This is a genomic window from Nonomuraea cavernae, assembly GCF_014646355.1.
GTDB classification, from domain to species: Bacteria; Actinomycetota; Actinomycetes; order Streptosporangiales; family Streptosporangiaceae; genus Nonomuraea; species Nonomuraea cavernae.
The window spans coordinates 1-54,386 of sequence record NZ_BMNH01000041.1; the positions used below are offsets into that span (position 1 = coordinate 1).

Genomic DNA, 54,386 nt, shown 5'->3' on the forward strand with positions numbered 1-54,386 from the left:
CGCCGCGCGATCGCGCGGCGCCGCCCCCGCTGCCGTCACGGTGCCTGGACGCTGTAACGCCTGCCCTCGACCTGGGTCTGGAAGACGCCCTGGACGTTGCCGTCGGCGTCGACCGACGTGCCGGTGCCCGACGAGGTGAACGTGTCGGCCGAGGTCACCTGCCCGTCCTGGAGGCCGCGCAGCTCCCAGTCGAAGGCGCCTTCGGCGTTGAGGTTGTAGTGCCTGAAGGCGTACCGGAAGCCGGTGGCGGTGAGCTTCCAGGTGCCGAGCCCGACCCGCTTGCCGTCGGCCAGCGTGAAGCTGCCGTCGGGCCGCAGCGCGAACAGGGCGCGTTCCTTCTTGGTGCTGGACGCGAACTTGATCTCCACGGCCCAGGTGCCGACGGGCGAGCGTAACTGCTCGGTGTCACCGCTGGCCGAGCCGGCCAGGCCGGCGACCGAGCCGAGCGTCAGGGTCGTCGCCGCCGCCACCAGCGCCACGCGCCGGGCCATCCCGGGCCGCCTGCCTACCTTGTCTGCCATGCTTCCTCCCTGTGTTCTGACCGTTTCATCTGTTCTGTGTCCGCCGGCTTCGTGTCCGCCGGCTTCGTGTCCGCCGGCTTCGTGTCCGTCGGTCTTGTGTCCGCCGGCCTTCATCGGCCGGAACCGACCAGGCCGATCGCTTCCGCCGCGACCTGGAGAGACGTGCGCCGCGCCGCCGGGTCGGAGCTGACGGGCGACAGGGCGAGGGTGGTGACGCCGGCCCGCGCGTACGCGTCCATCCGCTCCGCCACCCGGTCCGGTGGCCCGAGCAGCGAGACGCTGTCGACGAAGTCGAACGGCACCGCCGCCGCCGCGCCCGCGCTGTCACCGGACCGGGCCCGGTCCTGGATCTCCACCGCGGCCTCGCCGTGGCCGAGCCGCTCCAGCAGGCGGAAGTAGAAGTTGTCGGTGCGGTGCCCGAGGCTGACGAAACGCGCCACGTGGTGCTTGACGGGCAGGGCGGCGGCCTCCAGGTCCTCCTCCACGGCGATCGACACCGAGGGGATGACCTCGAACGGCTCGCCGGCCAGGTCGCCGCGCCGCCGTCCCGCCTTCAGGTGCCCGATCGCCTCGGCCACCCGTCCGGGCGAGCTGAAGACCCCGAACCAGCCGTCGGAGATCTCCCCGGCCAGCTCCAGCCCGCGCTCGCCGACGGCGGCGAGGTAGATCGGGATGCGCGGGTTGACCAGCGGCGCGTGCAGCCGGAAGCCGGTGCCCCGCCCGCCGGGCAGCGGCACCCGCAGGTGCTCACCCTGGTGGTCGACCTGGCGGCCGGCCAGCGCGGCCCGCACCACCGAGACGTACTCGCGGGTCCTGGCCAGCGGGCGGCCGAACGGCAGGCCGTACCAGCCCTCGGTGATGAACGCGTTGGAGACGCCCAGCCCGAGCCGGAACCGGCCGCCGGACAGACCGTCCAGCGTGGCGGCCGTCATCACGGTCATGGCCGCGGTCCGCGCGGGAATCTGGAACACCCCGGCGGCCACGTGGATCCGCGTGGTCCTGGCCGCGAGGTACCCCAGCGCGCTGGCCGCGTCCGATCGGAACCCCTCCGGCACGAACGCCACCTCGAACCCGTGCCGCTCCGCCTCCACGGCGAGATCGGTGTCGTTCAGCGGGACGTTGATCCCCAGTCGCATGGCATGCTCCGCTCTCTCGGATCTGATCGCCGCGGGGGCCATCCTGGAAGGTCCGGTTCGAGCCGCGCTGGACCTGGGGCGAACGAGGCTGGAGCGGAACTCGACCGGGCGTCCAGCGCCGCGCGACGCCTGTTCTGCTCCCTGGTACGGCGGGTTCCCGTGCCGATGACCGAAGGGATGAGGCCAGCCATGCCACACGAAGACACCGAGGTGCTGATCGCCGGCGGGGCCGTGGTCGGCTTGTCCGCGGCCCTGTTCCTGGCCCGGGCCGGAGTCCGGGTGACGCTCGTCGAGCGCAAGCCCAGCACGCTGCGCCATCCCAGAGCGCGGGTGATCAACCCCCGCACCGTCGAGGTCTACCGGTCGGTCGGCCTGGAGGAGACGATCGTCGCCGCCCAGTCCCTGACCTCCGACCTGAGCACCAAGACGGTCATCAGGGCCAGGACGCTCGACGACGCCGAGCTGTTCTCCATGCCGATGCGCAACGAGGCGCCCGGGCTCAGCGAGGCCACCCCCTGCGACTGGTGCTCCATCGACCAGAACCGGCTGGAGGAGATCGTCGCCGACCACGCCGTGAAGCTGGGCGCCGACGTGCGGTACTCGACCGAGCTGGCGTCGTTCGACGACGACGGCGACGGGGTGACGGCGACCGTGCGCGACGCCGACACCGGCCGGGAGCGCCGGATCCGCGCCCGCTACCTCATCGCCGCCGACGGCAGCCGCAGCTCCGTACGGCGGCGGCTCGGCATCGGCGTGACCGGCCCCGGCGTGCTGCAGAACATCGTCAGCCTCGTCTTCAAGGCCGACCTCAGCGGCCCGCTGCGCGGCAGGGACCTCGGCCTGGGCTACTTCGACCAGCCCGAGCCGGGCACCCGGATGATGCCGCTGGACGGCTCCCGCTGGGTGTTCGTCACCCCCTACGACCCGGCCGAGCAGTCCGCCGATGACTTCGACGACGACTGGTGCGTGGGGGTCATCCGCGCCGCCGTGGGCGTGCCCGATCTGCGCGTGGACAACATCGAGGTGCAGATCGAGCGGACCGGCGCCAAGGTGCTCGGCTACGAGGTCGCCGCCCAGCTCGCCGAGCGCTACCGCCAGGGACGGGTGTTCCTGGTCGGCGACGCCGCGCACGCCATGCCGCCGACCGGCGCCCTCGGCGCGGCCACCGGCGTGCAGGACGCGCACAACCTGGCCTGGAAGCTGGCCGCCGTCCTGGCGGGTGACGCGGGCCCCGCCCTGCTCGACACCTACGAGCAGGAGCGCCGTGCCGTCGCCGGGCACACCATCGACTACGCCATGAAGACCATGCGCGACCGCACCAGCACCGCCGACGGCGACGAGAAGCCCGTCAGCTACGCCGCGATCATCCTGGGCTACCGGTACGACTCCGCGGCCGTGCTCCCCGAGGAGACCGGCGGCCCGCCCGCGCTGGAGCCCGAGCTGCTGGGCGCGCCGGGCACCCGGGCCCCGCACTACGCGCTCGTCCGCGACGGCGAGCCGCTGTCCACGCTGGACCTGTTCGGCGCGGGAACGGTGCTGCTCACCGGCCCCGAGGGCGGCGGCTGGCACCCGGCGGCGGCCCGCGCCGGGCTGGACGTCCGGATGATCGGCGGCCCCGAACTGGCCGACCCCGAGGGCCGCTGGCCGCAGGCGTACGGGGTGAGCGCGTCGGGCGCGGTGCTCGTCCGCCCGGACGGATTCGTCGCCTGGCGCGCTCCCGCCCTGCCCACCGAGGCCAAGCCCGACGCCGGGCCCGACGCCGGGCGCGATGCCAAGCCCCATGGGCGCGATGCCCGACACGACGCCGAGCCCGACGTCGAGGCCACGCTGCGGTCGGTGGTCGCCCGGATCCTCGATCGCGGCTGAGGGGGGCACGTGACCATGGACATCGGACTCGCCCTGCCCACGACCGTGCCGGACGTGACCGGCGAGCGGCTCATCGAGTGGGCCCGCCGGGCCGACCGGCTCGGCTTCAGCACGCTCGGGGCGCTCGACCGCGTCGCGTACCCCAACTACGAGTCGCTGCTCGCCCTGACGGCGGCCGCCGCCGTCACCGAGCGGATCAAGCTGGCCACCACCATCCTCATCGCCGCCTGCCGCGACAGCACGCTGCTGGCCAAGCAACTGGCCACCCTCGATCACCTGGCCGGCGGACGGCTGGTGGTGGGCCTCGCCTCGGGAGACCGCGAGGACGACTTCACCGCGACCGGGACGTCGTTCGCCGGCCGGGGCAAGCGGCTCGACACCGTCGTCCGCGAGCTGCGCGCCGCCTGGTCCGAGGCGAGCGCGGGCCTGCGACCGGCGCACCCGCCGTCCCTGCTGATCGGCGGCCACTCGCAGGCGGCCATGCGCCGCTCGGCGCGAGTCGGCGACGGCTGGATCGGCGGCGGCAGCTCGGTCTCCCGCTACGCCGACCTGGCCGCCCGGGTGCGCGACGAATGGCGGCGGCAGGGCCGGACGCGGGCTCCCAGGCTGCTGGCGCTGTCCTACGTAGCGCTCGGCCCCGGCGGGCGCGAGCACGCCGAACGCTACCTGCGCTCCTACTACGCCTTCATCGGCGACAAGGCCGAGCTGGTGGTCTCCGGCGTGGCCACGGAGCCCGGGCGGCTGCGCGAGCTCGTCCGAGGCTACGCCGAGGCCGGCTGCGACGAGCTGATCCTGCTGCCGTGCGCGGCGGACCCCGGACAGGTCGACCTGATCGCCGAAGCGGCGCTGAGCTGAGAGCTGGTGGAGCGATGCGGATGCTCGTCACGGCCTGGGCGTGGCCGTCCCACCTGTACGCCATGGTGCCCCTGGCCTGGGCGATGCGCGCGGCCGGGCACGACGTGCTGGTGGCCTGCCAGCCGTCCCTGATGGCCGTCGCCGAACGGACCGGCCTGCCGTGCGCGCGGGTCGGGTCCGACGTGGACTCGGTGGACATGGTCCGCGGCTACGCGCTGCCGACCCGCCGCTTCGGCACCCCGGAGGCGGCGGCCTCGGCGAACGGGGGCGCCCCGCGCGCGCTGCGCATGTTCCAGGCCAACGCCGAGGCCATGGTGGACGATCTGGTGCGGCTGGCCCGGGAGTGGCGGCCCGGGGTGATCGTCCACGACCCGACGGCCTGGGCCGCCTCGATCGCGGCGGCCGTGGCCGGGGTGCCGGCCGTGCGCCACCTGTACGGGGCCGACCTCGTCCACCGCGCCCGCCGGTTCCTGCCGGAGCTGCTGGCGCCGATGGCGGAGCGGCACGGGCTGGACGACCTGGAACCGCTGGGAGCGGCCACGGTCGACCCCTTCCCGGCCGGCGTGCAGGTGGAGGTGGACTACCGGCCGACGCCCATCAGGTACGTCCCGTACAACGGGCCCGGCCAGGCCCCCCGCCTCGGCCCCTCGAACCGGCCGCGCGTCTGCGTGACGTGGGGCACGACCATGGCCCGCGTCGACTCCCGCCGCTTCCTGGCCGGGGAGGTCGTCCGGGCGCTGGCCTCGCCGGAGGTCGAGGTGGTCGCCGCCGTCACCGCCGCGCAGCGGACGCTTCTCGGGCCCGTGCCGGAGGGGGTGCGGGTCGTCGAGGGCGCGCCGCTGCACGCCCTGCTGCCCTCCTGCGACCTGCTGGTGGCGCACGGCGGCGCCGGCACCTCGCTGACCGGCCTGGCCGCCGGCCTGCCGCAGCTCCTGGTGCCGCAGTTGCCCGACCACCAGGCGCACGCCAACCGGCTGGTCCGCGCCGGGGCCGCCGATCTGCTGCCCCCCGACGAGGCCGACCCGGCCGAGCTGCGGGAGCGCGCACTGCGCCTGCTCCACGACGAGCGGGCCAGGCAGGCCGCGGCCCGCCTGCGCCAGGAGATCGCCGACCGGCCCGCCCCCGCCGCCGTCGTCCCGTGGCTGGAACGCGTCGCCGCCGGCTGAACAGCCCGGCGGCCGGTCGGGGGCGGCCGAGCCGTGCACCGGCCGGCCGAGCACGGGCGGGCCGGGCGGCCGGGTGACCGGTCCAGCGCGGATCCACCGAGCCTCCAGCGTCCGGGCGCAGCCTGCGCGCATGCGGATCCTCATCTCCACCATCGGAACAGCCGCCCACTTCTACCCGGTCGTGCCGTTCGCCTGGGCCCTGCGCTGCGCGGGCCACGACGTGCGGGTGGCCTGCGAGCCGGGCTTCACCGCCACGGTCGGGGCCACCGGCCTGCCCGCCGTCGCCGTCGGCCACGACGTCGACCTGCGTACGTTCTGGCAGGGCGTCGCCCTGGAGCCCGCGGCGGGCACCGGCGACGACGACCACCTGCGCACGCGCATGGAGCGGTCGATGGCGATGTTCACCGGCATCGCCGACGCGGCGGCCGGCGACCTCATCGACCTCGCCCGAGCCTGGCGTCCCGACGCGGTCGTCTTCGAGGCCCGAGGGTACGCCGGGCTCATCGCCGCCCACAGCGTGGGCGTCCCGGCCATCCGCCACACGTGGGGCATCGACACCAACTACTCGCGCCGCGACTTCGACCGGCCGTACCTGGACGAGCTGTGCGCCCGCCACGGCCTGACCGGCGTGGACCCCCTGGGCGACCTGACGCTGACCCCCTGCCCGCCCAGCCTCACCGAGCCCGACGAGGTCAACCGCGCGCGGCTGCGCTACGTCCCCTACAACGGCTCCGGCGGCCTGCCCTCCTGGCTCATCCCGGCGCCGGAGCGGCCGCGCGTCTGCGTCACGTGGGGGCACATGTTCTCGCAGATCACCGACAACCTGCATCCGATCAACCAGGCCATCGAGGGCCTGCGCGGCCTGCCCGTCGAGGTGGTGGCCGCCGTCGCGCCCGGCCAGCGCGCGCTGCTGCCGGCCACGCCGCCGCCACAGGTGCGGGTGGCCGAGTCGGTGCCGCTCAACCTGCTGCTCCCCACCTGCGCCGCGGTGATCAACGGAGGCGGCGCGGGCACGCTGATGACCGCGCTCAGCGCGGGCGTGCCGATGGTCGTGGTGCCCTCGCACACCGACGAGCCCGAGTACGCCGAGCGCATGTCCGCCGCCGGCGCGGCCACCTGGCTGTCCTACCGCGAGGCGGACGCAGGGGCGTTCCGCGCGGCGGCGGAAAAGGTACTGGCGGCCCCCTCCTACCAGGAGGGAGCCGCCAGGCTGGCAGCCGAGAACGCGGCGCTGCCGTCACCGGCCGCCCTGGCGGCGGGACTGGACGAGGTGATCGCCCAGGCCCGCCGGGGCGGGTGACGGATCAGGTTCCGCCGGTGACCTCGACGATGGTCCCGGTGATGTTCCCGTTGGCCTCCGAGCCCAGGAACACGATGGCCCGGGCCACTTCCTCCGGAGTCGAGATGCGGCCGGTGGCGGCCGAGGCGGCCACCTGGCTCATCAGCTTCGGGGGAAGGGCCCGCCGGGTGGTGTCGGTCGCGGTCGCCCCGGGCGAGACCACGACGCTCAGGATCCCGCTCGTGCCCGCCTCGCCCGCCAGGGTGCGGCTGAAGGCGTTCAGGCCGGCCTTGCTGGCGATGAACGCCTCCTCCCCGGGAATGCCCGAGCGCACCGAGGCGGCGGAGACGAAGATCATCCTGCCCCAGCCGCGCGCCTTCATCGACGGCAGCACCGCCTGAACCGTGTGGAAGGCGCCGTCGAGCTCCTCGCGCAGCTGGCTCTGCCACTCCGCCACCGGCACGTCCTCGAAGGCGCGGAACGGGATGTGCGGCCCCGACCAGGGGGAGGCATTGGCGACCAGTACGTCCACGCCGCCGTAGGCGTCGATCACGCTGTCCACGGTGGCCCTGATCGTGGCCGGGTCGCCCAGGTCGTACCGTGTGGCGATGGCGGTGCCACCCGCCTGCTCGATCTCGGCGACCGCGCTGTGCGCGCCGTCCTTGTTGGACCGGTAGGTGAGCGCCACCCTGGCCCCCTCCGCGGCGAACAGGCACGCGGTCGCGCGCCCGATGCCGCTGCTGGCGCCCGTGATGAGCACGCTCTTTCCGGTGAGCCCCAGATCCATCCGTCACTCCCTTGTCATCGGCACGACGGGCGGAGCCGGCCCGCCGGGACGCCCATGCTGACCCGCCCCACTCGAGCATCACCTGAGCGGTGCTCGCCATCACCGCTCCGCGCCCCGCCGAGGCGCGGCCGGCTGCTCAAGCGGCGCTGGAGCGATCCTTCAGCCCTCGCCGTCAGCGTCGGCAGTCGGCGGGTCTCAGAGGACCCGGCCGCCGGAAAACCCGGAGGTATCTCATGGCAATGGCGGTCATGCGCGACAAAGCGGCCGCGGAGGTATTCGAGCTGTCCACAGGAGTGCACGCCAGCGCGGTGGTGCGCGCGGCGGTCCAGCTCGGCCTGGCCGACGCCGTCGGCGACGAGCCCGTCACCCTGGAAGCACTCGCGTCGGCCGTCGGGGCGCGGCAGGACACGCTCGGGCGCTTCATGCGGCTGCTCACCGCGTACGGCATCTTCGCCGAGGTGGGGGAGGACCGCTACGAGCACACCCCCACCTCCAGAGCGCTCCGCTCGGACGCGCCCGACGGCCCCGCGGGGATCATCCGCCTGGGCGGCGACTGGAACTGGATCCTGTGGGGACTGCTCGCCCACTCGGTCAGGACCGGCGAATCCGCCTTCCAGGCCCACTACGGCCAGGACATCTTCGCCTACTTCGACCAGAACAGGCAGGCGGGCGACGCGTTCCAGCACGGCCTGTCGGTCGTGGCCAGGCGGGAGGACCCGCTGGTCGCGGAGGCGCTGCCGGTCAAGGAAGGCGAGTGCGTGGTCGAGCTGGCCGGCGGCAAGGGCAACCTGCTGCGCGCGGTGCTGGAACGCCACCCGGGCGTCACCGGGGTGCTCGTCGAGACCGAGCAGGCGCTGGACACCGTCGACCCGGCGCTGCGCGAGGGCCCGCTGGCCGAACGCTTCCGCGCGTTCCCCGGCGACTGCCAGACGGCCGTCCCCGGCGGCGGCGACGTCTATCTGATCAAGCAGACGCTGCACATGTGGGACGACGAGACGTGCCTGCGCGTCCTTGCGAACTGCCGGCGCGCCGCACCGCCCGGCGCCCGGGTGGTGGTCGTCGAGCAGCTCCTCACGGACGGGCCCGCCGAGCGGCGGACCCGGCTGATGGACCTGCACATGCTCCTGGTCGCCGGCGGCAGGGAGCGCACCGAGAAGGACTTCGCCGAGCTGTTCCACCGGGCCGGCCTCAGCTTCGGCGGCATCCGCGGGGAGGCGGGCGACCTGCGGCTGATCGAGGCCGTGACGCCCGAGGCCTGACCCGATCAGCACTCAGAAGGGAGCCCCCATGGCAACGGACGCACCGATCACCACCCCGGCCGACATCTTCCGGCTGGGCAGCATGTACGCGATGTCGAAGGTCGTGCTCACCGCGGTCGAGCTGGACCTGTTCACCGCCCTCCAGGACGCCGACGCCACCGCCGAGGAGGTGTGCGAGCGCCTCGGCCTGCACCCGCGCGCCACCAGGCAGTGGCTGGACACCCTGGTCGTCACCGGCCTGCTCCGGCGCGAGAACGGAAGGTACGGCAACAGTGAGGCCGCGACCCGCTTCCTGGTCCGCGGCGCCCCCGCCTACGTCGGCGGCTTCCTGTCGCGCTCCGGCGAGATGCTCTACCCCGCGTGGGGCCGCCTCACCGACACGCTGCGCACCGGCCTGCCGCAGGCCAACGACGGCGACTTCCGCGAGCTGGTCGACAACCCCGCGTTCCTGGACCGCTTCCTGACCATGATGGACTCGCTCAGCGGCCACCTCGGCCCCGAGCTGGCCAAGTCCTACGACTGGACCGCGCACGACTCCGTCGCCGACATCGGCGGCGCCCGCGGCAACCTCGTCTCGCACCTGGTCAGGGCGCACGTCCACCTCAAGGGCATGGTGTTCGACCTGCCGCAGATGGAGCCCAGGTTCGACGCGCACCTGGCCGAGCTCGGGCTGTCCGGCCGGGCCTCCTTCGTGCCCGGCGACTTCTTCAACGACCCGCTGCCGCAGGCCGACGTGCTGATCATGGGGCACGTGCTGCACGACTGGTCGGAGGAGGAGCGCCGGATGCTGGTCGGCAAGGCGTACCAGGCGCTGGCGCCGGGCGGGGTGCTGCTCGTCTACGACCGCATGATCGAGGACGAGCCGACCGACGCCGACAACCTCGTGGTGAGCCTGCACATGATCCTCACCACGACCGACGGCGCGGAGTACACGCAGGGCGAGTGCCTGGCGTGGCTGCGCGAGGCCGGCTTCCGGCAGACCTCGGTCCAGCCGCTCGGTCCCACGGACTCCCTCGTCATCGCGACCAAGTAGGAGATCACCTTGCACAGAACGCTCATCGTCGCGCACATGGAGGCCTCGCACGCCGACGCCATCGCGACCATCTTCGGAGAGTCCGACGCCACCGACCTGCCGCACCTGATCGGCGTGTCCCGCAGGACCCTCTTCCGTTTCCACGACCTGTACTTCCATCTGGTCGAGGCGGACCAGGACATCAAGCCCGACCTGGACAAGGCTCGCGAGCACCCGCTCTACCTCGACGTCAGCCGGCGGCTGTCGGAGCACGTCAGCCCGTACGACCCCAACTGGCGCGAGCCGAAGGACGCCATGGCCATCCCCTTCTACACCTGGGAGCGCTCGTGACCGAGACACAGGGCGGACTGAAGATCGTCCACATCGACGACGTCGAGCCGAACCGCCGGCGCGGCGGCGACCTGCGGGTGCTGCTCAGCCCCAAGACCGTGGGCTCGACCACGGGCTTCATGGGCGTGACGCTGCTCAAGCCGGGGGAGTTCGTCGCCGAGCACTACCACCCCTACTCCGACGAGTTCATGTTCATCGCCCGTGGCACGATCGTCGCCCGGCTGGACGGCGAGGACGTCAAGATGCTCCCCGACCAGAGCGTCATGGTGCCCAAGGGCACCCGGCACCGCGTCGAGAACACCGGCACGGAGGACGCGCTCATCGTCTTCCACCTGTGCCCGCTGGCCCCCCGCCCCGAGCTGGGGCACGTCGACACGGAAGAACGGGCGGGAGAGGGCTGATGCGATCCGCCCGCGTCGTGGTCACCGGGATCGGCGTCGTCGCTCCCGGTGACCCGGGCACCAAGGCGTTCTGGGAGATGCTCACGGCCGGTCGGACGGCGACGCGCACCATCACCTTCTTCGACCCGTCGGGCTTCCGCTCCCGGATGGCGGCCGAGTGCGACTTCGACCCGGCGGCGCAGGGCCTGTCGGCTCAGGAGATCCGCCGGATGGACCGGGCGGCGCAGCTCGGCGTGGTCGCGGCCAGGGAGGCGTGGGCCGACAGCGGCCTGGGTCAGGACGTCGCGCCCGAGCGGATGAGCGTCAGCCTGGGCAGCGCCGTGGGCAGCACGATGAGCCTGGAGGAGGAGTACGTCGTCCTCAGCGACGGCGGCAGACGGTGGCTGGTGGACGACGGCTACGGCGTGCCGCACCTGTACGGCTTCATGGCGCCCAGCACCCTGGCCGCCGAGGTGGCGTGGAGCTGCGGGGCCGAGGGCCAGGTCGGGTTGATCTCGACCGGCTGCACGTCGGGGCTGGACGCGATCGGCCTCGGCGCCCGGCTCATCCGGCAGGGCACGGCCGACGTGGTGGTGGCCGGCGCGACCGACGCGCCGATCTCACCGATCACCTCGGCCTGCTTCGACGCCATCAAGGCCACCTCGCCCAACAACGACGACCCCGAGCACGCTTCGCGCCCGTTCGACCTGCACCGGGACGGGTTCGTGCTGGGGGAGGGCGCGGCCGTGCTGGTGCTGGAGGAGCTGGAGTCGGCGCGCCGCCGCGGCGCGACGATCTACGGTGAGATCGCCGGATACGCCTCCCGCAGCAACGCCTTCCACATGACCGGCCTCAAGCCGGACGGCAGGGAGATGGCCGAGGCGATCCGCGCCGCGCTGGACGAGGCCCGGCTCGATCCGTCGGACATCGACTACGTCAACGCCCACGGCTCGGGCACCAAGCAGAACGACCGGCACGAGACCGCCGCCTTCAAACGGGCACTCGGACCGCGCGCCCACGAGGTGCCGGTCAGCTCGCTCAAGTCGATGGTCGGCCACTCGCTCGGCGCGATCGGCGCCATCGAGGCGGCGGCCTGCCTGCTGGCGATGCGTGACCAGGTGGTGCCTCCCACGGCCAACCTGCACACCCCCGACCCGGAGTGCGACCTGGACTATGTGCCGGTGACCGCCCGCGACCAGCGGGTGGACGCGGTCCTCAGCGTCGGCAGCGGGTTCGGCGGCTTCCAGACGGCGATGGTGCTGGGACGGGGAGAGCCATGAGCGCGGTGACCGGCATGGGAGTGGTGGCGCCCAACGGCGACCGTACGGAGGACTACTGGCAGGCGGTCCTGGACGGCCGGTCCGGGCTGGGGCCGATCAGCCACTTCGACGCCGGCGGCTACCCGGTCAGCAGGGGCGGCGAGTCACCGTTCGTCGCCAAGGGCCGGGTGCCGGGCAGGCTCGTCGCCGAGACCGACCGCTTCACCCACATGGCGCTGGCGGCGGCCGAGATGGCGCTCGCCGACGCCGGTGTGGACCCGGCCGAGCTGCCCGAGTACGAGATGGCGGTCACCACGGCCAGCTCGTCCGGTGGCACCGACTTCGGGCAGCGGGAGATCGAGAAGCTGTGGCGCAACGGGCCCCGGCACGTGGGCGCGTACCAGTCCATCGCCTGGTTCTACGCGGCCAGCACCGGCCAGATCGCGATCCGGCACAAGATGCGCGGCCCGTGCAACGTCGTCTGCGCCGAGCAGGCCGGCGGGCTGGACGCGGTGGCCCACTCGTGCCGGCTGCTGCGCGACGGGGTGCGGCTGGCGCTGGCCGGCGGCACCGACGCCTCGCTGTGCCCGTACGGGCTGGTGGCGCAGCTCAGCAACCGCAGGCTCAGCCCGTCCGGTGAGTTCCTGCCCTTCGACGCTCGCGCAGACGGCTACCTGCCGGGCGAGGGCGGGGCGATGCTCGCCATCGAGCCCGCCGACACCAAGAAACCGAAATATGGCTACATAGCCGGTCACGCGGCCACGTTCGATCCGCCGCCGTGGTCCGACCGGCCCCCGGCGCTGCGCCGCGCCGTCGAGGCCGCCCTGGCCGACGCCGGCGCCGAACCCGGCGACATCGACGTCGTCTTCGCCGACGCCGCCGGGCTGCCCGACCTGGACCGCCAGGAGGCCGAGGCGGTCAACGCGGTGTTCGGGCCGCGGGCCGTCCCGGTCACCGCGCCGAAGACCATGACCGGACGGCTGTACGCGGGCGGCGCCGCGCTCGACCTGGCCACCGCGCTGCTGGCCCTGCGCGACCAGGTCATCCCGCCCACCATCGGCATCACCAGCCCCGTCGAGGGGCTTGGTCTCGACCTCGTCCGCGACACCCCCAGGCAGGCGCCGCTGCGCGCGGCACTGGTGCTGGCCCGGGGCTACGGCGGATTCAACTCGGCAATCGTCGTCAGAGCGTAAGGACCTTGACCATGGCCGTACACACCGAGAACCAGATCGTCATCGCCGCGCCGATGGAGGTGGTCTGGACGATGACCAACGACGTGGACAACTGGCCGCGGCTGTTCGACGAGTACGCCGCGGCCGAGATCCTGGAGCGGCACGGAAACACCGTCCGCTTCCGGCTCACCATGCACCCCGACGCCGACGGCAACGCCTGGAGCTGGGTGTCCGAACGAACCATGGACCCGCGGACCAGGACCGTCCGGGCCCACCGCGTGGAGACCGGCTGGTTCGAGTACATGAACATCGCCTGGGACTACTCCGAAGTGGACGGCGGCGTGCTGATGCGCTGGAAGCAGGACTTCCAGATGAAACCGGAGGCGCCGCTGGACGACACGGCGATGGCCGCCAGGATCAACGCCAACTCCGTCGTCCAACTCGACCTGATCCGGCGCCGCGTGGAAGCCGCCGCGGCCCAGACGGTGCGATGATCTCGCTGCTCGTCCCGCTGTCCCTGGCCGGAGGCGGCCTGGCGTCAGGGGTCATGCTGTCGACCGTCATCGGCATCGAGCCGTACACCAAGGCCATGCCCTACGACGGGTACGTGCGCACCATCCGCTTCCTGTGGCCGCGCTACGACCCGCTCATGCCCATCGTCAACGCCATCACCTTCCTGGCCAACGCCGCCCTGGCGGTGCTGGCCCCCACCACCGGCGCCCGCGTCACGTACACCACGGCGGCGGCCCTGCTGGCGCTCGTCATGGCCATCTCGGTCGCCAAGAACGTGCCGATCAACAAGTACGTGACGTCGCTGGACCCCGCCGACCCGCCGTCCGACTGGGCCGCGCGGGATCCCCGGGCCCAGTGGCGCTCCTGGAACCTCATCCGCACCGTCCTCGTCCTGACCGCGCTCGCGGCCAGCGGCGCCGGCGCGGCCACCCTGATGTGACAACGGAGAACCCCATGCGACTGAACGGCAGGAACGCGCTGGTCACCGGCGGCGCCAGAGGCATCGGTCGGGCCATCGTGCTCGACCTGGCCAGGGCGGGCGCGAACGTCGTCACCTGCACCAGGCAGGGCGGCGAACCCGCGCAGACCCTGGCCAAGGAGCTACAGGCGATCGGCGGCGAGCACCACGTCGCGACCGCCGACGTGACCAGACAGGAGGACATCGACGCCCTGGTGGGCGAGTGTGAGCGCCGATGGGGCCGGATCGACATCGTGGTCAACAACGCCGGCGCGATCAGCCACGTCCCGTTCGCCGAGCTGGACGCGGCGGAGTGGCACCGAGTCGTCGACACCGGGCTGACCGCCACGGCCATGGTCATCCAGCGGGCGCTGCCGCTGATGGGCGAGGGCGGCTCGATCATCAACATCGGCTCGAAGGTGGCGACCGTCGGCCTCCCGCTGCGCGCCCACTACACGGCCGCCAAGGCCGGCCTCATCGGCCTGACCAGGTCCCTGACCAAGGAGCTCGGCGAGCGCGGCATCCGGGTCAACCTGGTCGCCCCCGGCCCGATCGAGACCGAGGCGGGCGTGCCCGACGAGGTGCGCGAGCGTTACCGGCGGCTCATCGCGCTCGGCCGGATGGGCCGCCCCGAGGAGATCGCCACCGTGGTGACCTTCCTGGCCGGCGAGCAGTCGGCGTTCGTCAACGGCGAGACCATCAACGTGGACGGTGGGATCTAGCGATGACCTTCCGCGTGATGTTGCGCATGCAGATCAAACCGGGCGCCGAGCGCGACTTCGAGGAGACCTGGCTGCGGGTCGGCACCGCGGTCACCGAGCACCCGGCCAACGAGGGCCAGTGGCTGTCGAAGAGCGACGAGGAGGACGGCGTCTACTACATCGTCAGCGACTGGGTGGACGAGCCGCGCTTCCGGGAGTTCGAGCGCAGCGAGCAGCACCTGAACCACCGGGTCAGGCTGCACCCGTTCCGCTCCGGCGGCTCCATGGTCACGATGAACGTGGTCTACGCCATGGACCCCGTGGCCCGGACATGACCAGCCCGAGGGTGCGGGTGCTCGTCTACGCCACGGCCTCCGGCGACTCTCCCGGCGACCTGGCCGACGCCTACCACCGCGTCAGCCGGGAGCTGTCCGGGACGCCCGGCCTGCTCGGCAACGAGCTGCTGCGCTCGCTCACCCAGCCGGGCGGATTCCTGGTCATGAGCGAGTGGGACAGCCTCGAATCCTTCCGCACCTGGGAGGCCGGCACCCGGCACCGGCAGACGACCGCGCCGCTGCGCTCCTTCCAGGACAGCTCGCGCGGGCCGAGTTTCGCCCTCTACACCGTCACCGCCGCCTACTCCGAGGAGCGATCATGACGTACGACGCCGGGCTCGCCGGCAAGCGGGTGCTGGTCACCGGCGGATCGCGGGGCATCGGCGCGGCCACCGCCCGCGCGCTGGCCGCCGCCGGCGCCCGCGTCATCGCCTGCCACCGGGGCGAGCCGGCCTCGCTCTCCTACGAGCTGGTCACCGCGGACGTCACCCGGGAGGCGGAGGTGGCCGCGCTCGCCGACATCTGCGCCACGCGCCTCGGCGGGCTCGACGTGCTCGTCAACAACGCGGGAGTGGACGGCATCACCCCGATCGACAAGCTCGACGCCGCCCAGTGGCACGAGATCATGGACGCCAACCTGACCTCCGCCTACCTCGTCACCAGGCAGGGGCTGGGCCTGCTGTCCGACGGCGCCTCGGTGGTCAACCTGTCGGCGTCGGTCGCGCTGCGCGGCCGGCCCGCCAGCGCGCACTACACCGCGTCCAAGGCCGCGCTCATCGGGCTCACCCGGTCGCTCGCCCGCGAGCTGGGCCCGCGCGGCATCAGAGTGAACATGGTCGCCCCGGGCGTCGTCGACGCCGCCGGCCCAGGCGAGGGGCCGCCCCCGCACCTGCGCGAACGGCTGGCCGGCATGACCGCGCTGGGCCGGCTCGGCACCGCCGACGAGGTGGCCGCGGCCGTGCTGTTCCTGGCCGGAGACCAGTCCCGCTACATCACCGGAACCACGCTCTACGTCGATGGAGGAATGTGATGACGTACGCCGCGATCACCTACCGGGTCAAGCCGGGGCACGAGGACGAGATCGCCGAGATCTTCCAGGGCTTCCAGCGGGTCGGCAGCTCCGTCCTGCGCGACGAGCAGGGCAACGAGGTGGGCCGCCTGCTCGGCACCGCCGTGTTCATCAAGGACGACCTCATGGTCCGGGTCATCCACTTCGAGGGCACGCTGGAGGCCGTCTCCGCGAACATGGCCAAGCACGGCGGCGTCCACAAGCTGGAGAAGCAGCTCGCCCCCTACCTGGTGCGCGAGCGTGACACCAGCAGCCCGGACAAGTTCGGCGCCTACTTCCGCGACGCCACCATGCGCTGCATCTCCCAGCTGTCCGCCGACACCCGGCCCGTGGAGGCGTCGTGAAGCTCGCCGTGGTGGGACTCGGCGCGATGGGCGGGGGCATGGCGAAGCGCCTGCTGGAGTCCGGCTTCCCGCTCATCGTGCACAACAGGACGGCCGCCAAGGCCGATCCGTTGCGCCAGGCCGGGGCCCGGTGGGCGCCCCAGCCGCAGGACGTCGCCCGCGACAGCGACGTCGTCCTGCTCAGCCTCGCCGACGAGAAGGCCGTGGAGCAGACGCTGTTCGAGCGGATGCTGCCGGCGCTCAAGCCCGGCACCGTGGTCGTCGACACCACCACGGTCTCGGCGGCGTACGCCGCCGCGGCGGCCGAGCGGCTGACCGCCCACGGGATACGCCGCGTGGAGCTGTGCCTGATCGGCAACCCGGTCATGGCCGAGCAGGGCCGGCTGCGCCTGTTCGCGGCCGGTGACCAGCGCGACGTGGCCGAGATCGAACACGTCCTGACGGCCATCGGAGGGGAGCTGCGCTATCTGGGCCCGCCCGGCATGGCGTGCACCATGAAGCTCGCCTTCAACCTGCTGCTCGGCGTCCAGACCGTGGGCCTGGCCGAGGCGGTGGCCCTCGGTGTGCGGGCGGGACTCGACCGCACCATGCTGATCAACGCGATCACGGGCAGCGCGTTCTGCTCGCCGGCCCTGGCCTTCCGCGCCGGCTACATGCGGGACGGCTGCTACGAGCCCGCCGCCTTCCGCGCCCAGCTCATGGCGAAGGACCTGCGGCTGGCCATCTCGGACGCGGCGTCGGGCGGGCTGACCCTGCCGGTGTGCTCGCGCGCGGCGGAACGGCTGGACGAGGTGGTCGCCGCGGGCCGGGGCGACGAGGACAGCGCGGTGGTCGTGGAGACCGCCATGGCCTCCTGAGCGGCCATGAGGATCCTCGTCACCGGCGGGGCCGGGTTCATCGGCTCCCACTTCGCCCGCATCGCCGCCGCGGAGCGGATCACGGTGCTCGACCGGCTCACCTACGCCGCGGACCTGGCGAACCTGGACGGAGTCGCCTGCGACGTCGTCGAGGGCGACATCTGCGACGCCGGCCTGCTCAGCCGGGTGGTGCCCGGTCACGACCTGGTGGTCAACTTCGCGGCCGAGTCGCACGTGGACCGGTCGATCGAGGGGGCCGCGGAGTTCGTCCGCACCAACGTGCTCGGCGTCCAGGCGCTCATGCGGGCCTGCCTGGACGCCGGGACCCCCAAGGTGGTGCACGTGTCCACCGACGAGGTGTACGGCAGCATCGAGTCGGGCTCGTGGCGCGAGGACGCGCCGCTGCGGCCGCGCTCGCCGTACGCGGCGAGCAAGGCGGGCGGCGACCTGATCGCCCTGGCCGACGCGACGACGCACGGCCTGCCCGTCGTCATCACCAGGTGCGGCAACACCTACGGACCCCGCCAGTACCCCGAGAAGATCATCCCCCTGTTCGTCACGAACCTGCTCACCGGCCGCAGGCTCCCCCTCTACGGCGACGGGGGCAACGTCCGGGAATGGATCCACGTGGACGACCACTGCCGGGCCATCCTGCTGGTCGCCGAGCGGGGGGTGCCGGGCGAGGTCTACCACGTGGCGGGCAGCGCCCAGCTCACCAACGTGGAGCTCACCGGGCGCCTGCTCGCCGCCCTGGGCGCCGACTGGGACATGGTCGAACGGGTGGCCGACAGGAAGGGGCACGACCGTCGCTACTCGCTGGACGACGCCAAGCTGCGCGCTCTCGGCTACCGCCCGAGCGTCGGCCTGGAGGAGGGCCTGGCCGAGACCGTCCGCTGGTACGCCGACAACCCGTCCTGGTGGAAGGACAAGCCCCCGACCGGCTAGCGGTGAACGATCCGCTCGCAGGAGTACGGCATCCAGGTTCGCAAGGCGATGCGGTCGAGCCGAGGCTGACGGCGGCCAGGTGCGGCGCGCTCTGGATCAGGCTGGGCAGCACCGCCAGGCGCCTGTCCGCTTATGCCGTGTTTCCTTCCTATTTGGCCCCGGTGAGACCGGGGCCATTTCATTCCCGCCGCTCGTCAGGCCGAGTCGTTCCGGCCGGACGTCGCCCCGCTGCGGCACCCTGGCGAGCACGGGCAGTGAGGAGGGAGAACCATGCACGACGAACACGACCACCCCGCACCCTCACCCGAAGAACCTCTGCCGATGCGGCGCCCGCCGGGCGATCCGCCCCGTCGGCGGCCGGTCAGGCTGGCCGGCGGAGCCGAGTCCTTCGGCTGGCGAACGTACTCGACTCCGACCCCACCGGAGCGACCGTCACCACGGGACCGGGACCGCCGGACCAGACCGGCGGTCATCGCCGGCTTCGTGGCCTGCGTGGCTCTGGGCATCTGGTCGACCGCCTGGGGCACGGACACCACCTCCCCGGGGACGGGGACCGCCATGGCGCCGACACCCTACCCGCGCGTGACGGAACGCACGGCCGTGCCCGCCTCGTCACCGAGCCCCACGGTCACGGCCCGCCCGCGCTCGGCCGCGTCCAGACCGAGACCCAAGGCACCGACCCGTGGGAAGACCTCGTCCGAGCGGGCCCACCGTACGGAGAACCGCACAGAGAACCGTACGGAGAACCGATCCGACGTTCGTACGGAGAGCCGGAGGCAGAACCACACGGAGAGCCGGACGGCGAGCAGGGCGGAGAACCGGGCCGTGCCACGCCGACGGCATGAGAACGACCCCGCGCGCCCGTCCGGCAGGACCGGGGTGAAGAGGCAGGTCGACCCGCCCGTGGAGGTCAGGAGCGAGGAACAGGTGCCGGCGGACGGCGGCATCGACAACGGAACACCCCCGATGTTCGCCGAGAAGTGCGACGAACTGTTCCCGCCCTCACACCCCGAGTTCCGGCTCCACAACCAGATCTGCCACCAGATGTACGGGTGACCTGCGACGCTCGCCGACGTCCGAGGCCCCACCGGACGTGTTCCGGTGGGGCCTCGACGCGCGCCTCCGGGAAGATCTCCGGCAGGATGATGCCGGCCCCGTGGTGACGTCCTTGCCGCCGAGGGACCGGTCGGTGAGGAACAGCGGCAGATGCCAGACGGCCCGGACGACGGCCGTCGTCAGCGCAGGGTGGCGGTGAAAGTGCGGCCGTGGGCGTGCCGGGTGGTGGCCTGGACCAAGGTGCCGCCCGGCACGCGGCGTACCGTCACTCCCTCGTCGGCCGCGCCCAGGCGGAGGGGAGCACCGAGCAGGACGACCGTGACGCGGTCGCGGTGCATGGTGGGGTCGGACAGGGCGACGGCCGTGCGCTCGCCTGACCGGACGATGACCGAGGCGGGGCCGTCGACGAGCAGGCGCCCGGCGCGGCGCGGGCCGTCGGTGAAGACGTTGGCGGCGACGATCCCGAGGTCCCGGTGCCTGATCGCCTGCACGTGCCGGTCGTTGGCCAGGACGGTCAGCGGGCCGTCCGCGTAGCCGCGCAGGCGGGTCTCGGTGGCGTTCGGGACCAGGGCGTAGGCGAGGGCGGGGACGCCGCCGGCGGCGGGATGGGTGACGGTGGCGGTGAAGACGTTCTTGGTCACGCTGGTGTCGGGGTTGGACGCGCGGACGACTCTGCGGCTGCGGGTCACCGTCTCCACACCGGCCGCCACGGGCTGCCTGGTGAGGAAGGCGTAGCCGATCGCGGTGCCGCGGGTGGCGTTGGCGTAGCGCAGCCAGCGCGGCGGCGTGCCGTCGCCCGCCTGCCAGGCCCCGCCGCGCCAGCCCTCGCCGGTGAGCCCGATCGCGTCGGCGGGAGCGGCGATGCGGCTGTCCACGGTGGTCACGGCGTCGCGGCCGCCCTGACCGGAGACGTTCGCGGCCAGCACCACGATCTCGTCGTCGAGCATGAACCAGGACTTCGTCGCGCGGGCGTTGCGGTAGGCGACGAAGTCGTCGGGCAGGAGGCCCGCCTGTTCGGCGGTGTAGGCGGCGTCGTCGGACTGGACCATGCCGGCCGCGCCGTACGCGCCGAGGGTTGCGCCGCCGGAGAAGGAGGCGCCCGCGCGGGGGAAGTACACGTAGGTGTTCTGGGACTCCGAGGAGGAGGTGAAGTTCAGCGGGTGCCCCGGGTTCTCGTACCAGAACCGGCCGTACAGCTCGGGGATCGTGCGCCGCTCCTCCGCGGGCGCGGTGACCCCGGCCAGCCGGTACGGCGAGACGGTCGTGTAGTAGTCGACGCCGAAGACCTCGCGCTGGTCCTCGCCCGCCAGGTAGAGGTAGTAGGCGCCGTGGCCCTGGAACCACGGCAGGAGGTTCTCGCCGTTCATGTACTCGTACGCGCTGATCCGCTCGGAGCTGCGCGCCAGGGCGAAGGCGTAGCCGGGGCGGCGGTGGACGGTCCGGTCCATGGAGTTGAACGCCACCGAACGCTCGGGCGGGTTCAGGTCGGCGGGCGGGAGGGCGGAGTCGGCGCGGATGGCCGTGTATCGGGCGACGCTGACCGGGGAGACGAAGGCGGACGTGTCGGCGGCCGGCAGGAACCTGACGTACTTCTTCAACGCCAGAGCGTCGGCGCTCGACGCGTGGTCGGCGAGGTCGGCGACGGCCTCCACGATCACCCCGACGTCGGCGTAGCCGGTGGTGGCGCGCGAGACCGCCCGCCCCTTGACGATCTCCATCATCCACCCCTCGAAGATCAGCGGGGCGAAGCCGTCGGCGATCCAGCGGCACACCACGCCGGCCAGGTCGGCCGAGCCGCCGCTCGTCACCCCCTCCAGCGTCTTGAGGGTCTGCACGACGCGGGTGAGCAGGACGCGCCCGTAGGAGCCGGTGTAGGCGACCGAGTGGTGCTGGATGAAGGAGCCGTCGCGGTAGTGGCCGTCGGTGACGCCGTGCCGGAGGTCGTAGGGGTCGATCGTGGCGAAGACGGTGGCCTGGTCGGAGATCGCCTTGCCGACGCGGGCGTCGTCGCCGGTGAGCGCGCCCTGCAGCATCCGGTTGGCGGTGATGTCGGCGAGGTTGGCCCCGGTGTGGAAGCGCGAGTCGAGGTCGACGTCGCCGTCCCTGCCGTTGCGTAAGTAGGCGTCCATCGAGGCGACGTAGGTCGCCGTCAGCTCGGGCCGCTCCTGCCGCACCCGTTCGGCCAGCAGGGCCAGCGTCCTGCTCACGTGGGTGGGGATGCCGATCTCCCAGGTGTGCCAGTTGCCGTAGTAGCCCGCCGACTGGTCGCCGTAGTGGCGCTCGTGCAGCCACACCAGCCCGTCGACGACCCGCCGCTGGACGGCGATGTCCTCGGCGAGCGCGCCGCCCGGCGTGCGGGTCGCGAGCGCGATCTCGTACAGATACTGGAACGCCAGCCGCAGGTTGGCGTCGTCGGCGCCGAGCGGCAGGCCGGCGAACAGCTGACCGTCGCCCGCCTGGTCCATGGCGGTCAGCCGCTGCGTGGCGGTGCGGAGGATCGCGGCGAGCTTGCCGGCGACCTCGGGCCGGGCATTGACGTCAGGAGTCCCCGCGAGCATCGCCACGGTGTTGGCCAGCAGCCGCGCGTGATCGACCCCCGCCGCGGCACGCGCGGGGGAGCCCGCCAGGCCGAGCAGGCCGGTTACCGGGAGCGTTGCGGGGAGCAGGGAGAGAACCTGGCGACGGGACAGGTGCGGCACGACGTGCTCCAAGCGGCTGGAGGGCATGCCCAGCCTAAACGATCACTGCCATTTCAACGAGCCCCTTGTCGCCCAGTAGGTCTCGGGCTCCTCGGCCAGTACGGCGAGCCGTTCGTCCAGCTCGGCGTCCCAGCCGACGCCGGTCGCGGTCAGATTGCTGTGGAGTTGCTCCACCGAGGCGGCGCCGCTCAGCACCACGCCGGCCCATGGCCGAGCCAGGATGGCGGCCAGGGCCAGGGCGTCCGGGGTGAGCCCCCGTTCGCGGGCGACGGCGGCGAGGACGCGCGGGGCGGCACGGGCGGTCAGCCGGCCGTTCGCCACGCCCTCCTTGACGATCACGCCCAGGCCGGACCCGTGCGCCCTGGCCAGTGCCGGGCCGGCGGACCGTTCGAGCAGGTTCCAGGTCGCCTGGACCGTGTCGAACAGGCCCAGCTCGAGAGCCCGGTCGATGGTGCCGGCCTGACGAGGACCGGTCGTGGACAGGCCGACCGCCACGCCCGCGGCGCGTAGTTCGCGCAGCTCGGCCAGGACGTCCTCGTCGTCGAGCACGCCGCTCTCCAGGGTCGCGGAGTGGATCTGGTACAGCGACAGGTGCTCGCCCAGCAGGTCGCGGGACTCGCCGAGCTGGCGCCGGAACCGGCCGGCCGACAGCTCCTTCACCTCGTGCACGTCGGCGTCCGTCCGCCAGCCGCCGACGTAGGCGTACCCCCACTTCGATCCCACGGTCACGGCCCCGGGAGCGATGGCGCGCTCGCGCAGCCAGCCGGCCAGGAACTCCTCCGCGCGGCCGTAGGAGCGCGCCACGTCGAAGTAGCGCACACCGGCCGCCCACGCCGCGTCCAGCACCGCCCAGCTCCTGACCCGCAGCGCGGCGATGCCGCGATCAGCGCCGAGATCCTCCGCCCGGCCCAGCGTGATGTAGGCCGGGCGGCCGAGCGCGGCCAGCCCGACACCCATCGGGGTCGCCGGCAGCGGATACCGCGTGTTCGCTGTCATGCCGCCAGTCCACCACACGCCCTCAGGGCCGGTGTCCTCGTCCGGCGGCCGTGGTCAGCGCCTCGCCCCCTCCGTGCGGAAGAGCCTGTCGCGCAGGGGGGTCACCGCGTACGTGTCGCTACCGGGCAGGCGGTAGCTCATGGCGGCGGCGAAGCCGAGCCCGACGATCGGCAGGCCACCGCACCTGATCACGTGGAGGGGGTAGCTCGCCACCGTGGTGGGGCAACGGATCGGCGAGCGCGATCACGTACACCGGCAAGGCCGCGACGAGGGCGCGCAGCCAGGCCGGCGGGAACCGGCCTAGTAGATGCGGTACTTGCGGCCGCAGTTGTCGAACTTGCCGGCCCAGCAGGTGAACGTGTACACCTTCTTGATCCCGCGACCGCTCCAGGCGCCGACGACCTTGCCGTCCCAGGCCTTGTTGAACTTGTGCCAGGAGCCGTTCTGGTAGTACTCGAACCACACCCAGGCCTTCTTGCCGCCGCGCTTGTCCACTCCGTGCCACTTCGTGAAGACCTTGCCGTGGCTCTTCCACGTCTTGCCGAACGTGTAGGCCTTGTGGTCGCTGGAGAAGACCTTCCCCCAGTTCCCGGAGGACTGCGACACGGTGGTGGTGGCGGCCTGGGCGGCAGCCGGGCTGAGGGCGAGGCCGGTGACGGCCATCGATCCGGCCAGGGCCGCGATCGCAAGGGTCTTACGCATGGGGTTCCTCCCGTTTTGGTGCTGCCGGTGTCGTTGTTTTGTCCGGCAGCAGGGACATTACGGAGAGGCCCGACGATCAACTGTGTACGAATCCACACATCCTGCGTGATGGGCGTCACAACTCTGCGAGACGATGACCGGCCGTCGGGCGCCCGGCGTGACGCTGAACTCGGAGCAGGCCGTCGAGTGTCCTTCGATCAGCGGGAGCGCGTCGGCTGGGCAGGGGGCAGGATCTGGCGGTAGCCGGGCTGGGAGCCGCGGGGACGCCATTCGCGTGGGTAGCCGACGGACACCTCTTCGAAGGGGACGCCGTCGTGGACGGTGGTGCGGGGGATGTGCAGGTGACCGTAGACGGCGGCGGCGGCGTGGAAGCGCCGGTGCCAGTCGGCGGTCAGGTCGGTGCCGCACCAGAGGGCGAACTCCGGGTGGCGCAGCACGCGGGTCGGGTCGCGGACAAGGGGATAGTGGTTGACCAGGACCGTCGGTGGGCCGTCGGCCACCGCGGCGAGCCGGGTGACGGTCTGCCGCACCCGGGCGTGGCACCAGGCATCCCGGGTGGGGTAGGGGTCAGGGTGGAGGAGGAACTCGTCGGAGCAGACCACGCCGACGTCGTAGGCGCGGGCGAGCGCGGCTTCCTTGGTGAAGGTGCCGTCGGGACGGAAGGTGTAGTCGTACAGCAGGAACAGCGGCGCTATGGTGACCGGCCCGCCCGGCCCGTCCCAGAGCGGGTAGGGGTCCTCGGGGGTGGTCACGCCCAGGTCGCGGCAGAGGGTGACGAGGTGCTCGTAGCGGGCTTGGCCGCGCAGGCACACGGGATCGTCCGGCGGAGTCCACAGCTCGTGGTTGCCCGGTGTCCACACCACCTTGGCGAAGCGGGCGCTGAGCAGGCGCAGCGCCCATGCGACGTCGGCCACGTACTCGCCGACGTCACCGGCCACCAGCAGCCAGTCACCGCTCGATCGGGGACGCAACCCCTCCACGAGCCGCCGGTTCTCGGCATACCGCACGTGCAGATCGCTGATGGCCAGCAGGCTCGGCGCGGGACCCACAGGGTGAGCATAGGCTCGGCCCGGCCTGCTGTCCCCTTCCGAGAACCGCTCAGCCTCAGCCGGGCAGGACACAGATGGCGGTTACGACCAGCCCACGGGAGACCGTCCACCGGCCCGTGAAGCCGGACACCGGTCCCGCCACCAGCAGCCGGGCCTCGAAGGTGCGCTGGTCGGGCCGCACGGTGAGGGTCGCGTCCTCGAACCCGAGCCAACGCCGGGTGAGCGGAAACCAGGCCTTGTAGACCGACTCCTTGGCACTGAACAGCAGCCGGTCCCAGGAGACCCGCGGATCGGCCCGCGCCAGCTCGGCGATCCAGGCCCGCTCGGCCGCGTCGGACACCGTGGCCAGCACTCCGTCGGGCAGCGGGCCGTTGGGCTCGGCGTCGATGCCGAGCGCGAGCACCTCGGTCCGCCGGGCGACGGCGCAGGCACGGTACCCCTCGCAGTGGGTCATGCTGCCCACGACCCCCGACGGCCAGATCGGCGCACCGCGCGCACCGGGCAGGATGGGGACGGGTGGCAGGCCTAACTTGCCGAGGGCGGTGCGGGCGCAGGCCCGGACGGTGGTGAACTCCCTGCGTCGTTTGTCCACCGCCCTGGTGAGCAGCGCCTCCTCCTCGGGAAAGAGCGTCGCGGCCGGGTCGTCGGCGAAGGCCTCGACCCCGACCACGCCGGGCAGAACCTCCTCGATCACCGAGCGCGCTCCCCCTTCTGGGCGGGCGGGCTCGGCGGGTGGACTCACGGGGTGATCGTAACCTTGGGCATCCCGAGCGGAGCCCTCAAGGCACTGTTGGTACGGCTGCCGTCGCCGTCATCCCCGTCCCCGCCGCGCGCGTTGGGCTGCGGGGGACCGGTTCTCATGAAGTTCTCAGGCGAAGTTTGTAGCACTTTCGACTGGGATTGATGACTATGGGGCAATGGAGCGCGTGCCGCAGGAGGCCGATGCGGCCGAGGCTCAGGGAGCCGTGGCCGGGAGGGCTCGGCGGTTCGTCGTCGCGGGCGGCGTGCTCGTCGTCGTGGCGGTGCTGGCGTACTGGCTGGGGAGCGGCGGCGGGAACGGCGAAGCGGCCGCGCCCAGACCGAGCCCGACGCCGACGCCCAGTGCGACGCTCACGACGGCCGACGTCTTCAGGAGGGTCGGGCCGTCGGTGGTGGTCATCCAGGCCGGGAAGTCGCTCGGAACCGGGGTGATCGCGGTCGAGGACGGGACGATTCTGACCGCGTACCACGTCGTCAAAGGCACGAAGGACGTCAACCTGACGTTCGCCGACGGCACCAAGTCGAAGGCCGTCGTCGTGTCGTCGAACCCCAAGCGCGACGTCGCGACCCTGAAGCCCGCGGAGCTGCCGGAGATCGTCGTCCCCGCGACGCTCGGCGGCGCGGTGGCCGTGGGCGCGCCCGTCGTGGCGATCGGCAATCCGCTGGGCCTGACCTACAGCGTCTCCACCGGCGTCGTGTCGGGCCTGAACCGGAGCGCCGAGAAAGGCGACCTGAGCGGGCTCATCCAGTTCGACGCCTCCGTCAACCCGGGCAGCTCCGGCGGTCCCCTCCTGGACGCTCGCGGCCTGGTCATCGGGATCGTCGTCTCGATCGCCGACCCGGGAGGCGACGAGGCGTTCGCCGGCATCGCGTTCGCGGTGCCGATCGGCCTGGCCCTGGGCGGCACCGAAGGCGACGGCCCGCCGGGCGGGCCGCACATATGACGAGAAGGAACCCCATGACCTCGACGAAGTCCCCCGAGTCGGCCCATCCGCTCGAACAGGTGCTGTTCGAGGTCAAACGCACGATCGTCGGGCAGGACGTCCTGCTGGAGCGCATGGCCGTCGCGCTGATCGCCGACGGTCACCTGCTGGTGGAGGGCGTGCCGGGCCTGGCCAAGACGCTCGCGGTGAGGTCGCTGGCCGCCGCGATCGCCGGGAGTTTCCAGCGCGTCCAGTTCACCCCCGACCTGGTGCCCGCCGACCTCGTGGGCACGCGGGTCTACCACCAGCACTCCGGGGAGTTCCGTACCGAGCTCGGCCCGGTGTTCGCGAACCTGCTGCTGGCCGACGAGATCAACCGCGCCCCCGCCAAGGTGCAGAGCGCCCTGCTGGAGGTGATGCAGGAGCACCAGGTGACGATCGGCCGTGAGACGTTCAAGGTGCCCGAGCCGTTCCTGGTCATGGCGACGGAGAACCCGATCGAGTCGGAGGGCACCTACCCCCTGCCCGAGGCGCAGGTCGACCGCTTCATGATGAAGGTGGTCGTCGACTATCCGACGCAGGCCGAAGAGCAGGCGATCGTCAACCGGGCGCTGCGTCCGCCCGAGCCGCCACAGCCGATGGTGACGGCCGAGGACCTGATCGCGATGCGGGCCCGCGCCCAGCAGGTGTACGTCGATCCGGCGATCGTCGACTACGCGGTGCGGCTGGTCTCCGTGACACGTTCCCCCGCGACGGCCGGGCTCGGCGAGCTGGAACGGTACGTCACCTACGGGGCGAGCCCGCGGGCGTCCATCGCGCTCGTCACCGGCGCCCGGGCGCTGGCGTTCCTGCGCGGCCGCGACTACGTCCTGCCGCACGACCTGGCCGAGCTCGCGCTCGACGTGCTGCGCCACCGCCTCGTCCTGTCCTACGAGGCCCTCGCGGACGACGTCGACGCCGACACGATCATCACCAGGGTGCTCGGGGCCGTCCGGGCGCCCGACGTCGTCCTGCAGAACCGCTGACCCGCCATGGCCACCGCCCCCGAGAGGCTCCTGCTCCGCCTGGAGTGGAAGGTCGTCCGCCGGCTCGACGGCCGACTTCAGGGCGCCCACCGCACCGCGCACCGCGGCTCCGGGATCGACTTCACCGGTTTACGCGCGTACGGGGACGGCGACGACGCCCGGCACATCGACTGGAACGTGACCGCGCGGCTGGACGAGCCGCACCTGCGCCTGTTCACCGAGGACCGCGAGCTGACGGTGTGGCTCGTACTCGACCGGTCGGCGTCGATGCTGGCGGGCCGGCCGGGGCGCGGCAAGCACGACGTGCTCGCCGAGCTCGCGCTCGTCCTCGCCCGGCTGTTCGGCCGGAGCGGCAACCGCGTCGGCGCGCTGCTGTTCGACACCGGAATGCTGCGCGTCGTGCCGCCCGGGACCTCCCGGCGGCACGCCCTGCGGATCGGCGCCGAACTGGAACGCACCGCCGAACGCACCCGGGAACGTACCTCCGAACGCACCCGTGACCGCACCGCCGAAAGCACCGCCGAACGCACCCGTGACCGCGCCTCCGAGGGCACCCGTGACCGCACCCGGAAACGCACCTGGGGACGCACCCGAGACCGCACCGCCGACGCGCGGGGCGGCGCCACCACCGACCTGGCGGAGATGCTCGAAGCGGCCGGACGGCTCGCGCGCCGCCGCGCACTCATCGTCGTCCTGTCGGACTTCATCGGTGGCGGCGACTGGGAACGCTCGCTCCAGCGCCTGGCCCGGCGGCACGAGGTCGTCGCCCTGCGGATCGTGGACACCGCCGACGACGCGCTGCCCGAAGCCGGGCTGATCGTGGTCGAGGACGCCGAGACCGGTGAGCAACTCGTCGTCGACTCCGCCGACCCGCTGCTACGCGTCCGCTTCCGCGAGGCCGTCGACGCCCGCGACGCCCGGCTCACGGCGGGCATGCGCCGGGCCGGGGTGCCCGTCCACCGCATCGACACCGACCGCGACCTGGCCGAGGCACTCGTCGAGGTCGTCGCCCGAACCCGGGACCGGTCAATATGACCGAACCCATCGGCGGAGGCCTGAGCACGGCGGAGAAGGCTCTGACCGAGTCAGCCGAGGCCATCACCACCTTGGTCATGAGGTTGGCGAAGGAGGCTTCATGACCGAGCTTGCCGAGGTCGGCGAAGGAGGCTTCATGACCCTGTCCTCCCCGCTGCTGCTGGCCGTCGGACTGCTCGTCACGGCGGCCCTCGCCTGGGCCACCGTCGCCTCGGCACGCCGGCGGACGGCAGCGCTCGCCGCGGCCGGGGTCGACATGCCGGGCGTCCGCCGCGCGTACCTCGGCATCGGTCTGACGATCGCCGGCGTCGGCGTGCTCGCGCTCGCCACCGCCGGACCGGCGGCCATGGTGCCGGTCCCGCGGACCGCGGGCACCGTCATCCTCGCCATCGACGTCTCCAACAGCATGGGCGCCGACGACGTCGCGCCCACCCGGCTGGCGGCGGCTCAGCGGGCGGCCCGCGCGTTCGTGGCGGCGCAGCCCGACAGCGTCGACATCGGAGTCGTCGCGTTCGAGGGGGGCGCGCTCACCACCGCACGGCCCGACGCCGACCACTCCGTCGCGCTCAAGGCCATCGACCGGCTGAAGACCACCGGCGGCACCTCGCTGGAGACGGCCATCACGGCCTCGCTGTCGGCGATCACCGGCGAACAGGTGGCCATCGGCCGCGACGGCACCGCGCCCGACATCGGCTACTGGCCGTCGGCGACGATCGTGATGTTCTCCGACGGCCAGAACCAGGGCGCGGACGTCGAACGAGCCGCCGCCGTGGCCCAGCGGGCGGGCGTACAGATCCACACCGTCGGGGTCGGCACCACGGCCGGGGCGACGGTGAAGGTCGACGGCTACCACCTGCAGACCTCGCTCGAGGAGGACACCCTAACCTTGATCGCGCAGACCACCGGCGGCGCCTACCACCCCGCCTCCGACACTGCGCGGCTCGACGGGATCGCCGACACGATCGACCTGCGGCTCACCGTCTCCGACGAGCCGCTGCCCCTTGCCGGCGGGCTGATCGGGCTCGCCCTCGCGCTGCTCACCGCGGGAGCGGCGCTCACCGTGCTCCGGTCAGGACGGGTGATCTGAATGACGTTCTCATGGCCATGGGCGCTGCTGACAGTCCTGATCATCCCGCTGATCTTCGCCGTCCGCTGGTGGGCCCGGCGCCGCCGCCGGCGGGCCGCCGTGCGCGTCACCTCGATCGCGCTGGTACGCAGCGCCCTCCCCGGCCGTACGCGCTGGACGCGGAGGATCCCCCCGGCACTGTTCGTCGCCGGGCTCGCGCTGCTCGTGGTCGGGGCCGCGCGACCGCAGGCCTCGGTGCCGGTGCCGATGACGTCGACGACGATCCTGCTCGCGCTCGACATCTCCGGCTCCATGTGCTCCACGGACGTCGACCCCAACCGCCTCACCACCGCGAAGAAGGCCGCCGTGGAGTTCATCGAGTCACAGCGGGGCGGCCCGCGCATCGGCCTGGTCACCTTCGCGGGCAGCGCGGGGCTGCTCGTCCCTCCGACCGACGACACCGACTCGCTGATCGAGGCGCTGGACAATCTCAGCGTGGCCCGCGGCACCGCGATCGGGCAGGCCATGCTCACCTCGATCGACGCGATCGCGGAGGTGGACCCGTCGGTCGCTCCCACCGGGGCCGACCCCGGCGGCGGCGAAGGCCACGCCGGTGCCGCGATCATCGTGCTCACCGACGGCGCCAACACCCAGGGCGTCGACCCGCAGACCGCTGCCCAGGAGGCGGCCCTGCGCCGCGTCCGTGTCTTCACCATCGGCTTCGGCACCACGAACCCGGCCCCGATGGTCTGCGACAACTCCCAGTTCGACGGCCGCGGCTTCGGCGGCTGGGGCGGCGGCCGTGGCGGATTCGACAGGGGCCGCAACCCTCGCACCATCGACGAGCCCGCACTCAAGCGGATAGCCCAGACCACCGGCGGCTCCTACCACCGCGCCGAGAACGCCGACCAGCTCCAAAGCGCCCTCGACGCACTCCCCAGCAGCTTCACCGTCGTCCACCAACGGATCGACACAGCCGCCGCCTTCGCCGCCGGGGGCGGCCTCCTCATCACCGCGGCCCTGTCCCTCTCCCTCTGGTGGAACCGCCCCCGGGTTCCGACCCGCTGACGACCGGTAGCCGAAACACTCAGCGGCTGGAGGTTCGGGGCAGGAAACCTGCGGATCACAGGCGACTTTCGTGCCGCTTGGGCGCGATGTCGAGCGGGAGACCAGGTGCTCGGGGAGGCTCACTGCTTGAAGGGGATGTTGAGCCAAGGGCTGTTCGGATCGGTCGTCAGGATCCGGTGCGCGTCGAGCATCTCTCCGTACCAGTCACCGAACTCCTCCTCGTCGAAATGGAGGCATCGGCCCAGAATGTAGGCGGCCGAGAAGTCTTCCCATGATCGGTAGTTGATCCCACTGAGCCGTCCGGCGCGGAGAACCGCCTGTTCGGCCTCGGGCAGATCGCAGTAGCGGGCGCCGAGGCCCCAGCGGGCCATCTTCGAAGCGCGCCCGTAGTCCCACGCCTCCACCCCATGGACGAATCCGCCCTCGGCGAGCAGCCCGTCCGCACGGAATCGCGCCTCGTACCGAGTGATCCGTCCGATGAGCCGTTGCGCGCCGGCGACCTGTGCCTCCGTCTCGGAACCGCTACGGAGGGCCGTGCCACCACCGGGGAGGGTGTCGGTCTCCGGGCCGCCGCTCCGTATGACTCGCGAGGTCACCTGGCGCCAGTGGTCCACCTCGACCCTGCCACCGAAGTCGCGCGCGAGCACGCTGCGAACCCCCAGAACGAGCCCCCAGAACGGGCTGCTCATCCGGCCGTCGAGGAGCGCCTCCATGGCACTCAGCCACTCTTCGCGGCTGCTGATGCCCCACCATTCCTTGAGGCGTTTCCTCTCGCGTACGTAGCCGGTGCCGTGCCAGCCCATCGCGTTCCAGAGCGAGGCGTTGTTCATGCAGAGCAGCGCCCCGCAGGCGAGACCGTGCGCGACCGGGCCGTGCAGCGGCCCCCCGGCCCACAGCGTGCGCAGTTCGTTACGGCGAGGGTAGGTCATCCGATCGGCGTGCCGGCGCCACGCCATTCGATGGGCGGCCGTCGCGGGAAAGAACGCCTCACACGGGCTGCCGGGGTTGATGGCCAGCCACTCGTCGTCCTGGGGCCAGTTCCGAGCGAGTTCGCCCAGATCGTCCTGGAAGAAGATCGGGTCGGGCACGGGCGCCGGAAGCATTCCGTCGGTGAGGAACGCCAGCATCTTGGTACCGGAGTGCGGACCCCAGTACGTGGGCGTGTAGCTGACGCACCCGGTCCGGGAGTCGGCCCGGGTGCGGGACATCGCGTGATACAGGTTCGCGGTGGCGAGGACGTCGAAGTACGCAGCCCAGTCACCCCGCGTCTTGGCTTCGTACAGACCGCGTTCGATGTCGGTGGGCGCCTGCCATGCGGGGACGGGCGGCACCGCTCTTCCCTCGTTGGACAGAAGATCAGGACTCATGTCATTCCACGTCCCATGCCGCAAAACAGTACAACCGTCCCATGCTTCTCTGGGTGAGTTGTGCCGCGGTGGAGGCCGCGGTTCGCGGAAGGCCGGGAATGACCTTCGTCTGGTAGGCACACATGGGCCGGACAGCTGCCCGGACCGAGTCAGCGGGACGGGGTGAGGATGCGCTCGTCCCACTCGATCCGGTAGTCGTGCATCCAGGCCAGCGCGTTCTTCTCGGCCAGCTTGCGCATGATCGTCGGCAGCACCAGGTCGCGGGCGAACGCGCCGAGAACCCCCGGTGCCTTGCCGCTCCCGTTGCGCTTGCCCTGGGCGACGATGCGCTCGACCCGCTCCCGGCGCAGCCCCTCGAAGGCGGCGAACGCGCCGGGGAGGCCGGGGACGTCGCGCAGGCATTTGGCCAGCACCACCGCGTCCTCCATGGCCATGGACGCGCCCTGCCCGGATGATGGCGAGGTCGCGTGCGCGGCGTCGCCGACGATCACCATGCGCTCGTTGAACCACGTCGGCACCGTCGGGAAGTCGTAGGTGTTCCAGCCGCTGATGATGTGCTCGGTGGCGCCGATGATGTCGAGCATCGGACCGACGTCGTCGCGGAACAGCGACGTCAGCCGGGCCCGCCACTGCGTCGGCGTGATCGCCGCGAGCTCCTCCCGGGTCGGCTCCCTGCGGCTCGGCGGGTTGGCGAACCACCACACCTCGCCGTCCGGGTGAACGAGATATCCGAAGAAGCACTTCTTGCCGAAGATGAAGTGGTTGGTCCCCGGCTCTCCCGGCACGGTGACGCCGCGCGCGAAACCGCCCGTGTTCAGCAGTCCGACGTGCCGGGCGCGCGGCGCGCCGGGATCGATGATCGCGCGGGTGCGTGAGCGCAGCCCGTCGGCGCCGATGAGCAGATCGCCCTCGGCCGTGCTCCCGTCGGCGAAGACCGCGCGCACACCATCCCGCTCGACCACCGCGTCGTCGAGCCGCTTGCCGTAGTGGATGCGCACGCCGCGCCGTACGGCCTCGTCGCGGAGTGCCTGGTAGAGGTCGGCGCGCTTCAGCGTGCGGCCGGGCTGGGTGAAGGTGGCGAGCTCTTTGCCACGCCCGTTGAGCATCCGCATGCGCGAGGAGTCCATGCCGAGCCCGCCGACCAACTCGTCCAGGCCGAGGACGCGTAGGGCCGCGAGCCCGTTGGACGCGAGAGTGAGGAACGCGCCGACGCCATCCGATTTGCGGTCGTACGCCTCGAAGACGTCGCTGTCGATGCCCGCCTGCCGCAGCGCCATGGCCGTGACCGGGCCCGCGATGCCTCCACCAACGATCAATGCCTTAGTCATGCCTTGAATATACATAATATAACTACTTCCTGCTACCCCGATACGATGTTCGGTATGTCGACGAGGCGGTCCCCTCTGGCCATGGCGCTGCTCACCCTGGTCTGCGAAGAGCCGATGCACGCGTACCGGATGCAGCAGATGATCAAGGAGCGGCACAAGGACGACGTGGTCAACGTCGCGCAGCGGAACAGCGTGTACCAGACCATCGACCGCCTGCTTCGGGCCGGGCTCATCGCCGTACGGGAGACGTCGCGCGAGGAGAACCGCCCAGAACGGACCGTTTACGAGTCCACGGAGGCGGGCCGGGAAACCCTGCGGGAGTGGATGCGGACCATGCTGTCCGTGCCGGCGCGCGAGTTCCCCGAGTTCCCCGCCGCGCTCGCCTTCATGCTCGTGCTCCCGCCGGACGAGGTCGAGGCCGCGCTACGCGCCCGCGTCGCCGCCCTTGAGGGGCGGCTCTCCGCGCTGGACGCGGAGATGCGGGAGGCGGCGGCGTTTCTGGAGCGAGTCTTCATGGTGGAGTCCGAGTACCAGCGGTGCGTGGTCGCGGCCGAGCTGGACTATGTGCGCGGACTCGCCGACGACCTGCGCGCCGGTCGGTTGGACTGGGATTTCCGTCTATAGGAATCAGGGGGGCGACGAGCATGTTTCTCCAGGTCAAGGGACGGGCTGTTCCTTAGGCCAAGCCCTCCGGCCGGTCACTGGCCGGCCCAGTGGTCGGGGCATTCGCCTGTGCTGGGGCCGGCTACCCGCACATCGAGACGCGCTGGGTCTCAGGATTGACCGCAGGTCGCGGGGCAGAACGTGACCTCGGGGTAGCGTGATGATGGCTTGTCCGGGAGGGGCTGCCGCTTGGACTTCAGGTGCTGGTCGAGGAAGGCCGCCACGTAGGTGCGGGTGAGCTCTGCGCCACGGACCGCGGGCAGCATGCCAGGAGGAGGTTCGAGGCCGATGACGTCTGCCACCAGCGGGATGTCGGTGAAGGACTGATGTTCGGCGTTCGACAGCACGAGCCAGCGCTTCCACCCGGTCAGCAGCTTCCAGTCACGGTCCCACGAATGGTCACGGCCGCCCGGGACATGCTCGTGCGAACCCAGGAACATGAACGGCCGGGAGAGGCGCTCCCGGGGATGCGGGCGTAGGTGGTGCCGTCCATGTCGATCCCGGCGCGGATGCGCGGGTCCTTGACCACGGCCGGCACGGTGGTGGCCCCGCCGATCGACTGGCCTGCCATCGCGATCCTCTTGCGGTCGATCAGGTCGAAATGCTGCCACTTGGCGGTCAGCTGGTCGAGGACGAAGGAGACGTCGGCGGCCCGGCCCTGGACCAGCCCGGCGCCGAAGCCCGGGTCGGTGTCGCTGTCGCTGTCGCAGGCGAGGCATTCGGCGACCCGCCCGTCGGACAGGGTGGTGGCGTGGCTTTCGTAGGTGTGGTCGATGCCGGCCACGACGTACCCTCCGGCTGGCCAGGTCCTCGGCCGGGGACGTGAGGGTGCTCATCGGCTTGGTGAAGCCGGGGGAGAGGACCGCCAGCGGAAGCTTGCGCCCCGCGGGTTCGGCGTCCTGGACGGCGTTGGTTCGTGTCCTGCTCAGAGTGTCGTACGGTGTGCTCGCGATCCCCGAGCCCTTAGGAGCAGCTCCGACTCCTTCGGCGTCATGTACGGCGCCCGCGGCCCGTCGCGCTGCTCGGTCGGATACCACAGGGTGACCTTGAGTTTTCCCTGGCTCGGGCGTCGAGGTCCCAAGGGGCCCACCATCACCCGCCGCCTGGTCGAACGTTTCGCCCGCCGCGACAACGTGCGGCCAACCCTCCACCGCGATCTGTCTCAGCTGACGCCCCGGGAACTGGACGTGCTGCGCCTGCTCGCCACCGGACTGAGCAACGCCGAACTCGCCGGCCAGCTGACGCTCAGCGTGGCCACGGTGAAGACCCACGTGGCGCGCATCCTGTCCAAGCTCGGTCTGCGTGACCGTGTCCAAGCAGTGGTGGTCGCCTACGAGACCGGCCTGATCTCTCCTGGCGGCAGCGGCTGACCCTGAATCCCCGCTGGACAGCAACCCCCGACAGGCCGGGAGACGTTCCCGATCACACGACCGTTGGACGGCGTCGGGGTGCTGGTGGAAGGCCTGGTTGGTGGCTTCGGCGAGTTCGTCGGCGGCGCGGCAGACCACATCCAGCTGTGGCAGACCAACTTCCCTGGCCTGGCCGACCTGACCGGCACCCGCGTACTTGCCGAACTCGGCAACGACCGCACCCGCTTCGCCGACGCCCGCGCGCTGAAGACCCATGCCGGCACGGCGCCCATCACCCGAGCCTCGGGCCTTCGTCTCCCTGCGAGCATTCGGTCCTCGGGCCCAATACGACCGCCGCCGCAGCGAAGGCGATCGGCACTCCAGCGCGCTACGCAACACCTTCAACCGAATGCTCGGCTGCCTCTATCACTGCCTGCAGGAAGGCAAGGTCTACGACGAACTCGCAGCGTTCCCGGCATCAAGCTCAAAGTCGGCGACACCAGACACCGCTGACGTCACCTGATCATCAATCGATACCGGCCTGCTCAGCCGTACCTCCTCCTCCGCGTATCCCAGCGCCCGGTAGAAGCTCCGGGCGCGGACGTTGGCCGCACCGGTCTCCAGCGTGATGCGCCGCAGACCGCGTTCACGTGCCCAGGACTCGGCGGCCTTCACCAGAGCACGCCCGATGCCGATGCGCTCCACCTCGGCGCAGACGACGAGCTCGCCGATGTAGGCGTCCACCTGGCCGGTGAAGTGCCGCTGAGTGGCCAGCGTGACAAAGCCCGCGACACAGCCGTCGCGGACCGCCACGAGCACCCCGTGACCATCGCTGCCATCCCGGTCCAAGGAACCGGTGACCCAGCCGCGCACGGCGCCGGCAACGGCATCGGCATCCCGCCATGCCGCGACGCCCTCGGTCAGGCGCGGAGCCAGCGCGACGACGGCATCACGGTCTTCATCTCGGTACGGCCGGATCACGACAGAGGCCTGCTCACCACTCATGATCGGCAGTCTGGCACCGAACCCCTCATGAAAAAACAGTCATCGACCCACAAGTGACGATTGACACCCTAGGCAGATCGGATGTCTGCGGCACCCGCATTAGGAGTGTGCGGCTTGAACGTCCCTGATATGCAGTCTGAGCTGCACGAACGCAATGTGCAGTGCGCATCCTTCGTAAGATCATCCCGCGTATGTCCCCTACCCGTCACTGTCGGCCACCCTGTTATCCGTGGCCTCTGCACCCAGGTATGCAAGGCCGCGGCCTCGTCAGGAACCACTACAACGACAGCTCACCGAGCGCGGCCGGCGCTCCAACACCATGATGATGGTGATCTTGCTGGGTCGTGCCACGCGGTGGCGGCTCGTGCCGGTGTTACCGATCCCGAGCAAACACCGTACCTGATGGCTTACGGCTTCTTGAGCTGTCGGAGCCAGTGCTCATCTTTCTGGGGACTGTCCCCGATGCTTGCCCTGCCTTCTGACGGATCCGGCTGCCGCGGTGCCCATGAACGCGGACAAGGCATTCGCAGAGCAGCCTGAACCACGCGGGTGACGGCAGGAGGCGGCTGATCGTAGGTCAAGATTTCGAGTAGAAGGGGATGACCGCTGGATTCATCAAACTTTAGATCCCATGCCCGGCTGGTTACCTGGCAGTGGTTGTCCATTTCGAAGCAGGCGACCTGGCAGGTCTGACCATGTTCGTGTGAACGGATCCAGAGAAGCCGATCTCCGGGCACCAGCCGCTCTCGGCCGATGATCGGCATGTTCCTCACACGCCGATCACGATCGATGTACGGGACAGGGTCCGCTTCACCATGGGTGTCGTTGTCGCTGACGCCAGCCACATGCCTGGGGTTGATGTCGCCCATGAGCTCAAGGAGATCTCCGTCGCTGTGCGCCTGCCAGACGTCGATGATTTCCGCCTGCGGCACCATGATGCCGGGATAGGCGATGACGAAGAGCAGGTCACCTTCTGCCAGTGTCAAGGCAAGGCGATCTCCGTGGCGGACATGCTCAACAGCGTTGTCCCAGCTCCCGATGCTCGCGACTTCGAGCGCAGCGGCTCGCAAGGTTTCAACCGCGTGGTCGAGCGACACCCGGAAGTACTCCCGGCCTCGGTTCGGCCGGAAGTCCTCCAGTAGCTTGTGTACCCGCTTCTCTACGGCGAGTGGGTGTGACGTCATTAAGCGGAAGACAACCTCAAACCGGCCAGGGACTCCCGAGGAGCCTTGGTACAGCTCGGCTGCCCGATCCTCCGAAAGGCGGCCCGTCATGCCGATCTTTACCAAATCCGGCATGAACTCGTTGGTGAGAACGTAGACGAAGCCGACATCGCGATATGTGGTCATTCTGTGGTCCTCCCTCATTTTGACGTTCATAGCGCACTTCCCTCTACATGCGCCGAACGTCCGTTAGCCTCGATCGAGGAAAGCTCTCATCCGGGTGACTTGTTTGTCGAGATTCTTTACCTGCGTGGAGTGCGCGCCGTACGCTTCGACTAGGAGTGAACGCACCTCGTGGAACTCGGCCAGCGCCTGGCCGGTGTGACCAGCGGCGAAGAGCATCTGGGCGACCACAAATCGCGAATCGCGGATCAGTTCTGGTGCGTCGTCGCCCAATCCATCCGCGTTCTGCACGAAGAAGCGCAGTTCGGGCAGAGCCTTCTCGTGCTTTCCGACCTCGGCATAGGCGTGGCCAGCTTGGTATGCGCAGTCGAGAACATGAGGGTCGGTCGGGGGTAGGTACTTCCGGTAATCTCGTCCGACGACCTCGAACAAAGATCCTGCTCGCGTGTACTCGCCGGCAAAGTGGCAGGCGGCAGCGAGAGCGTGCCGCAGGCGGAGCTCCAGGAAAGAGTCATGAGCAGCGCGGGCGACGCCGTCCTCAAGAAGCCTGATCGCCTCCGAGGGCCGGTCAATGTCCAAAAGCGCTTTCGCGTTGGCCTTGAGCTCGTCGGCCTGCTCCTCTGTGATCCTGCCCCTGCTCCCACTCGGTTCCTGTCGCTTAGCTGGGGCGAGAAGCGGTCGCCGGAAGGGGCGGGTCGGGTCGCGGTTATCGTCGCCGTCAACATGGTCTACTGGCGTGCTTGCCAGTGGCAGGAGCGCCTCGTACACGGCCTCCGCCGAGGGGCGGGCCGACTCCTCCTTCGCCAGCATGGACGACACGAGGTTGTCGAGTTCCGGCGACACCTCCTTGCGCTGGGTGCGCGCCGACGGCACGGGCGACTGAAGGTGGTGCGCACGCAGGGGCGTATCGGTCGTGCCGTGATACGGCACATCGCCGGTAAGGAGTTCGAAGAGCAGGCAGCCAAGCGAGTAGATGTCGGATGCGGACGTGACCGCACGACCGAGACACTGCTCCGGCGACATATAGGGCGGCGTGCCGACCGTCCGGTCAATCTGGGTCAGACGGGGCAGCGCCCCCGCCCCTCGAAGGATGGCGATGCCAAAGTCCAGGATCTTCACCAACCCGCCATCGACGAGCATCACATTGGCAGGTTTGAGATCGCGGTGGACAATGTCAAGGCGGTGGACATCAGCCAGGACGGCCGAGATCTGTGCCGTGATGGAGGCGGCCCACGGTACGCTCGGCGGTGCAGCGTCATAGTCTGCGTGGTTGAGCAGCGATTCCAGCGTCGAGCCACGCAGCAACTGCATGACTAGCCACAGCCGAGGACTTCCATCAGGCCACCTGTCTGTACCTGTGTCGTAGACGGCAGGCGTGCCGGGGTGCTCGAGCCGGGCAGTAGTGCGGATCTCCCGCAGGAACCGCAAGCGGTCACGTTCCAGTGAGTCCAGAATCTCGGCGGCCTCCGGGCTGTCCGGTACTGCAGGAACCGTCCCAGGGGTACGTAGCAACTTGATCGCGACAGGGCGATCGAAGCGCTCGTCGTAGCCGTGGAAGACCTCGCTCATGCCGCCGCGGCCAAGCGAACCGTCGATGCGGTAGCGATTCGCCAGTAACGGCTTCTTGCCCGGCTGTCCGGCCTCATCGTCCACGTGGACCCCTCTGTTCAGAGTCAGACCTTCGTAACCCTCCATCGTCAACGGGTGGAGGTCAGTTACCGGGCGGTCTGCCCGCCGGTCTCCCGCAGCATCTCGGCACGCAACCGCGCCAGCGCCTCATCACGCGCAGGCTCGGTGATGATCCGGTAGGCACGCTTACGGGCCGCTTCCTTGATGGCCTTCTGGAACTCGTTGTTGTCGAAGTACAGCTTCATGAAGGCGGTGTTGCGCTCAGCGTTTTCCGCGACGATGTTGTCGAGCCGGTCGTCGGCAACCTGTCCGAAGCGAGCCTCGTCGTTCATGAGAGCGATCTGCTGCATCGTCGTGTCTTCGACGAGGCCGACGACCTGTTGATAGACAAGAATCTGGTCGGAGGTGTCCAATCCGAGGCCAAACCGGTCGTTCAGCTCCTCGATCACCTCCGACAGTGGCTTCATCTCCGGTTCCCGGAGACGTCCGCCATCTGCTGCGTGACCACGGACGTCACGATCGCCAACGGAAGTCAAGGACACGTCGTGCCGGCCAGTGAACTCCAGCCGGAAGTGGCTTAGGTCCGCGTCACCGATGTCGACCGCAGTCGAGGGCCTGCCCGGCAGCCGAATCAGCAGGATTCTGCCGTACTGATAGAGCCGCTCAAGCTCTCTGTCGCCCCAATCGACGATCTGCGCGATGAGGCTGTACGCGCGGACGTAGTTCTTCAGCGCGGCGCGGAAGTCTTCGCGGTCGTTATCGGAATCCATCGCCTCGAAGCGATCGATCGCCGGCTTGAGGTACTCGTGGAGCTCGGCGTGAAGCTTCCGCTCGGCTGCGTCCGGCAATCGTCCGGGTCCGGCCGCCGCCAAGACTCTGACGAACGCTTCCATCTCCGAGGCGACCAGAAGCTCGAACTCCATCACTTCGCGCTGTTTGGTGTAGAGCAGGTTCGGGTCGCTTGGTTCCGTGATCGTCGTCTCGAACCAGTCCGAAAAAGATGCCTGAATAGCTTCGGCCTCGTTGTAGAAGTCGAGAATGTGGACGTCGTCCTGCGTTTTAAAAGTATGGATGCGGTTGAGCCGCGACAGCGTCTGCACTGCCGCGACCCCCGTCAGTTGCTTATCGACATACATCGCGCACAGCAGCGGCTGGTCAAAGCCAGTCTGGTACTTCTCCGCAACGACGAGTAGCCGGTACTCGTCCTGGTTGCGCGCCACTGCTTGCGGATCGTCCGCTTTTGTGTAGGCGAACTTCTCCGAAAGCTGCCCTTCGGGAAAGCCGTTGAGCTGCGCCTCTGTGAACTCCAACTCAGTCTTCTCGTCCTTCAGCTGGCCAGAGAACGCGACGAGCGTGCCACAGTCGGTGTATCCGCGCAGCTCGACGTACTTACGGATCTCCTGATAGAGGTCGAGCGCATGCTGACGACCGCCCGTGACGACCATCGCCTTGGCCCGGCCGCCGAGCCGCCCGACGATGTTCTCCCGGAAGTCGTCAACGATCAGTTTGGCCTTCTGCTCCAACGACCTCGGGTGGAGTTCGGCGAGGCGGACCAACTTCGCCCTTGCCTTGCCGGCGTCGACCTCGGGGTTGCCGATATTCGACTCAGTCTGTTCGATCGCGGCGTTACGCAGCCGCCACTTGGTGTCGTACGTGATGTAGTTGGCCAGCACATCAAGTATGTAGCCCTCCTCGATCGCCTGCTTCATCGAGTAGATGTGAAAGGGCACATACATGCCCCGCTCGCCTGTACGAGGATTCACGCGGTCGGGGTCGAAAGTCCCGAACAGCTTCAGCGTCGCCGACGTCGGTGTGGCGGTGAAGGCGAAGTACGACAGGTTCGGCTGTCGTCCGCGTACCCGCGTCATGTAGGTGATGTCATCTTCGCCTTCCTCACGGGGGACCGCCGCGTTCTCTCCAACCACCTTTTTGAGATGCGTTGGCAGCTCACCGCCTTGCGAGGAATGTGCCTCATCAATGATGATCGCGTAGCGTTTGCCCGCCAGCCCAAGGCCCGTGACCTTCCCTAGCACGAACTCGTACTTCTGCGCTGTACTGATGATGATCTTCGAAGTGGAGTCTTCGAGGGCCTTAGCGAGCTGGGTCGAATCCTCGTCGATCTTCTTGACAAGTCCCGGTGTATGGTCGAACTGGAAAATAGTCTTCTGTAGCTGCCGATCGAGCACGACCCGGTCGGTGATTACGATAATCTTATGGAAGACGGGCTGGTTGGCTTCGTCGAACAAGTTCGACAGACGGTGGGTCAGCCAGGCGATCGTGTTGGACTTGCCGGAGCCGGCCGAGTGCTGGATCAGGTAGCTGTTCCCGGCGCCGTTCGTCCTGGCGTGCGCGATCAACTTCTGGACTGCGTCCCACTGGTGGTACCGGGGGAAGATACGCGGCGAAGTGTGGGGGTTCTCCCGCACGCCCTTCTTGCCTGATGTCCCGTTGTGGATGAATCGGTGCAGGATCTCCAACCAGTTGTCTCGCTGCCAGATCTCTTCCCACAGGTACGCGACGCTGTAGGAGCCATGAGCAGCTGGCGGATTTCCGGCGCCACCAGCTTTGCCCGGGCCCTTGGAACCGATGTTGAACGGCAGGAATTCGGTGTCGGGTCCCCGCAGTCGGGTGGTGATGAACGCGTGATCGGGGTCGACGGCGAAATGAACCAACGTTCGCTTGGCGAAGAATACGTCATTCGGATCGCGGTCCATCCGGTACTGCAGCCTGGCATGTTGGGCGTCCTGACCGGTGTTCGGGTTCTTCAGCTCAGCAGTGGCCACTGGCAAGCCGTTGACAAAGAACGCCATGTCTACCGACCGGCGCGGATAGCGCACGCTGTAACGCAGCTGGCGTGCAACAGTCAGCACGTTCGCGTTGTAGTCGGCCAGAGCGTCAGCGGCCAAAGTGTGGCCAGGCCGGAAGTAAGCGAGGTCGATCTGCACACCTCGGTCACGCACGCCCTGCCGCAGCACATCGAGAACACCGCGGGCATCGATTTCGGCGGCTACACGTTGCGCGAACTGCCGCTCTGCGGTGGACGGTTCGCCGCCGTAAAAGCCTACGAGCTTTTCCCACTTCTTCGGTTGTGTAGCCACGATGAACTGGAGCATTTCCCCGGTGTTGAGGCTCAACTGGACGTCGAAGGCCCCCCGCGCTCGCGCCCAGCCCTGCGTGAGCAGTTCGGCCTCGATCCGGTCCTCGAAGGCGAGTTCGGTGCGGGCTCCCAGAGTCATGTCGACACCCCTGAAGGCTGAGTGGGCCCTTGTGCGGTAGTAACCTCTATCTGGCCGGTAACGGCAGAGGTGATCAGCGCCTGGCGACGTTCGAAGAGAAGCGCGAGTTGACGGTCGATGACGTCGATCGCAGAGTCAATGGCCGCATTGCTGGAACGGATCGTCGAAACAATATGCCGCTGTTGGTCCACCGAAGGTAGTGGAATTCGCAGGGCTTGCAGATCGGGCATGTAGATGGTCTTGTGTGTCGATCCCGTCGCGAGCCTCTGTAGCAGGTCGGTGCGCATCGCCCGGAGACACCAGAGTAGGAAGAATGGATCAAGTTCAGGACCGCACGTCCAGGTTGCGATATCCTGGCTCGTAGCCATATCGCGGCCCATAACCGCCGAATATCCGGCAGATGCTGCGGTGCGACAAAGAACGACAGTCCCCTTTGGGTGAACTTCTGCAGAGCTATTCGCAAGCCCAATCCGACTAATCTTTTCGCGCGTCTCGGTAATAACTTCAAGGCGATCGGATCGCATCTGGCTAACTTCACCAGTAGTGATCCATGGAATTGTGCAGTCGATCCACCATTCCGGCTTGTTTCTGCTCGGTGTGTGACCGCTACCCATGCGGGCTACGTGGCTGAGCCTTACGGCCTTCCAATTAGACGGCAGGTTGTCCACCCATGCCAACGTCGACGGGATTCGGTCTTGGTGCGATGACCCGGTCACCGCACAGAAAACGACCGCTGCCCGCCGCTCTAGAAGAACTTTCTTGGCGGCTCGCTGAGTAGCGGCGATTTGGTCGATCCGGGCGGTCTCTGCATCGAGGAAGTCTGCGATTCGGCCCTGCTCCTCAATCGATGGCAGATCGAGGGGCCAATCCCTGATCAGCTCATCGGGAACGCGCTTCTGACCAGCTACGCCGTACATTTCCGCCTCACCACGCTTTAGGAAATTATGGGAGTGGAAAATATAAAGAAGATAGCGTGGTTCGATCTCTGGGCCGGGCCGAACCACGTGAAGCTCGGTTGTCCCAGCCCCAACTCCATTAGGTAGGGCAGGAATCAATACTGATCTACTTGCCTCGAAAGTTGGTGTAATCTTCGGGACAACAATGTCACCGGATTGGAAGCGGGTGTAGCCGACAGCAACGGCCGACTTAGGCCGAACCTGGCTCAGATCGAGCCTTGCCCCTGGCCAAACATTTTCCATGGGCAGAAACGGAACCATGTCGTTCTCGGCTAGCCGATCGAACCTCCGGGTAAGTGGATTTATTTGAGCTACATACCGGAGGCGCGTTGTCATCCGGTCACCTCACCCAGGAGCTTCTGGATCTGGGTTTCCAATTCACGAAGCTCAGCATCGATCGCTGCCAGGGGCCGTGGCGGTGTATAGACGTAGAAATGGCGGGTGAAGGGGATCTCGTAGCCAACCTTCGTCTTCTCGTAATCGATCCAGGCGTCCGGCAGGTACGGGAGAATCTCGCGGGCAAAGTAGGCGTCGATGTCCTGATCCAGCGGAATGTTCTCGTAGTCACGCAGGTCCGGATCAGGTAGCACGTTGCCATCTTTGTCCTTCTGGACTTCGCCTTCGGGGTCGGACACCGCCACGACCGCCCAGAAACTCTTCGTTAGGGTCGTCCCCTTCGGCCAGGTCCCGCCGGCCGCTACGACGGCGGCGTGGAGGGCGTTTGTCGCTTCCCTCTTGGTCCACCACACAGACCCGACCACCCCGCGGAGCGCCTCGATCATCGCATCGCGTCCGTCCCACTTGGCCAGGGCTTTCGCGTCCGCTAGCGCGGCGAGCGTGTCGTTGGTGATCTCGAACCTGAGCGTGAGCGGGCGCTCGATGGTGATGCGACGGTAGCCGAAATCGCGCGTTCGGAAGACCTTCACCTTGGCGTGGTCGGGATGCGTGTCGTCGTTGGCGACCTTTAGCGCGTCGACGTATAGCTCAGTGATGTGCTCGATCTGGTCGTCGCTGATCTGCTTGCGCTTGTCGCCAAAAGACTTGCGCATCTTCTCCCACTGGTCGCGGACGTCGAGCAGGATCACCTTGTCGCGCAACTTCGTCGCCTTGCGGTTGGATAGGATCCAGAAGTAGGTGGAGATGCCGGTGTTATAAAACAGCTGATCTGGCAGGGCGACGATCCCCTCCAACCAGTCGTTCTCAAGGATCCACTGGCGGATCTTCGACTCGCCGGACTCGGCTGCGCCGGTGAACAGTGGGGAGCCGTTGAAGACGATGCCCAGTCGGCTTCCCTTGCCTTCCACCGGCTCCATCTTCGAGATCATGTGTTGGAGGAACAGGAATGAGCCGTCGTTGATTCGAGGTGTACCTGCTCCGAAGCGGCCGGAGTGTCCTAGTTCGGCCTCAGCTTCGACGGTGTCTTTGACCTTTTTCCATTCCACTCCGAATGGAGGATTGGCCAGCATGTAGTCGAACTTTCTGCCGGGGAATCCGTCGTCGCTGAAGGAGTTGCCGAAGTGGATGTTGCCTCGCTGGAAGCGCATCAGCATGTCTGACTCGCAGACGGCCCAGGACTCTGCGTTGACCTCCTGGCCGAAGAGGTAGACCTCGGCCTTAGGGTTGATCGACTTGATGTGCTCCTCGGCGGCGGTCAGCATGCCGCCGGTACCGCAGGCCGGGTCGAGGATGTTGATGACCTGTCCCTCGCCTGCAACGGTCTCTGCGTCAGGGGCGATCAGCAGGTTGACCATCAGCTTAATGATTTCGCGTGGAGTGAAGTGCTCACCGGCGGTCTCGTTGGAGTCTTCGGCGAACTTGCGGATCAAGTGCTCGAAGACGTAGCCCATGTCGTGGTTGGAGAGCTTTTCCAACCACGACATGGCGGCGAATCTGCCGAGAACCAGGTAGAGGATTTTGGCTCCGGCCAGCCGAGTGATCTGGTTGTCCAGGTCGAAGCGGGACAGAATCGTCCGAACGTTCGGCGAGAAACCGTTGATGTAGTCGCGCAGGTTCTTCGCGACGTTCGTGGAATCGGCCGCGACCGAGGCGAAGTCCTGGTGGGAGGTGTTGTAGAACGGGAGCTTCGCGGCGATCTCCAGGAGTCGCTGCTTGTTCTGGATGTCAAGTGAGGAGTTGCGGTCGCGCACCGCCTGGCGGGTCGGGGCCATCACCGCATCGAGGCGACGGAGCAGGGTGAAGGGCAGGATTACCTGGCCGTACTCGTGGCGTTTGTAGTCGCCCCGTAGCAGGTCTGCGACTCCCCAGATGTCATTCGCCATCTTGGAGTGCGTGGGTCCTGAGGTCACAGTGCTCTCGTCTCCTCGTTTACAACATGAACATCATCAGTGTTCTTCATCAGACCACGGCTGGGTGACAAAATGCCGGTAGTGAGACCATGGATGGTCTGGTCGACCACGTGTGCGCCTGTCTTCGCCAGCGCCGCTAGCACCTCTTCGAGCTGTTGCAGGTGGCGGAAGGACTCACCGTAGCGGCGCTGCTCGGCCAAGGGTAGCCGTGGGACGCGACATCGGCGCAGGTCTGCACGACTTAGAGCGCCGAGGGTGTTCACCACAGGCAGCGCGTTCGCGTCGGACCGCAGGAAGGCGGCGAGGAAGTGAGCGTCCAGTCGGGTGGCGTCGATCTCCACTACCTGCGCGACGCCGATGTCGTCCTCGGCAGTGCCTGCGGCGACGGTGGGTGGCCTGCCCAAGGTGTGCAACAAGAGGTCCCCGGCGCGTGGTGTGGCGTTGCGGGAACGAATAGTCAAGGTGCCCGAGCGCTCCAGCTCGCCGAGGGTGACATAGGAGTGACGGATGGGTGCGGCTGGTGGAGAGAAGTGAGGAAAAAGCTGACCGACGTGACTGTGAAGTGCCCGCAGTCGGCTGAACAGACGGGTGAAGTCGTCGGCGCTCGCCTCGACGCGCGTGCTGATGTGCCTGGATGGCAATAGATTGACGTCGTCATCGAGGAGTTCCAGGCGTGGAACAGCCTTGGAGATCGCAGGGTTTAGCTCCTCGAGGAGTTGTTCCCAGGCGGCGAATTCGTGGGGGACATCGGCTGGGTCGGCAATTTTGGACAGGTCGATTAGCCGGACTTTGGAATCGTTCGACCTGCCGTACGGCCGTTGCAATACCCACAGGTAGACATCGCTGCCAGGCGCTGTCAAACCCATCCCCCCCGGCAGGGCGATCACATCACGCAAGGCACCGGAACGTACGAGTGCGGCACGGATGTGCCGACCAGAGGGTTGGACACACGTTCGAGGGGTTATCGCGACCACTGCGACGCCTCGCGGCCGTAGGTGGGCGTAGCAATGCTGGACCCAGGCAAGTTCACCGTCACGCGGAGCTGGGACGCCGAACTTCCATCGCGGATCAGTGGCCAGTTCATCTGCCGGCCACTGGGGCTGATCGAATGGCGGCTCGCAGACGACCCCCGCCGCCGCGCCGATGTATGAAGCAAGTTGGTTAGCTAGCAGTGAGTCACCAGCATGGACCTCATACGGTTGGCCGATGTAGCTGGCGCGAAGATTCAGCGCTGCAGCAGCGGCGGCTGATTCGTCTACCTCCTGTCCTGCGACCTTGACGTCGTCCCCGAAGCGGTCTGCAACTGCCATGAGCAGTGTGCCGTCGGCACACGCCGGGTCGAGAACCACGGGGACCTCAGGGATGTGATCGGCATCGGCGGGTCGCGCGATAGTGGTCGTGCGCGGAAGCAGCGATGCCATGACGCGAGCCAGCAGTTGCCCTGGTGTCAGATCCGTAACCGCTCGCCCCTGCGAGGTCGCCGAGTCCCGTGCGTCAGGCAGGGATTCACGAGGCCAAGCGACACGCTGCGTGCCCGTGTCCGTCCGCCCGGCCGTCGCTAGCTGGGCATCCTTCCCCGTCGCCCGAAGCCATGCTTCCACTTCTGTCCGAGAGAAGGTCGGGCTGTGCCGGCTCCCACCGACAGGCTTGGGAAAGCTGGGGTGGCGGCTCCGCCAGTTGGTAACCGCTGCACGCCCGACACCCGCCAGCCGCGCGATCGCCGCAGCTGTCAGTTCCTCATCTTCGTCGGGGCTCATGTCGTTACCTTACAGTCCAACCAGCGGGACACAGGGGAATGTGTACATCGTTGACTTTGTGTACAGTTTGCACGGATGGCCTGCACATGCTAGAAACCTCCTTGCCGACGCTGGCAGCATTCGACCTTGGCTGCCAGTCCGCGCACGCTTTTGTCACGTGGCTCGACCACGTCCCCGGCGGTCTCCACTGACGCCCCCAGGCACTTCACTCGCGTCCCGAAGCGCGGCATACCTGAGCCCGGCGAGGCAGCCGGATCAGCTCCAAGAGATGAGCATCGACGTGACCATCGTGAACACCAACCCCGAGATGAAGATCAAGGCCAAGAAGGTCAAGAAGGCGCCGACGAGCCGGAAGACCTCGCTCTACCGACTGCGCGACAAGGGTGGAAGCGACCACGAAGACCTGCGGTCGTACGTTATGGCCAGCTACCTCGACAGAGAAGGATTCCAGGCTCGCGCCGTCGCCTACCACGGAGTCGACGGGCTGCTCGTCACCGGCACGATCGCTCCCGGTCGCGCCGACTGGTGCGACGTCGTCGAAGCGTTGACCGGGCTGCCCACCGCCGAGGAGAACCGCACGGCCCTCTCCCTCCTTCTGATCCGCACCGACAAGGCGGTCTACGGCCTTACGTACGGCATGGGCCACTTGATGATCGACCAGGCGCGGATCGACCCTGGGTTCGGCATCGAGTTCGCGGTCCGCTGCCTGAACGAGGACCGGATCACCAAGGTTCGCCGGCAAGTCATGGACGCGCGGGGCCGTACCGACGAAAATTCCGCCACGAGCGGCGAGCACATCCGCGGCTTCGGTATCGAGCAGTTCGGCGAGATCGTCAGCCAGATTTCGGGCCAGATCAGCGGCGTTCCGCTCACCTTCACCAAGGACCACACGCGGGCCGCGCACGTGACGGGAAACGATCGCTCGATCAAAATTGCCCTCGGCAACACGCCGGCCACGCTCCTCCACGATCTTCGGGAAATCGAGGAGGTTTGCGGCCGCCCCAGCCCTCTTCCGGTGTTCGAGTTCATCGCCCAGATTCGACCGCTCAACCCCAAGTCCGAGCAGGCTCAGCTTCTCGATGCACGGCTCGACGAGAAGCTCGGCGAGGGCGGCGCCGTGCGCATGGCCCTCGCCGTGCCGAGCACGTGCAGGGACCGCTTCGAGCAGGCCGAATCCTTCAAGGTCACCCTGGCGAAGAACACGCAGACCCATGCCGAACTCGACGTTGACATGCTCGTCTCGGCGGTCGAGCATCTGCCGCCGGGCAAGCGCTTGTCGACCCTGCGCGACGGCCGGATCGTGATGTTCGCCGACGCCACCGGCAACGAAGTGATCAGCAGCAAGGTTCCGGTGGACCACTGGCTCACCACCGAAGTAGACGACGGCGTCGTCCATTATTTCTACTGGCAGGGGCGGTGGTACGAAGTCGGTGCGGAGTACCTGACGATCATCGAAGGCCGGATCGCCGAGCTGTTCGCGCACACCGTCAGCGTCACCATGCCGCCATGGACCAAGGCCCGTCCCGGCGACTCGGAGAAGCACGACGAAGGCTGGTACAACAAGCAGATCGCAGCCCAGGACGGTTACGTGCTGCTCGACAAGGACACGGTTCACACCGAGCGCCTGCGCGGCGGCGGTCTCGAAATCGCCGACGCACTGGGCCCCGCGGGCCAGCTGATCTGCGTCAAGAAGGCCAAGGACACTGCACCTCTGAACCACCTCTTCTCGCAGGGGCGGGTCGCGGTCGAAACCCTGCGCAATGACCGGGAAGCCCGCGAGAAGTTCCTCACGAAGCTCGACGAGCTCGCTCCGGGGCACCCGCTGGACCGGTCATTCCGTTCGCCGACCGTGGTTTTCGGCATCCTTCTCAAGGACGGCATGCCGTTGACTCCGTCATCGCTGTTCGCGTTTGCGAAGGTCTCGCTGCTACACACGACGACGCTGCTGGAGGGGATGGGCGCACGCGTGGAGATCGTCTCCATCTCTCGTGTTTCAGCGACGGGGAAGGGCGCGACGCCGTCCATCGACGGACCGGCCGCGGAAGGAAAAGGCGACTGATCATGCGGTCTCCTGCACATGAAGTTTGTGGGAGATGGGGCCAGTCGGTTAGCAGGCACCGACCTCAGCCCTCATGCTCGGTGGCAAGGGCCGGCGAAGCCGGTCTGCGGCAGTCGATCGCCCCAGCCGTTTGTGGCGAGTGCCGAAGTGAGCGATCGTCACGGCCTTAACTGGGCGACTTCTGCCAGTCCTATTGAGCGTGCGGGCGGTGCTGGCCCGGACCGGCCGAAGAGCCGCAGCCGGGCCAGCTTGCCGCCCGCACGCGGCCGAGGCGCCACAGGCGGCTCGGCCCTTGATGACGTGCAGATAAGTTGCTTTCTGATCTTGGTCGGCGTCAAGCATCAAGTGAGACCCGACAATCTTGGTTGGCGATCTCGCTGTCTACCGTTCTGCCTGTTCAGAGCCCATCCGAGACCGGCGTAGCTGTTGCCCAGACGCGTTCGAAGCTGGTCAGGTAGGTGGCTGCTGCTGCCTGTGGTTCGGTGGCTCGTAGGTGGATGACTGGTGCTTGGGCGGCGGGTGTGCCGTAGGCGTGGGTGTTGATCAGGAGGTGGTCGTCTGCGCGGTAGATCGAGTTGTACAGCACGGTTCTGTGGAGCCTGATCTCGGCCCGGTCGATGCCTACGAGAGGGCGGTACAGCTTGAGGGCATTCCTGACCCGAGCGGCCATGAGGGCAGCTCCGATGGCTTCGTCCACGCCTCGCGCGGCCACCTCGGCGGCGTCCTCGTCGCCGAGCAGGATGCGCACCCTGATGCCGGCGCGGGCCTTGGCTACCAGGAGGCGGATGATTCCGGTGTCTTCGGCGAGGAATAGGCCGCTGTAGGTGAGGATGCCGATCTCGCGCGTGGCGTTCTGGAACAGGTCGCGCCAGGTGGCCTGTGGCACGGCCCAGCGGTGCGGGTAGACGGCCTGTACCTCTTCGGATATCGCCCGGCGCCGTGGTGTCACCTCGGGCCATAGGTCTGCCTCGTCCATCTGAAGCAGGTCGGCGACGGCCCATCGGTGTCGTGGGTAGGGGGTGCGTCCGTTGAGCCATCGGTGGACGGTCTTGGGGTCGACGGCGAGGCGGGCGGCGATGTCGGTGGGTTGGAGGCGGGCGTTGCTGAGGGCGTCGCGCAGGCTGTCGTTCACGGGGCACCTCCGGTGAGGCCGGGCCTTCTGCCTGGGAAGCTAACACGAGACGTCCCCAGACGTCCCTGAGGTGCGGTGTAAAGGTTCCCGACTGCGGGCGAACCTCGATGTACACCGACCGTGACGACGAAGGGACATCCCGGTGATGAACGGCCTCAAGGAACGTCAGCGAGCTTGCCAGGAGGCGTTGCTGGCGGCGCTGCGCAACGAGTTGGTGGAGCGGAACGTGCCCGCGGTGTTCCTCATCGAGGATGACGGCCGTCCGGGTGTGGAGGTGCTGGACGCCACGGGTCGCCGCCGTCGGGTGTATGTGCATCTGCCGTTCCGGTGGTTCTACTGGGGCGAGCGGCCGGACGAGCGAACCTCCTGCGTTCAGCTCCTGGCCGCGGTCGAGCGCGTCGAGCGGGCCGCCCGGCAGGGATGGCGGCCTGAGCCGCAGGGCGAACTCAGCTTCAACCTCGGCAAGATCGCGGACGCGTACCGGCTCTGAGACTCATATCAACAGTGACCAGGTGGCTGACCGGCTGGCGGGTCTTTCCTCAGATCGTCGACCGGCTTCGAGAACGGATCGAGATGACCACGTATCCGGTGGGAACGATGATGCCCTCAGAGGCGGAGCTGTGCGCCGAGTTCGGCGTCGCGCGCAACACGGTACGGCGCGCGCTGGCGCTCCTGGAGGCCGAAGGGCTGATCCTGGCGATCCCCGCCAAGGGCCGGCTGGTCCTGGGCGGCGGCAAGACCTGCGGCGAGCCGTACCTGTATCAGGCGGTCGCGCGGGAACTGCGCGAGCAGATCCAGCGCGGTGACCTGGCGCCGGGCAGCACGGTGCCGAGCGAGGCGCAGTTGCGCCGATCGCACGGGGTGTCGCGGAGCACGGTCCGCCAAGCGCTCGCTGTCCTGGAGCAGGAGGGCCTGATCGTGGCCGAGCACGGCCGCGGCCGGTTCGTCCGCAGATGAGACGTCCTGGGACGTCCTGACGCTCATACTGGATCGATCCCGGCACCCCGTGCCTATCGTGGGCAGTGTGGGACAAGCTGAATGGGCTCATGACCTCGCCAAAGGCCTGCTGGAGACGACGCTTCCCCGGCGCTGGGCGCATACCCAAGGGGTAGCGGCCCGCGCCAGGTCGCTGGCGCCCATCCTGGGCGATGAGGCCGACACCTTGACCGCCGCCGCCTACCTGCACGACATCGGCTACGCCCCCGGCCTGGTCGACACCGGCTTTCACCCCCTGGACGGCGCGCGCTACCTGCGCGACGTCCACCAGGCCGACGACACCCTGTGCCGCCTGGTCGCCCATCACTCCTGCGCGGTCAACGAGGCCCGCGAACGATCCCTGTTCGAGGCGCTCACCGCGGAGTTCGACGAGGAACGCCCGGAACTGGTGGAGGCGCTGACCTACTGCGACATGACCACCGGTCCCGACGGCACGCACCTCGATGTCACCGAACGGCTCGCGGAGATCCACTCCCGATACGGCCCGGATCACCTGGTCTCCCGATCGATCGCGACGTCGACCCCGTGCATTCTGGCCGCCGTCAAGGCGGTGGAGAGCGCGCTGGCCACCATCACGAGGCCTGTGCCGTGACAGAGATCCCCGGCATGATGACGTCATGCGGTTTCCGATTCCGCCCGACTTCGAACTGATAGCCGTCGTCCGGCGCTACGTCAGCTCGGGCAGAGGCGAGGTCCGCAGATACCTGAAGCTTCTGGGCGGCGGGTTCATGATGCTGCCGGACCGAGACCTTGCCCGGTTCGCCCGCTCCTTGGCCAAGGACGCACGGCGGATCACCGACAGCGACCTTGAAATGCTGCTGGACAGCGAGTGGCGAGCACGGCTGACCGCCGCCTGGCTGATCGGCCTGGACCGGCGGACACACTTTCGCGAGCGACTCGGCGCAATGCTCCTGGAAAGCGAACTCGTCTACTCCGGAGAGGGTTACTGCTTCGCTCTCGCCCGGTTCGCCGAAGACAGCGACGCAGAGATCCTCACCGCCTACCTGGACCACTACCTGCCCCGGCTGGATTGCCACTACGACCAGGACGACGCGATGGGCGCGCTGCTCCACCTCGATGAGCGACTTGGAACCGATCACGCCGCTCGATTCCTCGTGCCCGGCGGCCTCTGGGAACGATCAACGATGCGCAAGGTCAGCCCAGCTGAAAAGAAGCAGGTCACAGACGAGTTGTGCGCCTTCGCCGACAGCTGCATGACCGGCACGATCAAACAGTGGCTGCCACGACGACGGCGCTTCTTGGAAGAGCGCTGGTCTCACCCGATGTACGGAGACGATGCTCCAGACAGGTAGTGATCGATCCGCATCCGCATCGATCGATCCATCTGCAAGGCGGCGACCTCCTCGCGGGGCACCCATTGCACCTCGCGGGATTCGTCGCTCGGCGTGGGCTTGCCGCTGATGGCTTGGGCAGTGAGGACGATGGAGAACTCTTGGCGGGCCTCGCCGTTGCTGGTGTAGAGGATGACGTGTCGGGGGTCGCTGTAGGTGCCGACCAGGCCGGTGATCTGGCAGGTGATGCCGGTCTCTTCGAGGGTTTCGCGTACGGCGGCCTGCGGGATGGACTCGCCCAGGTCGATGGCTCCGCCGGGCACAGCCCAGTTGTCGTTGTCGGTGCGGCGGATCATCAGCAAGTCGCCGGCGTCGTTGGTGACGATGACGTTCACGGACGGGACCAGGCTGTTGGGTGCGGGGGCGTTCGGGTCGTCGTAGTAGTCGATCCGCTTGGCCATGACTCAGGACCCTATCGGCCGTGCTCGGTCCCAGACGCGTTCGAAACTCTCGGTGTAGGTGGTGACCATGTCGCCGCCGATGACCTTGCGCAGGTGGAAGACGGGCGCGTTGCCGGCGGGCACGCCGTACACGTGGGTGTTGACGAGGAGTTGGTCGTCGGCGCGGTAGATGGAGTTGTACAGCACGGTGGCGTGCAGCCGGAACTCCACGTTGGCCCGCCCGATCAGCGGCCGGGACAACACGAGCACGTTGCGGATCTTGGCGGCCATACCGTCGTCGATGCCCTCGTCCGCGCCGCGCTGGGCCACTTCGGCGCAGTCGGGGTCGCCGAGCAGGATCCGCACCTTCACTCCGGTGTCGGCCTTGTCGCCGAACATGCGCACGATGCCGGTGTCGTCGGCGAGGAACAACCCGCTGTAGACCAGCACGCCGATCTCCGCCGAGGCCGCTGAGAACAGTCGTCCCCACACGTCCCGTGGGACGGCCCAGCGGTGCGGGTAGACGGTGACGATCTCGCTCTCGGACGCTGAGGCGACCTGGTCGCGGGTGAGAGCCTCCGGCCACAGGTAGGTCTCCTCGGCCTCCAGGTAGGAAGCCACCGCAAAGCGGTGCTTTCGGTACGGCGCGCGTCCCTTGGTCACCCACCGCTCGACCGTTTTGGGGTCCACTTCGATGGCCTGTGCGAGCTGGGCGATGCTCACGCCGCGCTGCAGCAGGGCCGCCCGCAATCTCTCGTTCGCCATGTCACCTGCTCAAGAGGACGTCCGGGGACTCGGCCATCGTAGGCCGGACGTCTTGAACATGTCCCGTCGTGTAGTGATCTCGTCCTGACTCTCCGTCGCATTCTCGGTTCGCAAGCAA

The 54,386-nt window shown here is 69.0% G+C and carries 56 protein-coding genes; 33 read left to right on the top strand and 23 right to left on the bottom strand.

Annotated features, from left to right (window positions below; all coding sequences use genetic code 11):
* Nucleotides 1–35: 35 nt before the first annotated feature.
* Both IEY82_RS36040 and IEY82_RS36045 read right to left on the bottom strand, forming a co-directional pair.
* Entirely contained in the window at nt 36–521 is a 486-nt protein-coding gene (locus IEY82_RS36040; protein WP_189128773.1) for a hypothetical protein, read from the bottom strand.
* A gap of 110 nt (nt 522–631) precedes the next feature.
* A complete protein-coding gene (locus IEY82_RS36045) occupies nt 632–1,657 on the bottom strand; it encodes an LLM class flavin-dependent oxidoreductase (protein ID WP_189128774.1) in 1,026 nt (341 codons plus the stop codon).
* 189 nt (nt 1,658–1,846) lie between these two features.
* On the opposite strand from IEY82_RS36045, the gene IEY82_RS36050 reads away from it, so the two are divergent.
* From IEY82_RS36050 to IEY82_RS36065, 4 genes are all read left to right on the top strand, one after another.
* Entirely contained in the window at nt 1,847–3,523 is a 1,677-nt protein-coding gene (locus IEY82_RS36050; protein ID WP_189128775.1) for an FAD-dependent monooxygenase, read from the top strand.
* A gap of 15 nt (nt 3,524–3,538) precedes the next feature.
* Nucleotides 3,539–4,378: an LLM class flavin-dependent oxidoreductase gene (locus tag IEY82_RS36055; RefSeq protein WP_189128818.1), complete on the top strand. Its 840-nt coding sequence runs from the start codon at nt 3,539–3,541 to the stop codon at nt 4,376–4,378.
* Between the two features lie 14 nt (nt 4,379–4,392).
* On the top strand, nt 4,393–5,544 hold the full coding sequence (locus IEY82_RS36060) for a nucleotide disphospho-sugar-binding domain-containing protein (protein WP_189128776.1): 1,152 nt from the start codon (nt 4,393–4,395) through the stop codon (nt 5,542–5,544).
* A gap of 130 nt (nt 5,545–5,674) precedes the next feature.
* On the top strand, nt 5,675–6,844 hold the full coding sequence (locus IEY82_RS36065; RefSeq protein WP_189128777.1) for a nucleotide disphospho-sugar-binding domain-containing protein: 1,170 nt from the start codon (nt 5,675–5,677) through the stop codon (nt 6,842–6,844).
* Nucleotides 6,845–6,848: 4 nt separating this feature from the next.
* Here the strand turns inward: IEY82_RS36065 and IEY82_RS36070 are convergent, their stop codons facing one another.
* On the bottom strand, nt 6,849–7,610 hold the full coding sequence (locus tag IEY82_RS36070) for an SDR family NAD(P)-dependent oxidoreductase (RefSeq protein ID WP_189128778.1): 762 nt from the start codon (nt 7,608–7,610) through the stop codon (nt 6,849–6,851).
* Nucleotides 7,611–7,858: 248 nt separating this feature from the next.
* Between IEY82_RS36070 and IEY82_RS36075 the strand changes: the two genes are divergently transcribed.
* The 16 genes from IEY82_RS36075 to IEY82_RS36150 all read left to right on the top strand — a co-directional run bounded on the left by IEY82_RS36075 (nt 7,859) and on the right by IEY82_RS36150 (nt 19,320).
* Nucleotides 7,859–8,869, top strand: coding sequence for a methyltransferase (locus IEY82_RS36075; protein WP_189128779.1), 1,011 nt, complete (start codon nt 7,859–7,861; stop codon nt 8,867–8,869).
* Nucleotides 8,870–8,897: 28 nt separating this feature from the next.
* The gene (locus IEY82_RS36080; protein WP_189128780.1) at nt 8,898–9,902 is read left to right on the top strand and encodes a methyltransferase; all 1,005 of its coding nucleotides are present in this window, start codon (nt 8,898–8,900) and stop codon (nt 9,900–9,902) included.
* Between the two features lie 9 nt (nt 9,903–9,911).
* Nucleotides 9,912–10,232, top strand: a complete 321-nt coding sequence (locus IEY82_RS36085; RefSeq protein ID WP_189128781.1) for a TcmI family type II polyketide cyclase — start codon at nt 9,912–9,914, stop codon at nt 10,230–10,232.
* The gene (locus tag IEY82_RS36090) at nt 10,229–10,633 is read left to right on the top strand and encodes a cupin domain-containing protein (protein ID WP_225263893.1); all 405 of its coding nucleotides are present in this window, start codon (nt 10,229–10,231) and stop codon (nt 10,631–10,633) included. The genes IEY82_RS36085 and IEY82_RS36090 overlap by 4 nt, the downstream gene beginning before the upstream one ends.
* The gene (locus IEY82_RS36095; RefSeq protein WP_189128782.1) at nt 10,633–11,892 is read left to right on the top strand and encodes a beta-ketoacyl-[acyl-carrier-protein] synthase family protein; all 1,260 of its coding nucleotides are present in this window, start codon (nt 10,633–10,635) and stop codon (nt 11,890–11,892) included. Before IEY82_RS36090 ends, IEY82_RS36095 begins: the two co-directional genes overlap by 1 nt.
* Entirely contained in the window at nt 11,889–13,064 is a 1,176-nt protein-coding gene (locus IEY82_RS36100; protein ID WP_189128783.1) for a ketosynthase chain-length factor, read from the top strand. Before IEY82_RS36095 ends, IEY82_RS36100 begins: the two co-directional genes overlap by 4 nt.
* Before the next feature lie 11 nt (nt 13,065–13,075).
* On the top strand, nt 13,076–13,537 hold the full coding sequence (locus IEY82_RS36105; protein WP_189128784.1) for an SRPBCC family protein: 462 nt from the start codon (nt 13,076–13,078) through the stop codon (nt 13,535–13,537).
* On the top strand, nt 13,534–13,995 hold the full coding sequence (locus IEY82_RS36110) for an anthrone oxygenase family protein (RefSeq protein ID WP_189128785.1): 462 nt from the start codon (nt 13,534–13,536) through the stop codon (nt 13,993–13,995). The genes IEY82_RS36105 and IEY82_RS36110 overlap by 4 nt, the downstream gene beginning before the upstream one ends.
* A 14-nt stretch (nt 13,996–14,009) precedes the next feature.
* On the top strand, nt 14,010–14,735 hold the full coding sequence (locus tag IEY82_RS36115) for an SDR family NAD(P)-dependent oxidoreductase (RefSeq protein ID WP_189128786.1): 726 nt from the start codon (nt 14,010–14,012) through the stop codon (nt 14,733–14,735).
* A gap of 2 nt (nt 14,736–14,737) precedes the next feature.
* Nucleotides 14,738–15,049: an antibiotic biosynthesis monooxygenase family protein gene (locus IEY82_RS36120; protein WP_189128787.1), complete on the top strand. Its 312-nt coding sequence runs from the start codon at nt 14,738–14,740 to the stop codon at nt 15,047–15,049.
* On the top strand, nt 15,046–15,372 hold the full coding sequence (locus IEY82_RS36125; RefSeq protein WP_189128788.1) for an antibiotic biosynthesis monooxygenase family protein: 327 nt from the start codon (nt 15,046–15,048) through the stop codon (nt 15,370–15,372). Before IEY82_RS36120 ends, IEY82_RS36125 begins: the two co-directional genes overlap by 4 nt.
* Nucleotides 15,369–16,079, top strand: a complete 711-nt coding sequence (locus tag IEY82_RS36130) for an SDR family NAD(P)-dependent oxidoreductase (protein WP_189128789.1) — start codon at nt 15,369–15,371, stop codon at nt 16,077–16,079. Before IEY82_RS36125 ends, IEY82_RS36130 begins: the two co-directional genes overlap by 4 nt.
* Entirely contained in the window at nt 16,079–16,462 is a 384-nt protein-coding gene (locus IEY82_RS36135) for a SchA/CurD-like domain-containing protein (protein ID WP_189128790.1), read from the top strand. The genes IEY82_RS36130 and IEY82_RS36135 overlap by 1 nt, the downstream gene beginning before the upstream one ends.
* A complete protein-coding gene (locus IEY82_RS36140; RefSeq protein WP_225263891.1) occupies nt 16,459–17,319 on the top strand; it encodes an NAD(P)-dependent oxidoreductase in 861 nt (286 codons plus the stop codon). Before IEY82_RS36135 ends, IEY82_RS36140 begins: the two co-directional genes overlap by 4 nt.
* Nucleotides 17,320–17,325: 6 nt before the next feature.
* Complete coding sequence (gene rfbB, locus IEY82_RS36145) at nt 17,326–18,264, top strand: dTDP-glucose 4,6-dehydratase (RefSeq protein ID WP_189128791.1); 939 nt, start codon at nt 17,326–17,328, stop codon at nt 18,262–18,264.
* 879 nt (nt 18,265–19,143) lie between these two features.
* Entirely contained in the window at nt 19,144–19,320 is a 177-nt protein-coding gene (locus IEY82_RS36150) for a hypothetical protein (RefSeq protein WP_189128792.1), read from the top strand.
* Nucleotides 19,321–19,499: 179 nt separating this feature from the next.
* On the opposite strand, the gene IEY82_RS36155 is transcribed toward IEY82_RS36150, so the two are convergent.
* The 6 genes from IEY82_RS36155 to IEY82_RS36180 all read right to left on the bottom strand — a co-directional run bounded on the left by IEY82_RS36155 (nt 19,500) and on the right by IEY82_RS36180 (nt 25,508).
* On the bottom strand, nt 19,500–22,046 hold the full coding sequence (locus tag IEY82_RS36155; protein ID WP_189128793.1) for a polysaccharide lyase family 8 super-sandwich domain-containing protein: 2,547 nt from the start codon (nt 22,044–22,046) through the stop codon (nt 19,500–19,502).
* Between the two features lie 15 nt (nt 22,047–22,061).
* Entirely contained in the window at nt 22,062–23,015 is a 954-nt protein-coding gene (locus tag IEY82_RS36160; RefSeq protein WP_189128794.1) for an aldo/keto reductase, read from the bottom strand.
* A 54-nt stretch (nt 23,016–23,069) separates the two neighbouring features.
* Complete coding sequence (locus IEY82_RS36165) at nt 23,070–23,207, bottom strand: hypothetical protein (protein WP_189128795.1); 138 nt, start codon at nt 23,205–23,207, stop codon at nt 23,070–23,072.
* A gap of 108 nt (nt 23,208–23,315) precedes the next feature.
* Nucleotides 23,316–23,717, bottom strand: coding sequence for a hypothetical protein (locus tag IEY82_RS36170; RefSeq protein ID WP_189128796.1), 402 nt, complete (start codon nt 23,715–23,717; stop codon nt 23,316–23,318).
* Nucleotides 23,718–23,914: 197 nt separating this feature from the next.
* A complete protein-coding gene (locus tag IEY82_RS36175; RefSeq protein ID WP_189128797.1) occupies nt 23,915–24,766 on the bottom strand; it encodes a metallophosphoesterase family protein in 852 nt (283 codons plus the stop codon).
* Nucleotides 24,767–24,821: 55 nt separating this feature from the next.
* Nucleotides 24,822–25,508, bottom strand: coding sequence for a 4'-phosphopantetheinyl transferase family protein (locus tag IEY82_RS36180; protein ID WP_225263889.1), 687 nt, complete (start codon nt 25,506–25,508; stop codon nt 24,822–24,824).
* A gap of 175 nt (nt 25,509–25,683) precedes the next feature.
* Between IEY82_RS36180 and IEY82_RS36185 the strand changes: the two genes are divergently transcribed.
* The 5 genes from IEY82_RS36185 to IEY82_RS36205 all read left to right on the top strand — a co-directional run bounded on the left by IEY82_RS36185 (nt 25,684) and on the right by IEY82_RS36205 (nt 30,642).
* A complete protein-coding gene (locus IEY82_RS36185) occupies nt 25,684–26,469 on the top strand; it encodes a S1C family serine protease (RefSeq protein ID WP_189128798.1) in 786 nt (261 codons plus the stop codon).
* Between the two features lie 14 nt (nt 26,470–26,483).
* Nucleotides 26,484–27,473, top strand: a complete 990-nt coding sequence (locus tag IEY82_RS36190) for an AAA family ATPase (RefSeq protein WP_189128799.1) — start codon at nt 26,484–26,486, stop codon at nt 27,471–27,473.
* 6 nt (nt 27,474–27,479) lie between these two features.
* Nucleotides 27,480–28,508 carry a DUF58 domain-containing protein gene (locus IEY82_RS36195; RefSeq protein ID WP_189128800.1) on the top strand — a complete coding sequence of 343 codons (1,029 nt, stop codon included), beginning with the start codon at nt 27,480–27,482 and terminating at the stop codon, nt 28,506–28,508.
* 100 nt (nt 28,509–28,608) lie between these two features.
* Entirely contained in the window at nt 28,609–29,595 is a 987-nt protein-coding gene (locus tag IEY82_RS36200) for a VWA domain-containing protein (protein ID WP_225263887.1), read from the top strand.
* Nucleotides 29,596–30,642: a VWA domain-containing protein gene (locus IEY82_RS36205; RefSeq protein WP_189128801.1), complete on the top strand. Its 1,047-nt coding sequence runs from the start codon at nt 29,596–29,598 to the stop codon at nt 30,640–30,642.
* Between the two features lie 119 nt (nt 30,643–30,761).
* On the opposite strand, the gene IEY82_RS36210 is transcribed toward IEY82_RS36205, so the two are convergent.
* Complete coding sequence (locus IEY82_RS36210) at nt 30,762–32,009, bottom strand: DUF1266 domain-containing protein (RefSeq protein WP_189128802.1); 1,248 nt, start codon at nt 32,007–32,009, stop codon at nt 30,762–30,764.
* A 149-nt stretch (nt 32,010–32,158) separates the two neighbouring features.
* Nucleotides 32,159–33,337 (bottom strand): FAD-dependent oxidoreductase, encoded by a 1,179-nt coding sequence (locus IEY82_RS36215; protein ID WP_189128803.1) that lies wholly within the window; start codon nt 33,335–33,337, stop codon nt 32,159–32,161.
* A gap of 54 nt (nt 33,338–33,391) precedes the next feature.
* On the opposite strand from IEY82_RS36215, the gene IEY82_RS36220 reads away from it, so the two are divergent.
* Nucleotides 33,392–33,961, top strand: a complete 570-nt coding sequence (locus tag IEY82_RS36220) for a PadR family transcriptional regulator (protein ID WP_225263885.1) — start codon at nt 33,392–33,394, stop codon at nt 33,959–33,961.
* Nucleotides 33,962–34,110: 149 nt separating this feature from the next.
* Here the strand turns inward: IEY82_RS36220 and IEY82_RS39655 are convergent, their stop codons facing one another.
* Nucleotides 34,111–34,347 carry a hypothetical protein gene (locus IEY82_RS39655; protein ID WP_225263882.1) on the bottom strand — a complete coding sequence of 79 codons (237 nt, stop codon included), beginning with the start codon at nt 34,345–34,347 and terminating at the stop codon, nt 34,111–34,113.
* A 20-nt stretch (nt 34,348–34,367) separates the two neighbouring features.
* Complete coding sequence (locus tag IEY82_RS39660) at nt 34,368–34,784, bottom strand: alpha/beta hydrolase (RefSeq protein ID WP_225263881.1); 417 nt, start codon at nt 34,782–34,784, stop codon at nt 34,368–34,370.
* A gap of 262 nt (nt 34,785–35,046) precedes the next feature.
* Here IEY82_RS39660 and IEY82_RS36230 point away from each other — a divergent pair, with 262 nt between their 5' ends.
* Together IEY82_RS36230 and IEY82_RS40480 are read left to right on the top strand one after the other, a co-directional pair.
* Nucleotides 35,047–35,370, top strand: coding sequence for a response regulator transcription factor (locus tag IEY82_RS36230; RefSeq protein WP_308016005.1), 324 nt, complete (start codon nt 35,047–35,049; stop codon nt 35,368–35,370).
* 84 nt (nt 35,371–35,454) lie between these two features.
* Complete coding sequence (locus IEY82_RS40480) at nt 35,455–35,862, top strand: transposase (RefSeq protein ID WP_225263919.1); 408 nt, start codon at nt 35,455–35,457, stop codon at nt 35,860–35,862.
* Here the strand turns inward: IEY82_RS40480 and IEY82_RS36240 are convergent.
* From IEY82_RS36240 to IEY82_RS36270, 7 genes are all read right to left on the bottom strand, one after another.
* Nucleotides 35,800–36,354 (bottom strand): GNAT family N-acetyltransferase, encoded by a 555-nt coding sequence (locus IEY82_RS36240; protein WP_189128804.1) that lies wholly within the window; start codon nt 36,352–36,354, stop codon nt 35,800–35,802. The two genes, IEY82_RS40480 and IEY82_RS36240, sit on opposite strands and share 63 nt — an antisense overlap.
* A 407-nt stretch (nt 36,355–36,761) precedes the next feature.
* On the bottom strand, nt 36,762–37,703 hold the full coding sequence (locus tag IEY82_RS36245) for a GIY-YIG nuclease family protein (protein WP_189128805.1): 942 nt from the start codon (nt 37,701–37,703) through the stop codon (nt 36,762–36,764).
* 63 nt (nt 37,704–37,766) lie between these two features.
* The gene (locus IEY82_RS36250; RefSeq protein ID WP_225263879.1) at nt 37,767–39,353 is read right to left on the bottom strand and encodes a serine/threonine-protein kinase; all 1,587 of its coding nucleotides are present in this window, start codon (nt 39,351–39,353) and stop codon (nt 37,767–37,769) included.
* A 62-nt stretch (nt 39,354–39,415) separates the two neighbouring features.
* Nucleotides 39,416–42,565, bottom strand: a complete 3,150-nt coding sequence (locus IEY82_RS36255; RefSeq protein ID WP_189128807.1) for a type I restriction endonuclease subunit R — start codon at nt 42,563–42,565, stop codon at nt 39,416–39,418.
* Nucleotides 42,562–43,782: a restriction endonuclease subunit S gene (locus IEY82_RS36260; protein ID WP_189128808.1), complete on the bottom strand. Its 1,221-nt coding sequence runs from the start codon at nt 43,780–43,782 to the stop codon at nt 42,562–42,564. The genes IEY82_RS36255 and IEY82_RS36260 overlap by 4 nt, the downstream gene beginning before the upstream one ends.
* Before the next feature lie 71 nt (nt 43,783–43,853).
* Nucleotides 43,854–45,800 carry a type I restriction-modification system subunit M gene (locus tag IEY82_RS36265; RefSeq protein WP_189128809.1) on the bottom strand — a complete coding sequence of 649 codons (1,947 nt, stop codon included), beginning with the start codon at nt 45,798–45,800 and terminating at the stop codon, nt 43,854–43,856.
* Nucleotides 45,801–45,823: 23 nt separating this feature from the next.
* Complete coding sequence (locus IEY82_RS36270; RefSeq protein ID WP_189128810.1) at nt 45,824–47,584, bottom strand: N-6 DNA methylase; 1,761 nt, start codon at nt 47,582–47,584, stop codon at nt 45,824–45,826.
* A 268-nt stretch (nt 47,585–47,852) separates the two neighbouring features.
* Between IEY82_RS36270 and IEY82_RS36275 the strand changes: the two genes are divergently transcribed.
* The gene (locus tag IEY82_RS36275) at nt 47,853–49,643 is read left to right on the top strand and encodes a DUF6119 family protein (protein ID WP_225263877.1); all 1,791 of its coding nucleotides are present in this window, start codon (nt 47,853–47,855) and stop codon (nt 49,641–49,643) included.
* Nucleotides 49,644–50,040: 397 nt separating this feature from the next.
* On the opposite strand, the gene IEY82_RS36280 is transcribed toward IEY82_RS36275, so the two are convergent.
* Entirely contained in the window at nt 50,041–50,775 is a 735-nt protein-coding gene (locus IEY82_RS36280) for a phospholipase D-like domain-containing protein (protein WP_189128811.1), read from the bottom strand.
* Nucleotides 50,776–50,920: 145 nt separating this feature from the next.
* Between IEY82_RS36280 and IEY82_RS36285 the strand changes: the two genes are divergently transcribed.
* The 4 genes from IEY82_RS36285 (at nt 50,921) to IEY82_RS36300 (ending at nt 53,084) form a co-directional block, all read left to right on the top strand.
* Nucleotides 50,921–51,265: a hypothetical protein gene (locus tag IEY82_RS36285; protein WP_189128812.1), complete on the top strand. Its 345-nt coding sequence runs from the start codon at nt 50,921–50,923 to the stop codon at nt 51,263–51,265.
* A gap of 14 nt (nt 51,266–51,279) precedes the next feature.
* A complete protein-coding gene (locus tag IEY82_RS36290; RefSeq protein ID WP_189128813.1) occupies nt 51,280–51,732 on the top strand; it encodes a GntR family transcriptional regulator in 453 nt (150 codons plus the stop codon).
* A 67-nt stretch (nt 51,733–51,799) separates the two neighbouring features.
* Nucleotides 51,800–52,363, top strand: a complete 564-nt coding sequence (locus IEY82_RS36295; RefSeq protein ID WP_189128814.1) for an HD domain-containing protein — start codon at nt 51,800–51,802, stop codon at nt 52,361–52,363.
* A gap of 25 nt (nt 52,364–52,388) precedes the next feature.
* Complete coding sequence (locus IEY82_RS36300) at nt 52,389–53,084, top strand: DUF6000 family protein (protein WP_189128815.1); 696 nt, start codon at nt 52,389–52,391, stop codon at nt 53,082–53,084.
* Here IEY82_RS36300 and IEY82_RS36305 read toward each other — a convergent pair.
* Nucleotides 53,048–53,524: an NUDIX hydrolase gene (locus IEY82_RS36305; RefSeq protein ID WP_189128816.1), complete on the bottom strand. Its 477-nt coding sequence runs from the start codon at nt 53,522–53,524 to the stop codon at nt 53,048–53,050. The two genes, IEY82_RS36300 and IEY82_RS36305, sit on opposite strands and share 37 nt — an antisense overlap.
* Before the next feature lie 3 nt (nt 53,525–53,527).
* Complete coding sequence (locus IEY82_RS36310) at nt 53,528–54,268, bottom strand: helix-turn-helix domain-containing protein (RefSeq protein ID WP_189128817.1); 741 nt, start codon at nt 54,266–54,268, stop codon at nt 53,528–53,530.
* Nucleotides 54,269–54,386 lie beyond the last annotated feature (118 nt).

Excerpts from the sequence above, each read along its gene's own strand:
- IEY82_RS36075 (WP_189128779.1), top strand. The coding sequence starts at position 7,859 with ATGCGCGACAAAGCGGCCGCGGAGGTATTCGAGCTGTCCACAGGAGTG.
- IEY82_RS36045 (WP_189128774.1), bottom strand. The coding sequence starts at position 1,657 with ATGCGACTGGGGATCAACGTCCCGCTGAACGACACCGATCTCGCCGTG.
- IEY82_RS36100 (WP_189128783.1), top strand. The coding sequence starts at position 11,889 with ATGAGCGCGGTGACCGGCATGGGAGTGGTGGCGCCCAACGGCGACCGT.
- IEY82_RS36065 (WP_189128777.1), top strand. The coding sequence starts at position 5,675 with ATGCGGATCCTCATCTCCACCATCGGAACAGCCGCCCACTTCTACCCG.
- IEY82_RS36220 (WP_225263885.1), top strand. The coding sequence starts at position 33,392 with ATGTCGACGAGGCGGTCCCCTCTGGCCATGGCGCTGCTCACCCTGGTC.
- IEY82_RS36215 (WP_189128803.1), bottom strand. The coding sequence starts at position 33,337 with ATGACTAAGGCATTGATCGTTGGTGGAGGCATCGCGGGCCCGGTCACG.
- IEY82_RS36260 (WP_189128808.1), bottom strand. The coding sequence starts at position 43,782 with ATGGTTCCGTTTCTGCCCATGGAAAATGTTTGGCCAGGGGCAAGGCTC.
- IEY82_RS36080 (WP_189128780.1), top strand. The coding sequence starts at position 8,898 with ATGGCAACGGACGCACCGATCACCACCCCGGCCGACATCTTCCGGCTG.
- IEY82_RS36115 (WP_189128786.1), top strand. The coding sequence starts at position 14,010 with ATGCGACTGAACGGCAGGAACGCGCTGGTCACCGGCGGCGCCAGAGGC.
- IEY82_RS36060 (WP_189128776.1), top strand. The coding sequence starts at position 4,393 with ATGCGGATGCTCGTCACGGCCTGGGCGTGGCCGTCCCACCTGTACGCC.
- IEY82_RS36310 (WP_189128817.1), bottom strand. The coding sequence starts at position 54,268 with ATGGCGAACGAGAGATTGCGGGCGGCCCTGCTGCAGCGCGGCGTGAGC.
- IEY82_RS36105 (WP_189128784.1), top strand. The coding sequence starts at position 13,076 with ATGGCCGTACACACCGAGAACCAGATCGTCATCGCCGCGCCGATGGAG.
- IEY82_RS36070 (WP_189128778.1), bottom strand. The coding sequence starts at position 7,610 with ATGGATCTGGGGCTCACCGGAAAGAGCGTGCTCATCACGGGCGCCAGC.
- IEY82_RS36135 (WP_189128790.1), top strand. The coding sequence starts at position 16,079 with ATGACGTACGCCGCGATCACCTACCGGGTCAAGCCGGGGCACGAGGAC.
- IEY82_RS36240 (WP_189128804.1), bottom strand. The coding sequence starts at position 36,354 with ATGAGTGGTGAGCAGGCCTCTGTCGTGATCCGGCCGTACCGAGATGAA.
- IEY82_RS36050 (WP_189128775.1), top strand. The coding sequence starts at position 1,847 with ATGCCACACGAAGACACCGAGGTGCTGATCGCCGGCGGGGCCGTGGTC.
- IEY82_RS36265 (WP_189128809.1), bottom strand. The coding sequence starts at position 45,800 with ATGGCGAATGACATCTGGGGAGTCGCAGACCTGCTACGGGGCGACTAC.
- IEY82_RS36130 (WP_189128789.1), top strand. The coding sequence starts at position 15,369 with ATGACGTACGACGCCGGGCTCGCCGGCAAGCGGGTGCTGGTCACCGGC.
- rfbB (WP_189128791.1), top strand. The coding sequence starts at position 17,326 with ATGAGGATCCTCGTCACCGGCGGGGCCGGGTTCATCGGCTCCCACTTC.
- IEY82_RS36200 (WP_225263887.1), top strand. The coding sequence starts at position 28,609 with ATGACCGAGCTTGCCGAGGTCGGCGAAGGAGGCTTCATGACCCTGTCC.
- IEY82_RS36300 (WP_189128815.1), top strand. The coding sequence starts at position 52,389 with ATGCGGTTTCCGATTCCGCCCGACTTCGAACTGATAGCCGTCGTCCGG.
- IEY82_RS36095 (WP_189128782.1), top strand. The coding sequence starts at position 10,633 with ATGCGATCCGCCCGCGTCGTGGTCACCGGGATCGGCGTCGTCGCTCCC.
- IEY82_RS36170 (WP_189128796.1), bottom strand. The coding sequence starts at position 23,717 with ATGCGTAAGACCCTTGCGATCGCGGCCCTGGCCGGATCGATGGCCGTC.
- IEY82_RS36275 (WP_225263877.1), top strand. The coding sequence starts at position 47,853 with ATGAGCATCGACGTGACCATCGTGAACACCAACCCCGAGATGAAGATC.
- IEY82_RS36055 (WP_189128818.1), top strand. The coding sequence starts at position 3,539 with ATGGACATCGGACTCGCCCTGCCCACGACCGTGCCGGACGTGACCGGC.
- IEY82_RS36195 (WP_189128800.1), top strand. The coding sequence starts at position 27,480 with ATGGCCACCGCCCCCGAGAGGCTCCTGCTCCGCCTGGAGTGGAAGGTC.
- IEY82_RS36255 (WP_189128807.1), bottom strand. The coding sequence starts at position 42,565 with ATGACTCTGGGAGCCCGCACCGAACTCGCCTTCGAGGACCGGATCGAG.
- IEY82_RS36285 (WP_189128812.1), top strand. The coding sequence starts at position 50,921 with ATGAACGGCCTCAAGGAACGTCAGCGAGCTTGCCAGGAGGCGTTGCTG.
- IEY82_RS36120 (WP_189128787.1), top strand. The coding sequence starts at position 14,738 with ATGACCTTCCGCGTGATGTTGCGCATGCAGATCAAACCGGGCGCCGAG.
- IEY82_RS36155 (WP_189128793.1), bottom strand. The coding sequence starts at position 22,046 with ATGCCCTCCAGCCGCTTGGAGCACGTCGTGCCGCACCTGTCCCGTCGC.
- IEY82_RS36125 (WP_189128788.1), top strand. The coding sequence starts at position 15,046 with ATGACCAGCCCGAGGGTGCGGGTGCTCGTCTACGCCACGGCCTCCGGC.
- IEY82_RS36210 (WP_189128802.1), bottom strand. The coding sequence starts at position 32,009 with ATGAGTCCTGATCTTCTGTCCAACGAGGGAAGAGCGGTGCCGCCCGTC.
- IEY82_RS36270 (WP_189128810.1), bottom strand. The coding sequence starts at position 47,584 with ATGAGCCCCGACGAAGATGAGGAACTGACAGCTGCGGCGATCGCGCGG.
- IEY82_RS36205 (WP_189128801.1), top strand. The coding sequence starts at position 29,596 with ATGACGTTCTCATGGCCATGGGCGCTGCTGACAGTCCTGATCATCCCG.
- IEY82_RS36110 (WP_189128785.1), top strand. The coding sequence starts at position 13,534 with ATGATCTCGCTGCTCGTCCCGCTGTCCCTGGCCGGAGGCGGCCTGGCG.
- IEY82_RS36305 (WP_189128816.1), bottom strand. The coding sequence starts at position 53,524 with ATGGCCAAGCGGATCGACTACTACGACGACCCGAACGCCCCCGCACCC.
- IEY82_RS36185 (WP_189128798.1), top strand. The coding sequence starts at position 25,684 with ATGGAGCGCGTGCCGCAGGAGGCCGATGCGGCCGAGGCTCAGGGAGCC.
- IEY82_RS36190 (WP_189128799.1), top strand. The coding sequence starts at position 26,484 with ATGACCTCGACGAAGTCCCCCGAGTCGGCCCATCCGCTCGAACAGGTG.
- IEY82_RS36040 (WP_189128773.1), bottom strand. The coding sequence starts at position 521 with ATGGCAGACAAGGTAGGCAGGCGGCCCGGGATGGCCCGGCGCGTGGCG.
- IEY82_RS36160 (WP_189128794.1), bottom strand. The coding sequence starts at position 23,015 with ATGACAGCGAACACGCGGTATCCGCTGCCGGCGACCCCGATGGGTGTC.
- IEY82_RS36245 (WP_189128805.1), bottom strand. The coding sequence starts at position 37,703 with ATGACCACATATCGCGATGTCGGCTTCGTCTACGTTCTCACCAACGAG.